This window comes from Apilactobacillus micheneri, assembly GCF_006493595.1.
Taxonomy (GTDB): domain Bacteria; phylum Bacillota; class Bacilli; order Lactobacillales; family Lactobacillaceae; genus Apilactobacillus; species Apilactobacillus micheneri.
Genome location: NZ_QUBI01000003.1, coordinates 173,015 through 230,685, shown reverse-complemented (window position 1 = coordinate 230,685; position 57,671 = coordinate 173,015). Strand labels below are relative to the sequence as shown.

At 29.7% G+C, this 57,671-nt stretch carries 68 protein-coding genes and 1 pseudogene (2 of these 69 running past the window's edge); 27 read left to right on the top strand and 42 right to left on the bottom strand.

Going from position 1 to position 57,671, the window contains the following annotated elements:
- Window positions 1–40: the start of a MerR family transcriptional regulator gene (locus tag DY123_RS04910; protein ID WP_140934525.1), read on the bottom strand. 377 nt of this gene lie to the left of the window's left edge; 40 of the gene's 417 nt are visible here — the first part of the coding sequence; the start codon lies at window positions 38–40; its stop codon lies off the left edge, out of view.
- Between the two features lie 133 nt (window positions 41–173).
- Here DY123_RS04910 and DY123_RS04905 point away from each other — a divergent pair, with 133 nt between their 5' ends.
- Entirely contained in the window at window positions 174–722 is a 549-nt protein-coding gene (locus DY123_RS04905; RefSeq protein ID WP_140936251.1) for a hypothetical protein, read from the top strand.
- On the opposite strand, the gene DY123_RS04900 is transcribed toward DY123_RS04905, so the two are convergent.
- Window positions 717–1,394, bottom strand: coding sequence for a helix-turn-helix domain-containing protein (locus DY123_RS04900; protein ID WP_140934523.1), 678 nt, complete (start codon window positions 1,392–1,394; stop codon window positions 717–719). The two genes, DY123_RS04905 and DY123_RS04900, sit on opposite strands and share 6 nt — an antisense overlap.
- 126 nt (window positions 1,395–1,520) lie before the next feature.
- The gene (locus DY123_RS04895; protein ID WP_140934522.1) at window positions 1,521–1,835 is read right to left on the bottom strand and encodes a hypothetical protein; all 315 of its coding nucleotides are present in this window, start codon (window positions 1,833–1,835) and stop codon (window positions 1,521–1,523) included.
- A 261-nt stretch (window positions 1,836–2,096) separates the two neighbouring features.
- On the opposite strand from DY123_RS04895, the gene nrdD reads away from it, so the two are divergent.
- The 10 genes from nrdD to DY123_RS04845 all read left to right on the top strand — a co-directional run bounded on the left by nrdD (window position 2,097) and on the right by DY123_RS04845 (window position 11,544).
- On the top strand, window positions 2,097–4,271 hold the full coding sequence (gene nrdD / locus DY123_RS04890) for an anaerobic ribonucleoside-triphosphate reductase (protein ID WP_140936250.1): 2,175 nt from the start codon (window positions 2,097–2,099) through the stop codon (window positions 4,269–4,271).
- Window positions 4,231–4,812 carry an anaerobic ribonucleoside-triphosphate reductase activating protein gene (nrdG, locus tag DY123_RS04885; protein ID WP_140934520.1) on the top strand — a complete coding sequence of 194 codons (582 nt, stop codon included), beginning with the start codon at window positions 4,231–4,233 and terminating at the stop codon, window positions 4,810–4,812. The genes nrdD and nrdG overlap by 41 nt, the downstream gene beginning before the upstream one ends.
- 6 nt (window positions 4,813–4,818) lie before the next feature.
- Window positions 4,819–5,598, top strand: coding sequence for a Fe-S cluster assembly ATPase SufC (gene sufC / locus DY123_RS04880; protein WP_140936249.1), 780 nt, complete (start codon window positions 4,819–4,821; stop codon window positions 5,596–5,598).
- Window positions 5,598–6,755 carry a SufD family Fe-S cluster assembly protein gene (locus DY123_RS04875; RefSeq protein ID WP_140936248.1) on the top strand — a complete coding sequence of 386 codons (1,158 nt, stop codon included), beginning with the start codon at window positions 5,598–5,600 and terminating at the stop codon, window positions 6,753–6,755. Before sufC ends, DY123_RS04875 begins: the two co-directional genes overlap by 1 nt.
- Window positions 6,748–7,959, top strand: coding sequence for an aminotransferase class V-fold PLP-dependent enzyme (locus DY123_RS04870; protein ID WP_140936247.1), 1,212 nt, complete (start codon window positions 6,748–6,750; stop codon window positions 7,957–7,959). Before DY123_RS04875 ends, DY123_RS04870 begins: the two co-directional genes overlap by 8 nt.
- A complete protein-coding gene (sufU, locus tag DY123_RS04865) occupies window positions 7,949–8,374 on the top strand; it encodes a Fe-S cluster assembly sulfur transfer protein SufU (protein ID WP_140936246.1) in 426 nt (141 codons plus the stop codon). Before DY123_RS04870 ends, sufU begins: the two co-directional genes overlap by 11 nt.
- Window positions 8,358–9,767: a Fe-S cluster assembly protein SufB gene (gene sufB, locus DY123_RS04860; protein WP_140936245.1), complete on the top strand. Its 1,410-nt coding sequence runs from the start codon at window positions 8,358–8,360 to the stop codon at window positions 9,765–9,767. Before sufU ends, sufB begins: the two co-directional genes overlap by 17 nt.
- Window positions 9,768–9,934: 167 nt before the next feature.
- Window positions 9,935–10,636: a hypothetical protein gene (locus DY123_RS04855; protein WP_140936244.1), complete on the top strand. Its 702-nt coding sequence runs from the start codon at window positions 9,935–9,937 to the stop codon at window positions 10,634–10,636.
- Window positions 10,637–10,851: 215 nt separating this feature from the next.
- Entirely contained in the window at window positions 10,852–11,334 is a 483-nt protein-coding gene (locus DY123_RS04850) for a helix-turn-helix domain-containing protein (protein WP_140936243.1), read from the top strand.
- A 21-nt stretch (window positions 11,335–11,355) separates the two neighbouring features.
- A complete protein-coding gene (locus DY123_RS04845; RefSeq protein ID WP_140936242.1) occupies window positions 11,356–11,544 on the top strand; it encodes a PspC domain-containing protein in 189 nt (62 codons plus the stop codon).
- A gap of 48 nt (window positions 11,545–11,592) precedes the next feature.
- Here DY123_RS04845 and DY123_RS04840 read toward each other — a convergent pair whose 3' ends face one another.
- The 7 genes from DY123_RS04840 to DY123_RS04810 form a co-directional block, all read right to left on the bottom strand.
- Window positions 11,593–12,150, bottom strand: coding sequence for a sugar O-acetyltransferase (locus tag DY123_RS04840; RefSeq protein ID WP_140936241.1), 558 nt, complete (start codon window positions 12,148–12,150; stop codon window positions 11,593–11,595).
- A 27-nt stretch (window positions 12,151–12,177) separates the two neighbouring features.
- On the bottom strand, window positions 12,178–13,422 hold the full coding sequence (locus tag DY123_RS04835) for an ABC transporter permease (protein ID WP_181398795.1): 1,245 nt from the start codon (window positions 13,420–13,422) through the stop codon (window positions 12,178–12,180).
- On the bottom strand, window positions 13,415–14,311 hold the full coding sequence (locus DY123_RS04830; RefSeq protein ID WP_140936260.1) for an ABC transporter ATP-binding protein: 897 nt from the start codon (window positions 14,309–14,311) through the stop codon (window positions 13,415–13,417). The genes DY123_RS04835 and DY123_RS04830 overlap by 8 nt, the downstream gene beginning before the upstream one ends.
- A 12-nt stretch (window positions 14,312–14,323) precedes the next feature.
- Window positions 14,324–14,857, bottom strand: coding sequence for a DUF3278 domain-containing protein (locus DY123_RS04825; RefSeq protein ID WP_181398794.1), 534 nt, complete (start codon window positions 14,855–14,857; stop codon window positions 14,324–14,326).
- The gene (locus tag DY123_RS04820) at window positions 14,850–15,047 is read right to left on the bottom strand and encodes a helix-turn-helix transcriptional regulator (RefSeq protein ID WP_140936238.1); all 198 of its coding nucleotides are present in this window, start codon (window positions 15,045–15,047) and stop codon (window positions 14,850–14,852) included. The genes DY123_RS04825 and DY123_RS04820 overlap by 8 nt, the downstream gene beginning before the upstream one ends.
- Before the next feature lie 128 nt (window positions 15,048–15,175).
- The gene (locus DY123_RS04815; protein ID WP_438830214.1) at window positions 15,176–16,168 is read right to left on the bottom strand and encodes a D-2-hydroxyacid dehydrogenase; all 993 of its coding nucleotides are present in this window, start codon (window positions 16,166–16,168) and stop codon (window positions 15,176–15,178) included.
- Entirely contained in the window at window positions 16,168–17,328 is a 1,161-nt protein-coding gene (locus DY123_RS04810) for an aminotransferase class I/II-fold pyridoxal phosphate-dependent enzyme (RefSeq protein WP_140936236.1), read from the bottom strand. Before DY123_RS04810 ends, DY123_RS04815 begins: the two co-directional genes overlap by 1 nt.
- Window positions 17,329–17,506: 178 nt before the next feature.
- Between DY123_RS04810 and DY123_RS04805 the strand changes: the two genes are divergently transcribed.
- Window positions 17,507–18,874 carry an aspartate ammonia-lyase gene (locus DY123_RS04805; protein ID WP_140936235.1) on the top strand — a complete coding sequence of 456 codons (1,368 nt, stop codon included), beginning with the start codon at window positions 17,507–17,509 and terminating at the stop codon, window positions 18,872–18,874.
- Window positions 18,875–18,911: 37 nt separating this feature from the next.
- Here DY123_RS04805 and DY123_RS04800 read toward each other — a convergent pair whose 3' ends face one another.
- The 9 genes from DY123_RS04800 to DY123_RS04760 all read right to left on the bottom strand — a co-directional run bounded on the left by DY123_RS04800 (window position 18,912) and on the right by DY123_RS04760 (window position 27,531).
- Window positions 18,912–20,090 carry an MDR family MFS transporter gene (locus DY123_RS04800; RefSeq protein ID WP_140936421.1) on the bottom strand — a complete coding sequence of 393 codons (1,179 nt, stop codon included), beginning with the start codon at window positions 20,088–20,090 and terminating at the stop codon, window positions 18,912–18,914.
- Between the two features lie 73 nt (window positions 20,091–20,163).
- Complete coding sequence (gene dnaB, locus DY123_RS04795) at window positions 20,164–21,543, bottom strand: replicative DNA helicase (RefSeq protein WP_105964374.1); 1,380 nt, start codon at window positions 21,541–21,543, stop codon at window positions 20,164–20,166.
- 28 nt (window positions 21,544–21,571) lie between these two features.
- A complete protein-coding gene (gene rplI / locus DY123_RS04790; RefSeq protein ID WP_140925206.1) occupies window positions 21,572–22,024 on the bottom strand; it encodes a 50S ribosomal protein L9 in 453 nt (150 codons plus the stop codon).
- Window positions 22,025–22,095: 71 nt separating this feature from the next.
- The gene (locus DY123_RS04785) at window positions 22,096–24,132 is read right to left on the bottom strand and encodes a DHH family phosphoesterase (protein ID WP_108982270.1); all 2,037 of its coding nucleotides are present in this window, start codon (window positions 24,130–24,132) and stop codon (window positions 22,096–22,098) included.
- Window positions 24,133–24,236: 104 nt separating this feature from the next.
- Window positions 24,237–24,479 (bottom strand): 30S ribosomal protein S18, encoded by a 243-nt coding sequence (gene rpsR / locus DY123_RS04780; RefSeq protein WP_108982269.1) that lies wholly within the window; start codon window positions 24,477–24,479, stop codon window positions 24,237–24,239.
- A gap of 28 nt (window positions 24,480–24,507) precedes the next feature.
- On the bottom strand, window positions 24,508–25,026 hold the full coding sequence (gene ssb, locus DY123_RS04775) for a single-stranded DNA-binding protein (protein WP_108982268.1): 519 nt from the start codon (window positions 25,024–25,026) through the stop codon (window positions 24,508–24,510).
- Between the two features lie 44 nt (window positions 25,027–25,070).
- Window positions 25,071–25,361, bottom strand: coding sequence for a 30S ribosomal protein S6 (gene rpsF, locus DY123_RS04770; RefSeq protein WP_105956935.1), 291 nt, complete (start codon window positions 25,359–25,361; stop codon window positions 25,071–25,073).
- Window positions 25,362–25,546: 185 nt separating this feature from the next.
- The gene (locus DY123_RS04765; protein ID WP_140936233.1) at window positions 25,547–26,596 is read right to left on the bottom strand and encodes a hypothetical protein; all 1,050 of its coding nucleotides are present in this window, start codon (window positions 26,594–26,596) and stop codon (window positions 25,547–25,549) included.
- Window positions 26,597–26,685: 89 nt separating this feature from the next.
- Window positions 26,686–27,531, bottom strand: coding sequence for an aldo/keto reductase (locus DY123_RS04760; RefSeq protein WP_108982318.1), 846 nt, complete (start codon window positions 27,529–27,531; stop codon window positions 26,686–26,688).
- 87 nt (window positions 27,532–27,618) lie between these two features.
- On the opposite strand from DY123_RS04760, the gene DY123_RS04755 reads away from it, so the two are divergent.
- A complete protein-coding gene (locus DY123_RS04755; RefSeq protein WP_225426755.1) occupies window positions 27,619–28,008 on the top strand; it encodes a MerR family transcriptional regulator in 390 nt (129 codons plus the stop codon).
- Between the two features lie 38 nt (window positions 28,009–28,046).
- Here DY123_RS04755 and DY123_RS04750 read toward each other — a convergent pair whose 3' ends face one another.
- A complete protein-coding gene (locus DY123_RS04750; protein WP_140936231.1) occupies window positions 28,047–29,072 on the bottom strand; it encodes a C39 family peptidase in 1,026 nt (341 codons plus the stop codon).
- A gap of 223 nt (window positions 29,073–29,295) precedes the next feature.
- Here DY123_RS04750 and DY123_RS04745 point away from each other — a divergent pair.
- From DY123_RS04745 to DY123_RS04735, 3 genes and pseudogenes are all read left to right on the top strand, one after another.
- Window positions 29,296–30,063 (top strand): annotated as a pseudogene (locus DY123_RS04745) (C40 family peptidase); the annotation flags it as partial.
- A gap of 53 nt (window positions 30,064–30,116) precedes the next feature.
- Window positions 30,117–30,695, top strand: a complete 579-nt coding sequence (locus DY123_RS04740) for a hypothetical protein (protein ID WP_108982263.1) — start codon at window positions 30,117–30,119, stop codon at window positions 30,693–30,695.
- 77 nt (window positions 30,696–30,772) lie between these two features.
- Complete coding sequence (locus DY123_RS04735) at window positions 30,773–31,405, top strand: hypothetical protein (RefSeq protein WP_108982262.1); 633 nt, start codon at window positions 30,773–30,775, stop codon at window positions 31,403–31,405.
- Between the two features lie 48 nt (window positions 31,406–31,453).
- Here the strand turns inward: DY123_RS04735 and gyrA are convergent, their stop codons facing one another.
- The 6 genes from gyrA to DY123_RS04705 all read right to left on the bottom strand — a co-directional run bounded on the left by gyrA (window position 31,454) and on the right by DY123_RS04705 (window position 39,136).
- Complete coding sequence (gene gyrA / locus DY123_RS04730; RefSeq protein WP_140936229.1) at window positions 31,454–33,979, bottom strand: DNA gyrase subunit A; 2,526 nt, start codon at window positions 33,977–33,979, stop codon at window positions 31,454–31,456.
- Between the two features lie 42 nt (window positions 33,980–34,021).
- The gene (gyrB, locus tag DY123_RS04725; RefSeq protein ID WP_140936420.1) at window positions 34,022–35,968 is read right to left on the bottom strand and encodes a DNA topoisomerase (ATP-hydrolyzing) subunit B; all 1,947 of its coding nucleotides are present in this window, start codon (window positions 35,966–35,968) and stop codon (window positions 34,022–34,024) included.
- 22 nt (window positions 35,969–35,990) lie between these two features.
- Entirely contained in the window at window positions 35,991–37,109 is a 1,119-nt protein-coding gene (gene recF, locus DY123_RS04720) for a DNA replication/repair protein RecF (protein WP_140936228.1), read from the bottom strand.
- Between the two features lie 9 nt (window positions 37,110–37,118).
- Window positions 37,119–37,337 carry a S4 domain-containing protein YaaA gene (yaaA, locus tag DY123_RS04715; RefSeq protein ID WP_181398793.1) on the bottom strand — a complete coding sequence of 73 codons (219 nt, stop codon included), beginning with the start codon at window positions 37,335–37,337 and terminating at the stop codon, window positions 37,119–37,121.
- A gap of 204 nt (window positions 37,338–37,541) precedes the next feature.
- The gene (locus tag DY123_RS04710; protein WP_140936419.1) at window positions 37,542–38,633 is read right to left on the bottom strand and encodes a M24 family metallopeptidase; all 1,092 of its coding nucleotides are present in this window, start codon (window positions 38,631–38,633) and stop codon (window positions 37,542–37,544) included.
- Between the two features lie 95 nt (window positions 38,634–38,728).
- Window positions 38,729–39,136, bottom strand: a complete 408-nt coding sequence (locus tag DY123_RS04705) for a hypothetical protein (protein ID WP_140934488.1) — start codon at window positions 39,134–39,136, stop codon at window positions 38,729–38,731.
- Window positions 39,137–39,422: 286 nt separating this feature from the next.
- Between DY123_RS04705 and DY123_RS04700 the strand changes: the two genes are divergently transcribed.
- Window positions 39,423–39,779, top strand: coding sequence for a hypothetical protein (locus DY123_RS04700; protein ID WP_140934487.1), 357 nt, complete (start codon window positions 39,423–39,425; stop codon window positions 39,777–39,779).
- A 55-nt stretch (window positions 39,780–39,834) separates the two neighbouring features.
- Here DY123_RS04700 and DY123_RS04695 read toward each other — a convergent pair whose 3' ends face one another.
- Window positions 39,835–41,514 (bottom strand): alpha-keto acid decarboxylase family protein, encoded by a 1,680-nt coding sequence (locus DY123_RS04695; RefSeq protein WP_181398792.1) that lies wholly within the window; start codon window positions 41,512–41,514, stop codon window positions 39,835–39,837.
- A 151-nt stretch (window positions 41,515–41,665) separates the two neighbouring features.
- Here DY123_RS04695 and DY123_RS04690 point away from each other — a divergent pair, with 151 nt between their 5' ends.
- The 4 genes from DY123_RS04690 to DY123_RS04680 all read left to right on the top strand — a co-directional run bounded on the left by DY123_RS04690 (window position 41,666) and on the right by DY123_RS04680 (window position 43,120).
- Complete coding sequence (locus DY123_RS04690) at window positions 41,666–42,022, top strand: MarR family transcriptional regulator (RefSeq protein WP_140934485.1); 357 nt, start codon at window positions 41,666–41,668, stop codon at window positions 42,020–42,022.
- 49 nt (window positions 42,023–42,071) lie between these two features.
- Window positions 42,072–42,368, top strand: a complete 297-nt coding sequence (locus DY123_RS04685; RefSeq protein WP_140934484.1) for a hypothetical protein — start codon at window positions 42,072–42,074, stop codon at window positions 42,366–42,368.
- A gap of 45 nt (window positions 42,369–42,413) precedes the next feature.
- Entirely contained in the window at window positions 42,414–42,590 is a 177-nt protein-coding gene (locus DY123_RS07615) for a hypothetical protein (RefSeq protein ID WP_157944961.1), read from the top strand.
- Window positions 42,591–42,835: 245 nt separating this feature from the next.
- A complete protein-coding gene (locus tag DY123_RS04680; protein WP_108982254.1) occupies window positions 42,836–43,120 on the top strand; it encodes a hypothetical protein in 285 nt (94 codons plus the stop codon).
- A gap of 23 nt (window positions 43,121–43,143) precedes the next feature.
- Here DY123_RS04680 and DY123_RS04675 read toward each other — a convergent pair whose 3' ends face one another.
- Entirely contained in the window at window positions 43,144–43,401 is a 258-nt protein-coding gene (locus tag DY123_RS04675; protein WP_140934483.1) for a hypothetical protein, read from the bottom strand.
- A 229-nt stretch (window positions 43,402–43,630) separates the two neighbouring features.
- On the opposite strand from DY123_RS04675, the gene DY123_RS04670 reads away from it, so the two are divergent.
- Both DY123_RS04670 and DY123_RS04665 read left to right on the top strand, forming a co-directional pair.
- Complete coding sequence (locus DY123_RS04670; RefSeq protein ID WP_140936418.1) at window positions 43,631–44,938, top strand: GH25 family lysozyme; 1,308 nt, start codon at window positions 43,631–43,633, stop codon at window positions 44,936–44,938.
- Between the two features lie 127 nt (window positions 44,939–45,065).
- Complete coding sequence (locus DY123_RS04665; RefSeq protein ID WP_140925118.1) at window positions 45,066–45,602, top strand: hypothetical protein; 537 nt, start codon at window positions 45,066–45,068, stop codon at window positions 45,600–45,602.
- A 39-nt stretch (window positions 45,603–45,641) separates the two neighbouring features.
- Here DY123_RS04665 and DY123_RS04660 read toward each other — a convergent pair whose 3' ends face one another.
- The 3 genes from DY123_RS04660 to DY123_RS04650 all read right to left on the bottom strand — a co-directional run bounded on the left by DY123_RS04660 (window position 45,642) and on the right by DY123_RS04650 (window position 48,802).
- On the bottom strand, window positions 45,642–46,985 hold the full coding sequence (locus DY123_RS04660; protein WP_140934481.1) for a GH25 family lysozyme: 1,344 nt from the start codon (window positions 46,983–46,985) through the stop codon (window positions 45,642–45,644).
- Window positions 46,986–47,076: 91 nt separating this feature from the next.
- Window positions 47,077–47,922, bottom strand: a complete 846-nt coding sequence (locus DY123_RS04655; RefSeq protein WP_140936417.1) for a replication initiator protein A — start codon at window positions 47,920–47,922, stop codon at window positions 47,077–47,079.
- 283 nt (window positions 47,923–48,205) lie between these two features.
- Window positions 48,206–48,802, bottom strand: a complete 597-nt coding sequence (locus DY123_RS04650) for a hypothetical protein (RefSeq protein WP_140934479.1) — start codon at window positions 48,800–48,802, stop codon at window positions 48,206–48,208.
- 174 nt (window positions 48,803–48,976) lie between these two features.
- On the opposite strand from DY123_RS04650, the gene DY123_RS04645 reads away from it, so the two are divergent.
- Together DY123_RS04645 and DY123_RS04640 are read left to right on the top strand one after the other, a co-directional pair.
- Window positions 48,977–49,423 (top strand): MarR family winged helix-turn-helix transcriptional regulator, encoded by a 447-nt coding sequence (locus tag DY123_RS04645; RefSeq protein ID WP_181398790.1) that lies wholly within the window; start codon window positions 48,977–48,979, stop codon window positions 49,421–49,423.
- Window positions 49,424–49,431: 8 nt separating this feature from the next.
- Complete coding sequence (locus DY123_RS04640; protein WP_140934477.1) at window positions 49,432–50,817, top strand: MDR family MFS transporter; 1,386 nt, start codon at window positions 49,432–49,434, stop codon at window positions 50,815–50,817.
- A 42-nt stretch (window positions 50,818–50,859) separates the two neighbouring features.
- Here the strand turns inward: DY123_RS04640 and DY123_RS04635 are convergent, their stop codons facing one another.
- The 5 genes from DY123_RS04635 to DY123_RS04620 form a co-directional block, all read right to left on the bottom strand.
- Entirely contained in the window at window positions 50,860–51,186 is a 327-nt protein-coding gene (locus DY123_RS04635; RefSeq protein WP_140934476.1) for a putative quinol monooxygenase, read from the bottom strand.
- 19 nt (window positions 51,187–51,205) lie between these two features.
- Window positions 51,206–52,063: a DMT family transporter gene (locus tag DY123_RS04630; RefSeq protein WP_263854111.1), complete on the bottom strand. Its 858-nt coding sequence runs from the start codon at window positions 52,061–52,063 to the stop codon at window positions 51,206–51,208.
- A 172-nt stretch (window positions 52,064–52,235) separates the two neighbouring features.
- Window positions 52,236–52,403, bottom strand: a complete 168-nt coding sequence (locus tag DY123_RS07605; RefSeq protein WP_181398788.1) for a hypothetical protein — start codon at window positions 52,401–52,403, stop codon at window positions 52,236–52,238.
- Window positions 52,404–52,489: 86 nt separating this feature from the next.
- Window positions 52,490–52,726 carry a hypothetical protein gene (locus DY123_RS04625; protein ID WP_369073608.1) on the bottom strand — a complete coding sequence of 79 codons (237 nt, stop codon included), beginning with the start codon at window positions 52,724–52,726 and terminating at the stop codon, window positions 52,490–52,492.
- Window positions 52,727–52,830: 104 nt separating this feature from the next.
- Entirely contained in the window at window positions 52,831–53,100 is a 270-nt protein-coding gene (locus tag DY123_RS04620; RefSeq protein WP_140934473.1) for a hypothetical protein, read from the bottom strand.
- A gap of 106 nt (window positions 53,101–53,206) precedes the next feature.
- Here DY123_RS04620 and DY123_RS04615 point away from each other — a divergent pair, with 106 nt between their 5' ends.
- Window positions 53,207–54,316, top strand: coding sequence for a pectate lyase family protein (locus DY123_RS04615; RefSeq protein WP_140934472.1), 1,110 nt, complete (start codon window positions 53,207–53,209; stop codon window positions 54,314–54,316).
- A 525-nt stretch (window positions 54,317–54,841) separates the two neighbouring features.
- Here the strand turns inward: DY123_RS04615 and DY123_RS04610 are convergent.
- The 5 genes from DY123_RS04610 to DY123_RS04590 all read right to left on the bottom strand — a co-directional run bounded on the left by DY123_RS04610 (window position 54,842) and on the right by DY123_RS04590 (window position 56,985).
- The gene (locus DY123_RS04610) at window positions 54,842–55,087 is read right to left on the bottom strand and encodes a hypothetical protein (protein ID WP_140934471.1); all 246 of its coding nucleotides are present in this window, start codon (window positions 55,085–55,087) and stop codon (window positions 54,842–54,844) included.
- 13 nt (window positions 55,088–55,100) lie between these two features.
- Complete coding sequence (locus DY123_RS04605) at window positions 55,101–55,385, bottom strand: hypothetical protein (protein ID WP_140934470.1); 285 nt, start codon at window positions 55,383–55,385, stop codon at window positions 55,101–55,103.
- A 313-nt stretch (window positions 55,386–55,698) separates the two neighbouring features.
- Window positions 55,699–56,235: a DUF3278 domain-containing protein gene (locus tag DY123_RS04600; protein ID WP_140934469.1), complete on the bottom strand. Its 537-nt coding sequence runs from the start codon at window positions 56,233–56,235 to the stop codon at window positions 55,699–55,701.
- Between the two features lie 22 nt (window positions 56,236–56,257).
- The gene (locus tag DY123_RS04595) at window positions 56,258–56,791 is read right to left on the bottom strand and encodes a DUF3278 domain-containing protein (protein ID WP_140934468.1); all 534 of its coding nucleotides are present in this window, start codon (window positions 56,789–56,791) and stop codon (window positions 56,258–56,260) included.
- A gap of 2 nt (window positions 56,792–56,793) precedes the next feature.
- Complete coding sequence (locus tag DY123_RS04590; RefSeq protein WP_140934467.1) at window positions 56,794–56,985, bottom strand: helix-turn-helix transcriptional regulator; 192 nt, start codon at window positions 56,983–56,985, stop codon at window positions 56,794–56,796.
- A 157-nt stretch (window positions 56,986–57,142) separates the two neighbouring features.
- On the opposite strand from DY123_RS04590, the gene DY123_RS04585 reads away from it, so the two are divergent.
- Window positions 57,143–57,385, top strand: coding sequence for a hypothetical protein (locus DY123_RS04585; protein WP_140934466.1), 243 nt, complete (start codon window positions 57,143–57,145; stop codon window positions 57,383–57,385).
- 32 nt (window positions 57,386–57,417) lie between these two features.
- Here the strand turns inward: DY123_RS04585 and DY123_RS04580 are convergent, their stop codons facing one another.
- Window positions 57,418–57,671: the 3' portion of a hypothetical protein gene (locus DY123_RS04580; RefSeq protein WP_140934465.1), read on the bottom strand. 166 nt of this gene lie beyond the right edge of the window; 254 of the gene's 420 nt are visible here — the last part of the coding sequence; the start codon falls outside the window, past its right edge; its stop codon occupies window positions 57,418–57,420.

Below are 57,671 nucleotides of genomic sequence, written 5' to 3'. Positions count from 1 at the left end.
CCAAATATTTTTCACATAATTGAGTTATGGATAAATTCAACCAATCACATCCTTGAATTATTATCGTTAAATATTATATTAGTTGGAGTGAACTCCAAGTCAAAGAATTTAACCTAATGTTTTATATTGAACTAATATATAATATGAATATAAAATTATTAAAGAGTGATTCTATGAAAAAGAAAAAACTAGAAGATAATCCATTTATTTTTTATTTAATTTTAAATGCAATTATATTTTTTGTAGTATTTACAACCACTTTTTCGTTTGTATTGAGCTTATTTGTTTTAGCAATATTCAATTTATATCTATTAATTCGGTATATTTGTAAAAAATTGGGCAAGCTAGAATCATTTGATGATCTCACTGAAAAAGTATTAAATGCTTTCGAAAAAATAGATAAACAGATTAGACATTTTTTCGCTGAAAATCGAGTAACCGTATTTATTGCCAATTCATTTACCAAGCTCAATCAGAAATTAATGAAGATTAGTATTACTATAAGGTACTTTATAATTAAATTTTTACAGCTAATCTTCTTCGTTATTGAATTTACTACCGGTTCATTTAATATATGGATTATTATCATGGCGATAGTATTAATCAAGTTGGTTACTGAATCCATTCAATTTAATGATTTTAAGGATAATGCCATTGAGTTAATAGTATGGATAGTTATCACTGGATGCTCAATTGTTCAGTTAGGCTTTATTATTTTATGATTTTCTATTTGCAATTAAAATAATTAATAAAAATATTAATAAAGCCATCCCTAAGAAGCTAATAAAAGATCCTATGTTAATTAATAAACTAGAATCATAACCAATTCCAGTAGATAAAATATAATTTCCCAATACAGAAACTAATATAAATAAGACTATATAAATTATCCAATGCTTTTTTAAATAATATATTAAGTTTAATTTTTGGTATATAGGTAATTTTCTAATCTTATCTTTTATTTTTTTGTTACGCTCTATACCAATTTTTTCTCTTAATTTGTCCATTCTTATCATTGCTATTGAATTAATAAAGCCAATCACGAGTATAAAAGGTATAGCAATTCCCAGTTTAATCAATTTAAATGAATCTAACACTATAGCAATTAAAAAAATGGTATTCATTATTATTAAAAGTCTACTAATTGGCAATATATTTTTTGCTAAGTCTTTCTTTCTCAAATATTCACGCATACCATTATCCTCCTTCAATAATAAATCAAGTGAAATATCATAATATTCACTCAATTTAATTAAGCTTGTAATGTCAGGATATGTTTTTTCATTTTCCCAACTAGAAATTGTTTGCCTAGAAACTATCATATGTTTTGCGACAGTATCTTGAGTTAAATTTTTATCTTGGCGTGCTTTTCTCAAACGTTCACCAAATTTCATTAATGTATCACCTCTTTGTTTTAATTAAATAATAAATTTTTCATATATAAAATACTAGCAATGATTTCTTGCAACATTGTTATATCAGCATTTAAAAAGCACTTAGAATGTTTCTAAGTGCTTTTTTTATTCAACTAATTGAAATGTTTCTTTGTAATTACCATCAGATAATTCAAAAGATTTTTTATTATGTATGTGACCTTTTACTTTGTGATTAAATAAAATTTCATTTCCAGAAACTGTATATTCACCATTTTTTTGTAGTTTACTTGGTAATTGTCCTCGATTAGATACAAGATAATGATCATAGTGATTAAGCATAAGTTCACTTTGATTTGAAGAACCTGTATACCATCCATTAGATAAATGTGGACGATTTAGTAAAAAAATTCCCAATAATATTAAAAATATAACAAAAATAAAACTAAATATTTTTTTCATAAACATACCCTTTGTCAAATGATTTGATGTCACTAATATTAACATAATTTTAGAACGATTTTTATTTAATATTTTGAAACGTTAAGGTTTTTATAAAACAATTACCATTTTTGCGGCTTTCTAAGAAAATTAAAAGCTTTTAATTGTTAAGTATGCACTATTTAAATTATTTTTCAAGAATGTAATTACACTATATGTATGTGTTAGTCTTTAACCAGACACAATTTATAGTGTAATTTTATTTGGAAAGGTTATGTATAAATGTTAGACACTCTATTCAACCATTTAAATGTTATCAAAAAGACTGGGGATAAAACTCCATTTTATAAATACAAGATTGATTATATTTTTGATCAATTGAAACTTTCTGATGAACAAAGAAATAATTTTTTTGAAAAATTAAATTTATTAACAAAAGATATCAATGAAATTACTGCAGTACATATTCATGATTCCATTATTCAATTTCTAGAAGAAAATAATTTACTAGCTGAAAAGCAACAATATTTAGACTTTCAAGCTAAAGATAAGGAAAAATTTGTCAAGGCAACTGATGTTGAACACAAAATTAATCAATTATTTGGTCGTGAGGATCGTGTTGTTCACGAAAACGCCAATAAAGACAGTAATGTTTTCAATACACAACGTGATTTAGAAGCTGGTGCTGCTAGTAAAGCCATCGGATTAAAGATGCTTCCTGAAATGGTCGCAAAAGCCCATCTTCGTGGTGATATTCATTGGCATGATTTGGACTATTCTCCAGCTACTCCAGAAACTAATTGCTGTTTAGTTGATTTTAAAGAAATGTTAACTAATGGCTTTAAGATTGGAAATGCTGAAGTTAAATCCCCTCGTTCAATTCAAACTGCAACTGCACAAGTTTCACAAATTATCGCAAATGTAGCTTCCTTACAATATGGTGGTTTATCTTTTGACCGTGCTGATGAAGTGTTAGCTCCATTTGCTGAAATTAACTATCAAAAACATCTTGAAGTGGCTAAAAAATGGGTTCCTGAAGATGAACAAGAATCATACGCTAAGGAAAGTACCAAACAAGATATTTATGATGCTATGCAATCATTAGAATATGAAATTAATACTTTATATTCATCCCAAGGTCAAACTCCATTTACTACCGTTAGTTTTGGACTAGGTACTAATTGGATTGAAAAAGAAATTCAAATTGATATTCTAAAAATTAGAATTAAAGGTTTAGGTAAAGAACGCCGTACCGCAATTTTCCCTAAACTAATTTATACCCTTAAAAAGGGTTTGAACTTAAAACCAAATGATCCTAATTATGACGTGAAAGAATGGGCCATTGACTGTGCTACTAAACGGATGTATCCAGATATTTTAATGTATGACAAACTTTGTGAAATCACTGGTAACTTTAAAGCTCCAATGGGTTGTCGTTCATTTGTACCTAAATGGGTAAGTCCTGAAGGTGAAGAAATCAATGCCGGTCGCATGAATTTAGGTGTTGTTACTGTTAACCTACCAAGAATTGCTTTATTTGCTAAAGGTAATCAAGATTTATTCTGGAAAATATTTGATGAAAAGTTACGTATTGTGCATCAAGCAATGGCATACCGTATTGAACGCACTAAACAAGCCAAGCCAGATAATGCCCCTCTATTATATAAATATGGTGCTTTTGGGAAACGCTTAAATTCAGATGATGATGTGGATCAACTATTTAACAATGAACGCGCTACTGTTTCATTGGGGTACATTGGTCTTTATGAAGTGGCTACTTCAATGTATGGTCCTGATTGGGAACATAATCAAGAAGCGCATGACTTTACTGTCAGCATTGTCCGTGAATTAAATAATTTATGTAAAAAATGGTCTAAACAAAGTGGTTACCACTATAGTTTATATTCCACTCCAGCTGAATCCTTAACTGATACCTTCGCCCAAGATGATATTGAGAAATTTGGTAAAGTTAAAGATATCACTGATAAAGAATATTACACTAATAGTTTCCATTATGACGTTAGAAAACGCCCTAATCCATTTGAAAAATTAACCTTTGAAGAAGCATATCCTCACTATGCATCAGCAGGGTTTATTCATTATTGTGAATATCCTAACTTGAAGCAAAACCCCAAAGCACTAGAAGCTGTTTGGGACTGGGCATATGATCATGTTGGTTACTTAGGTACTAATACTTCAATTGATAAATGTTTCAAGTGTGGCTTTAAAGGTGATTTCAAAGCTACTGCCCGTGGTTTTGAATGTCCACAATGTGGAAATCATGATCCTAAATATTGTGATGTGGTTAAAAGAACTTGTGGTTATTTAGGTAATCCACAAGCTCGTCCAATGGTTCATGGTCGTCATGTTGAAATTTCATCACGTCAAAAAAATATGTCGAAAGGAATGGTAAAAGATGTCGCAAAGGAAGAGACAACCCAACAATCCAAAGCCTAAAGAATGGCTGGCAGATGATTTAAGTTTACAATATATCGCTGATTATAAACCCTTTAATTTCGTAGATGGTGAAGGGATTCGTTGCAGTATTTATGTTAGTGGATGTAATTTTCACTGTCCTGGTTGTTACAATGTGGCATCCCAAAATTTCCATTATGGACAACCATATTCAAAAGATTTAGAAGATCAAATTATTGAAGATATGAAAGAAGATTATGTGCAAGGTCTAACCTTGCTAGGTGGTGAACCCTTCTTAAATACCCAAGTTTGTTTACAATTATGTAAACGTGTCCGTAAAGAATTCGGTCATACTAAAGACATTTGGTCATGGTCAGGTTATCGCTGGGAAGAATTAATGAAGGAATCATATGATAAATTAAAATTATTATCAATGATTGATATTTTAGTTGATGGTCGTTTTATGGAAGATAAAAAAGACCTAACTTTACAATTTCGTGGTAGTTCCAATCAACGTATTATCAATGTTCCTGAATCATTAAAACAAGATAAAGTAGTTATTTGGGATAAGTTAGTTCACTAAAGGAGTCTGCTCTTGCTAGAAATCAAAAATTTACACGTCAAAATTAATGAAAACGATAAAGAAGTCATTAAGGGGTTAAATTTAACTATTCCGGATGGTGAAGTACACGTCATTATGGGGCCAAATGGAACCGGTAAATCTACTCTTTCACAAACTATTATGGGATCACCTAAATATAGTATTACCAGTGGTGAAATTGAATTTAATCATACAAAATTAAATGATTTAGCAACTGATGAAAGAGCACGCTTGGGATTATTCATTGGAATGCAATATCCTACCGAAATTAGTGGGGTTAAGAATGTCGACTTTATTCATGCTGCTATGAATGCAATTAAACCAGCTGATCAAAAGGTTAGTGTTTTAGATTTCATGAACCGACTAGATAAAGTCATGGACTTTTTAGATATTCCAGAAGACTATACGGACCGTTATTTAAATGAAGGCTTTTCTGGTGGTGAAAAGAAACGTAATGAAATTCTTCAAATGATGATGATTCAACCAAAATTAGCTATCTTAGATGAAATTGATTCTGGATTAGATATTGATGCCCTAAAAGTAGTATCTAAGGGAATTAATGAAATGCGCGATGATAAATTTAGTTCATTAATTATTACTCATTATGATCGTATTTTAAAATATGTTCGACCTGATGTAGTGCATGTCATGATGGATGGTCGAGTTGTTACTAGCGGTGATTATCATTTAGCCGAACAATTGGAAGCTGGCGGATATGCTGCTCTTCGTGATCGTTTAGGCATTGATGCAAAGTTGGTGGATGATTAATGAGTCTTTCAATTCAAGAATTTGCAAAACAAAATAATGAACCCCAATGGTTATCTGTTAAAAGAATGGTTGCTGCTAAGCTGGCACCTAAGTTCGCTCTTGATAATCAACAACGTAATTTTAATTTTGCAAAACCAGATTTAGATCAACAAAAAATAAATCCCAATAATAAAGCTAGTGATCAACATCAAAAAGATGGTGTCATTGCGATGGATTTATTTGCAGCCGCTAATCAATTTCCTGAATTAATTCAAGAAAATTTGATGGAAAAAGCTATTTACTGGCGAGATAATCAATTAAATGCCAACCATTTAGCTTATCTGCAATCCGGTGGTTTTGTTTTTATTCCTGACGATAAAAACATTGATGAGCCAATCAACATCAGTAATTTGATCAATCATAATCATCAAGAAAAACATCTATTAATTATTGCCGCTGCTGGTTCAACAGCTAATATTGTTTTTGAAGATAAAGATACTAGTCGTAAAAATGATCGCTTAATGATTGAAGTATTATTAGGCGACCATGCTAAAGTTAATTTTTATGATGCTGCTTTATCCAAAGCACAAAATGCGCATCGAGTTTTAAATGCATATTTAGCACAAAATGCTGAATTAAATACTTATACTGGACTGTTTAATCATTTTAACAGTCGTTATGATAGTAATATCGATTTAGATGGTATTGGTAGTTGTGCAACCATCAATTTAATTAACTTAGCTGATAAGCAACAAAAACAATTAATTAAAACTAAGATTGTGAACCAAAGTGAACATACCAGTGGAACCATTAATGAACGTGGTATTGTGGCTGATGAAGCTAGAACTATTTGTGATACTACTGGTCAAATTAAACAAGCTGCCCCTAATAGTTATTCAGATCAAACAAATCGATTACTAACTTTATCTAAAGAAAGTAAAGGTAAGATTGATCCTATTTTGCTCATTGATAATCATGATGTTGTAGCAGGTCATGCAGCTAGTGTCGGTAGAGTGAATGCTGAACAACTATATTATCTAAAAACACGTGGCATCCCCGCCAAAGAAGCTCGTTTATTGCTTACTCGTGGTTTTTTAATTCCATTAATTAATAAATTTCCTGACAAAAGGATCAGAAAACAAATGATGATTAACTTAGAGGAGCGAATCAATGGATAATCAAGAAATCAGAAACGATTTTCCAATGTTAATAAAACATCCCCATTTTATATATTTTGATAATGCTGCAACCACTCAAAAACCAAAATCAGTGATTGATGCTTTAACTAATTATTATGAAAATGATAATTTCAATGTACATCGCAGCGTTTATTCGGCGGCTGAAAGAACTACTCAAATGTTTGAAGCTTGTCGTGAAAAAGTTGCACAATTTATCAATGCCAAAGACAACAAATCAATCGTTTTCAATGCCGGTACTACCCAAGGTATTAATCAGGTTGCAAATGGCTATTACAAATATCATTTAAAAAAAGATGATGAAATTGTTGTTTCCATCGCAGAACATCATAGCAATTTATTACCATGGCAAAATCTTGCTAAACAAAATGGTGCAAAATTAACATTCATTGATATTAATGATGATGGTACATTAAATCTTAATTCTGCTAAAAAGGTTATTACTGATAATACTAAATTGGTTGCAATCACCGCAGTTTCAAATGTGTTAGGTACAATTAATAATTTGACAGAATTAATTGAGATTGCGCATCAACATAATGCTGACGTTTTAATTGATGCTGCACAAGCAGCTCCTGAAATTAAAATTGATGTACAAAAATTAAATCCAGAATGGTTAGCATTTTCAGGCCATAAAATGTTAGCACCAACTGGAATTGGGATCTTATATGGCAAAAAAGAACTATTAGAAAAGATGCAACCTACTCAATTAGGTGGCGAAATGATTGAACATGTTGATAAAAATAGTTTTAAAACAAAAGATATTCCTTATCGACTAGAAGCTGGTACCCCTAATATTGAAGGCGTGATTGGATTATCCAAAGCAATTGATTATTTAGATAATATTGGTATGAATAATATTGAAACCATTTGTAAAAACTTAGGCCAATATTTATATGATCAATTAATTAAAATTGATGGCGTTAGTGTATATGGTCCAAAGCAAAGAAAAACTGGAATTGTTTCTTTTAATATCGATAAAATTCATCCTCATGATGCTGCTACTTACTTAGATTTTAATCATATCGCTGTCAGAGCGGGCCAACATTGTGCAGAACCACTTACTAATAAACTAGGTGTTAATGCTACTTTACGTGCTAGTATGTATTTTTATAACAATAAAAATGAATGTGATAAATTAATTCAACAGATTATTGAAATGAGGTCCTTTTTTAATGGAGCTTAGAGATTTATATCAACGAATTATTCTAGAAAACGCTAATAAATGTCCAAATGAACAATTTAAAAATGAAATTGTTCATTTACATAATCCAACTTGTGGTGATGACATCGCTATCAAATGCCGATACGATAACAATTTATTCAAAGACTTCGAGATTAAAGCTGATGGCTGTATTATTTTTAAAGCGGCCACTACTTTTATGAAAGAACTTTGTATTAATAAAACCAAAGAAGAAATTGAAGACATTGTACTGAATTTTTCTGAATTTATGACTAATGATAAAAAAGTTAATCAAGCAATATTGGGCGATGCTGTCGTTTTACAATCAGTATCACATTTACCTATGCGTATTAAATGTGCAATGCTACCGTTTAAAGCAATCTATCAATTAGTAAATGGAGATGATAATAATCGATGATGAAATTAAAAATTTAAATGATGATTATCAATATGGATTTAAGGATAATTTTAATCCCCTTTATTCGACTGGTGATGGATTAAATGAAGATATTATTCGTGAAATATCAGCCCATAAACATGAACCAAAATGGATGTTAAATATTCGCTTAAAGGCATTTAAAATTTATCAAAAATTACCAATGCCTGACTTTGGACCTGATTTATCAGATCTAGATTTAAATAAAATTAGATATTTTCAACGTGCATCAGATCATGTTTCCAGAAATTGGGCAGATGTGCCTGATCAAATTAAAAATACTTTTGAAAAAATTGGGGTCCCAGAAGCTGAAAGAAAATATTTAGCTGGTGCTGAGGCTCAATATGAATCAGAAGCAGTCTATGCCAACATCAAGAAAGAATTTAAAGATATGGGGATTATCTTTAGCGATACTGACACTGCTTTGCGTGAACATCCAGATTTAGTCCAAGCACATTTTGGTAAATTAGTAACCCCACAAATGAATAAATTTGCTGCTTTAAATACTGCCGTATGGTCAGGTGGCGTTTTCTTGTATGTACCAAAGGGTGTCCATGCAAAGATTCCCATTCAAGCTTTCTTTAGAATTAACGCTGGTCGCACTGGTCAATTTGAAAGAACTTTAATCATTGTGGATGAAGATGCCAGTGTTAACTACGTTGAAGGTTGCACTGCTCCTAATTATTCAGAAGATAGTTTGCACGCTGCTAACGTAGAAGTCTTCGTCAAAAAGAATGCCTTTTGTCGTTACACAACTATTCAAAATTGGTCTGATAATGTTTATAGTTTAGAAACTAAACGTGCTTCTGCTGATGAAAATGGAACCATGGAATGGGTTGATGGAAATCTAGGATCAAAAGTAACTATGAAATATCCTAGTATTGATTTAAATGGTCCCCATGCCACTGGAACGATGTTATCGATTGCTTTTGCAAGCAACGATATTTATCAGGATACTGGTTGCATTATGCGTCATCATGCGCCACATACTTCTTCCAATGTCGTTTCAAAATCCATTTGTAAATCTGGTGGCATTTGTAATTATCGTGGTACAATTCGAATGAATAAAGAAGCTCATTATTCAAAATCACATATCGAATGTGACACTATTATTATGGATGATGATTCTGCAAGTGATACGATTCCACATAATGAAATTAACAATGGTGATTCTGAAGTAGAACATGAAGCTAAAGTTTCTAAAATTTCTGAAACCGATTTATATTATTTAATGAGTCGTGGATTATCAGAAAGTGAAGCTACTAAAATGATTATTATGGGCTTCATTGAGCCCTTCTCTAATCAATTACCAATGGAATATGCAGTTGAATTAAATAAATTAATTGATTACCAAATGGAAGATTCAGTTGGTTAAAAGCTTATGTTAAATGACATAAGCTTTTTTGTTTCACATGAAACATTTTATATTTTTTGCAAATAATTATTGAAAATTATTTATATGGTGTTAAAGTATAGATGAAGCGAATATTACAATAATGTTACATAAATATTACATAAATAAAAAAATAAGAAGGTTGTATTATGAAAAAACAATTTATTAAAATTTCAGCTGCATTATTAGCATTAATAACTACTACAACTGCTTTTAGTTCAATTAATGCTAATGCCAAAACTGTTGATTATAAAAGAGCTCCTAAAGAATATGCTGCTAAAACAATTACTAAAAATAAAACATGGGCTAATCGATTAAATAAAGATGGCTATACATTTAGAATTAAAAATGATCCTATGGCTTATGAAGATTCATTCTCTAAAAATATTAAGGGTAATCAATTAGTGCATTATAGTAATAAAGATACCAAACAATTTGCACAAAAGAATATTAACTTTAAAGTTAACCATATTTGGAGTTATAAAAATGGTTTAGCTGCTAATATTGTTTCTCAATCTGGAAAAATAAATGGCTGGATTGGTTATACTAGTATTTACAATAAACAAATTTCTAATAAAAAGTTTAAAGATTTAATGAAGATTGAAAATAAAATTTGTGATCAAGCAGAAGACTTAACTTTCTATAAATATGAAGGTAAAAATATTCATGCTAAAAAAATTAGCAAATTAAATACTTCAATTAATAAAAATTTAAAAGATGCTCAAAAAGCAGCTGATAGATTAACTGGAAACGATGAAAAATTAGCTAAACAATCAATTAAAGAAACCAAGACATTTATTAAAAATAGTGACATTAGAAATCTTCCAACATTATTAGTTGGCCGTATGTAATTAAACTTACATGTTAAATAAATATTAAAAATAAAGCTTTGCGTTAATATATTTTAACGTAGAGCTTTATTTTTTAATTTCAAACTATAAATTAATTTATAAATGCCCTTGTCATGTAAGTGTCGTGTAATTGTCGCCTATCTGGCGTAACATTTAGTCCACTATTAGGATATGATAAAAGTATAGAAAATAAATATTTTATAGGAGACTTCGTTATGAAAAATAAAACTTTGATTAGGGAATTAAGAAAACAAAAAGGTTGGACACAAGAAAATTTAGCAGAAAAATGTAACTTAAGTGTTCGTACTATTCAAAGATTGGAGTCTGGTGAAGATGGTAATTTGACAACACTTAATCTTGTTGCTAAAGCTTTTGAAGTGAAAATTGGCGATTTGTTTGAATCAATAGGAAATTCCAGTAAAGAAAAAGACATCTCAGATTATAGTGAAAATCAAAGTGAACAAGTTGAACAACGCCGTATGGTTCAACAACTTTATACAATTGTTAGATTGCTTTTTATTGTAATTATGATTGGGGTCGCACCATTTATTCAACATTTTGGTCTTCTTTGGGCAATCATGTGGCCAATTGGATTTATGTTATTAAAAATTATTAATTCAACTTGGTTCAATACACTTTTAGATAAAAAATACCCCTTAACTAGAGGCGTTAATATTAAGAAATATACTCAAAAATAATATTTAAAAGGAAGTTTAATTATGAAGAATATAAGAAGAGATTCTGAAAATAATATATTTGCTGGAGTATTAAGTGGTATTGCTAAACAATTTAATTGGAATACAACACTTTTAAGAATCATATGGATAATTTTAACGCTTACTCCATTTCCAGGTTTAATCATATACTTGTTATTATGGATAATAATTTCAAAAGATAATTTGCAATAAAATTATTAATGAAAAAAGACTAAATACCATATTTAGTCTTTTTTCATATTAATCTTCAATTGGTTTAATAACTGTAGCCGGAACTCCGCCTGCAACAACATTATCAGGAATATCTTTGGTTACAACTGCCCCAGCAGCTATTACTACATTACTACCAATAGTTACACCTGGAACAATAGTTGAATGACCACCAATCCAAACATCATTACCAATATGAACCGGAAAAGCTTGCCCTAATCCTTTATTACGAGCCTTAGCATTAATTGGGTGGTTAATTGTATAAATTCCAACGTCTGGACCAATTAATACATTATCGCCAACAATAACATCATTGATATCCAAAACAGTTAAATTATAATTAGCAAAAACATGCGATCCTAAATATATATTTTGACCATGATCAAAGTTAAATGGTGGTTGAATATAGACATGTTCACCATACCCACCTAACATTTCTTTCATTTTATTATTTCTTGCTTCTTCATCTGATTTAGGAATTGCATCATATTCTAAGCATAATTTTTTGTAATGTTGTTTTCGCTTAGTAAATACTTCATCCCCAAGAAAAAACAATTCACCTTTTTTCATTTTTTCAAGTTCAGACATTAAAATTAGACCTCTTTAAATTTATAATTAACGATATTTTACACCTTTAATTAGATTTTTAAACCAACCTTCATTGTTATTTTGTAACATGAGGCCCTTATAAACTTTTGAAATAAAGTATGTTAGTCCAATAATAAATGCAATCAAAATAATCAATGAAATTATTTCTTCAAAAATATTAGCTTGATTGTTAATCATTCTAATAGGCATAAAGAAATATGATGATAATGGGAAATAAGATAAAATTTTAGGGATAATACTATTACTATTATTTTGGAACATAAAAGAGAGTATAAATAAGATCACTATAATCATAAAAACAGGTTGAGCAGCCTTGTTAGCATCTTCTTTCCTGGCAACCAATGCACCAGCAGTTGCTGATAAAATAATACCGACAAGTAATCCTAAAATGATAAAAATCAAATTAATGTTAATTAAATTACTAGCTATTTGATGAATATTATCAGAATTTTCTTTAATAAAATCTTTTGAAAAATCTGCTTGAGATAAAAATACATAACTACAAAAGAACATGATTAAGTAAGCAATAAATTGTGTTAACATCATAAGAACAATTCCAACAATTTTACCTATAAAATATTTAGTGGAAGTGGTACTACTAAAAATAATTTCAACCAATTTTGATCCTTTTTCTTTTGAAATTATACTTGCAGTAATTGATGAATACATAAATAAAAAGAAATATAATATATATATTAATAATTGTAAAGAAAACATTTTACTGCTACTATCATCTGATTTATTAGAACTATGTTGTTTTTTAACATGACTTTCAAATGATGGCTTATTTGATAAATATTGCAACTGTGTTTTCGTCAAATTACTATTATTCAAATTAATCTGATTTTGATGTAAAGACAAACTTTGCATTAAATCATTTTTAACATCATTATCTAATGAATCATTTCCAATGTACTTAGCTTTTAATTTATTATTATTTGTTGTTATTTTTAAATATCCATAAATATCGTTATTTTTTAATTTATCTTTAGCTTGCTTCTCAGTTTTAATAGATGAATTAATCGAATCATTATCTTTTTTAACAATAGATTGCTTGATCCCTTTATCAGCAATTAGAGCAATTTTATTTGAATCATCATTGTTAGAAGATGAAGCATTTTGATAACTAATAAATCCAATTATTACACCAACCATAATAATAATAATTGGCATTAAAAGTAATGTAATAAAACTTTTAGATTTAACTTGGTTCAAATATGTATCTTCAACAATTGTCATAAACTTACGCATGTTTTTCACCGACCTTTTCTCTAAAGATTTCATCTAACGATGGTGGCTGTTGACTAAACTCTTCAATATATTTACCCTTACTGATTAACTTAAATAATTCAACTCCAGCATCTGGATTAGATAACTTCAACTTATATTTATTATTATCACGAATGTTTGCAGCTTCAACGCCTGGTAATTGTTGTAGTTCATCTTTGGACATGGGGGTTGTTACATAAAGTTCATTTTTACCAAATTGATTTCTGACATCTTGAACTGAACCATTTAAAACAACTTCACCATTTCTAAGCATTACTAGATCATCACAAATTTCTTCCACGTTGTTCATATTGTGACTAGAGAAAATGATGGTTGCACCATTGTCTTTTGCTTCTAAAATCGATTGTTTTAATAAATCAGCATTTACTGGGTCAAGCCCGCTAAATGGTTCATCCAAGATAATTAATTTAGGTTCATGAATCAACGTACAAATTAATTGAATCTTTTGTTGATTACCTTTGGATAATGATTTTAATTTGGAATTTAATTCACCTTTAACATCAAATTTTTTCATCCAGCCTTTAATTCTAGGCTTAGTCCAATTAGATTTGCGATTTTTTAATTTAGCAAAATATACAATTTGTTGTTGAACCGTCGCTTTTTCCATAAGGCTACGTTCTTCTGGCAAATATCCAATTTCATCAAAAGCCTTTTCGTCTATGTGTTTACCGTTCCAAGTTATTTCACCGCTGTATTTAATAAAATTTAAAATACTGTGAAAAGTTGTGGATTTACCAGCCCCATTTTGGCCAATCAATCCTAAAATACGACCATTTTGTGCATCGAAACTTACATTACTTAAAGCATGTAAATTATCAAAATACTTATCTAATTTGCTTATATGTAAGATAAAGATCATCTCCTATTTCATTTTTTTCATACGACTTTTCATAATAAGGTACATAAATAAACACCAAAAGAATGTTTCAAATAAACATTGCAATAAATCACCTTTACTAGGATGAATTATTTGGTTTAAATAAGATTTATGATCTACGACAACAGATGTAAGTGGATTAAGTAAATAGATAATAAAACCAAAATATATTCCAGAAAGTATTATTCTATAACTAATTTTTCTTTTTTCATTTTTGTAATTTTTTTCTGCAACTTCATTTATAGTTAAACCAGATCGATGTGATGCAACAATTATATAAATGCTAATTAACATCAAAAAGATAAAATTAGATCCACCATAAATAATTACAGAATATTCTGGATGATTATAACCAAGGAAAAAAAACATAAAATTGGATAACATTATATAAATCCAGCAAACAATAAATGCATTATTACCAATTCGATTAATCTCTTGACGTTTATATTCATCTAAAGGTCCTGTAATTCCATAAAATCTTTTAATGCATTTTGTAAACAAACTTTCCTTATTATTCATCGTCTTCCTCCCAAAACAATCCATTCAAATCGGTACCTAACACTTTGGCCAAACTAATACATAAATTTAATGATGGATTATATTTATTATTTTCAATCAGATTAATAGTTTGCCTCGCTACCCCAATCTTTTGCGATAGAGCAAATTGTGATAATCCTTGTTTCTCTCGATATTCGCGAACACGATTCAAAAATAAGCCTCCTTATTTTTTGTCACATATATGTTACACATAACATAAAACTAATTTATATATTTGTCAACTATATATGACAAAATAAAACAGTAATCTTAATTAAGATTACTGTTTTTTAATATATTTTATTTAACTAAGTGTAGTGGTTCTTCACCTTTAACAATTTTAATTGCATCGACTGAGGATATCATATCCATATTTTTAACAGCTGCATCTGTGTAAAAACCAATATGTGGGGTAACTATCACATTGGGCATTTTTAATAATTCTGATAAATCTTCATTTTCAATTCCATTTTTAGATAAATCAACCCCAGTAATGCCAGCTTCACCTTCAAAAGTATCAACTGCGGCAGCTGCAATTTCATTATCTTTAAGCGCTGCAATTAAGTCTTTTGTATCAACAACTGGTCCACGAGAAGCATTGATAAAAATAGCATCCTTTTTCATTTGTTTAAATCTATCAATATTCATAAAATGATGCATGAAATCAGTCATTGGTGTATGCATTGTAACGATATCAGATTTGGTTAACAGAGTATCATAGTCTACATATTCAACGGTATCAAATAGTTCAGGTCGCTTAACTGGATCTGAAACAAGCACCTTGGAACCAAGTGCTTTAAAAATGCGAGCAACTGCACTCCCAATTTTTCCCGCACCAATAATACCAACTGTAAGATTATGAATCTCTCTAGCCTGTAATCCATTCCAAGCAAAATCAGCATTATCTTCACGCAAATGCGTTTCACGTAGATGACGTAATAACGACATTACATCAGCTAATACTAGTTCACTCACTGAACGTGGTGAATATGCTGGAACATTGGTAATTTTAAGATCATATTTCTTAGCTGCAGCAAAATTAATAATTTCATATCCAGTAATTCGCAATGAAATTTGTTTAATTCCAAAATCATGTAATTTTTGGTAAATAATATCGTCATCAATATTGCCATGTTGTTGTACCGTAATGCCATCAAAGCCCTTTGCCAAATCTACAGTATCTACATTTAAGGGCTTATCAGTTGTACTTATTTTCACAGCATATTTTTGTTCAATTTCTTTCAAATTATCTAGTTCATCTTCTCTAATTGAGTACATCAATAATTTCATAATCAGCCTTCTTGTTTAACAAAATTTTGGATTCTTTTAATTGCCTCTTTTAAATTATTTTCACTAGTAGCATAACTGATACGAATATATCCAGCGCCACCTTTGCCAAATGAACTGCCTGGAATTACACCTACTTTAGCTTGATGTGCCAATTGACGACTAAATGAAAAATCATCTTGTGTAAATTGTTTAGGGATTTTAGCAAAAACATAGAATGCTCCAGTGGGTTTAGCACTAACAAATCCAGCCTTTTCTAATCCAGATCGCAATAAATCTAGTCTTTTTGCATATACATCTCTCATTTTGAGACTATCATCTAAACCATTTGTTAAAGCTTCCAAAGCAGCAAATTGTACATTATCAGTAACTGATGTCACTGCGTATTGATGAACCACATTAATCATCTTAATTAGATCTGCTGGTGCCATAATAAAACCAATTCTCCAACCAGTCATTGCATGTGATTTAGACAATCCATTCAAAACAATGGTTTGTTCTGGAATGAATTTAGCAATTGAAATATGTGGTTTACCATAAGTTAATTCACTGTATATTTCATCACTAATACAAAAGATAGAATTATCTTTTATAACTTTTGCTAAACCTTTAAGGGTTTCTTCATCATAAGAAATTCCAGTGGGATTACCTGGTGAATTAATAACCATTGCTTTTACATTTTTATTTTCAGATAATGTTTGTTTTAATTTTTCTGGAGTTAACATAAAGCCATCTGCAGAAGTATCAACTTCGATTACATGCGCACCATGTAATTGAATATTATCCATGTACAATGGAAAAGTTGGAGTGGGTACAATTACACTGTCGCCAGGATTTAAAATCGTAGCTAAAGAATCAAAAATACCTTCAGTTACTCCAGCTGTAGTAATAATTTGAGTCTTTGCATCATAATTTAAGTCATATTTTTGGGCAAAAAATTTAGAAGCAGCTTCTCTTAATTTTAAAATGCCACGTGGATTAGTGTAGTGACTGTAATTATCATTAATTGCATTGATTGCCGCATCTTTAACATGCTCAGGAGTATTGAAATCTGGTTCTCCTAAAGTTAATGGAATTAAACTCTCTTCTTTCGATAATTCTTCATTAAAACCTAAAATAGGATTAGGTTTAATTGCTCGTAAATCTTTATTAATTTTTTCAATCATATAAATCACCTGCTATAATCATTAGAAAATGATTAGAATAATTATTAAAATTCTAATATTATAATTGTTCATTGTCAATGTTAACAATAACCTTTCAAATTAAATTGACATCTTAAAGATATGAACTATAATCTTATGTAAGGTTTTATAACAGAAGATTGATTAGGAGATGCTTGTAATGAGAATTGAAGAAGATTGTGTTGGTAAAATGGAAGTTCCTGATAAAGCGCTATATGGTATTCATGCACTTAGAGCTGTCGGTAATTTCACTATTACTAAAGAGTTAGTCCATCCAAAAATTATTGAAAGCTACATTGAAATCAAAAAAGCAGCTGCAATAACAAATCATGGTGCCAACACCTTAGATGTCACAAAATGTAACGCAATAATTAAAGCATGCGATCAACTATTAAAATCAGGTGATCAATCTGGATTCATCACGCCTTCCATTCAAGGTGGTGCGGGAACTTCTACCAATATGAACACTAACGAGGTTATTGCAAATTTGGCAATGAAATTAGATTCCAATGTATTTATTCATCCCAATGATGATGTCAATCAATCACAATCTACCAACGATACTTATCCTACTGCTGGTAAAATGGCCATGTTAAAATTAATTCCTAATTTGTTAGGTGAGCTAGAAAGACTAGTCGCTACTTTTACCAAGTTAGGACAAAGCTTTGCAAAAACTATTAAACTAGGCCGTACTCAATTGCAAGATGCTGTTCCTACTACATATGGTAAAAGTTTTCACGCATATGCTTCATTATTTAAACGTGATTTAAAACGTATCAAACATGCTAGTGCTGAATTAAAAACAATCAGTATGGGTGGAACTGCTATTGGAACTGGTATGAATGCTTCCAAATATTATCAACAACATATTGTGGAAAACATTAATAAATGTTCAACAATGAATTTAAAATCAGATGAAGATTTAATTGATGCTGTACAAAATACTGACCACTTCGTTACATTTTCAGCAGCACTGAAAACTTTAGCCGTTAATTTATCCAAGGTAAGTAATGATTTAAGATTATTAGCCAGTGGTCCCCAATCTGGCTTGGATGAATTACGTTTACCAAAAAGACAAGCTGGGTCATCAATCATGCCTAATAAAATTAATCCTGTAATTCCAGAAGTAGTTAATCAAGTTGCCTTTGAAGTTATTGGATTTGATGCAACTGTCACCGCTGCATCTGAAGCTGGACAATTGGAATTAAACGCTTTTGAACCAATTATGTTTAAGAGTATTTTAACAGCAGAAGAACATTTAACTAACGCAATGCAAACATTAGTTGATAATTGTTTGAAAGATATTGATGTGAATGATGATAAATGTAGTGAAGATGTTAAAAAATCTGCTGTTACAGCAACTATCCTTTCTCCAATATTGGGTTATGTAAAAACAACTAAAATCATTCAAGAATCTTTAAAGAAAAATGAATCAGTCAAAAACATTCTATTGAATCATAATATTCTAGATGAGCAAAAGATAGATGAACTATTTTCACCAGAAAATTTGGTTAATGGATCCAAATAAACAAAAAGAGCAATAATTTAAAAATTATTGCTCTTTTTTATTCAGAATATTTAGTAACTCGTTTTCTTATATAGCTTGCAATTATCATCGATAAAATAAAGATCAATAAACAGGTTAAGGAACAAGCGATAAATAATGAGTGATAGGATGTCATATCAATCACAATTCCACCAATTAGCGGACCAATGGCTTTACCAACTGATGCCCACGCATTAGTTAATCCTTGGTATTTTCCTTTAACTGCAACTGGTGTTAATTCATTCACCAAAGCTGGTATTGCTGGAATAACTGAAGTTTCACCTAAAGTTAAAATAATCATTGAAATGACAAAGCCTATATATGAGTGCATAAAAATCAATGTGAAGAAAGATAGTCCTATAAAAATAATGCCAAAGTAAATTTGAAAGTATAGGCTATCATGATATTTTGCAATCCAGTTAATAATTAATTGGAATACAACTAATAAAAATGCATTCAACGTCCATAATAAACTGTACATACTCATTGGAATGCCCATTCCAGTTATATATACAGACATATTAGAAACCCATTGTTCATATACAATCCAAATAACTGCCAAACTTACAAAAAATGTCATAATAATTGCCAAATTAGGCTTAGGCAATTTCACATTTTTAGTATCAATTTTCTTAATCGATGGATGAATTGAATTAGGTTTATTATAAGTGAAAATTGCATTAACACCATAAACAATCAAAATAATCGTCGATAATAAAAAGACTGAACTAATTCCCATTGGATATAATAATCCAACTGCCATCGTTCCAAAAACAACTCCTACATTTTGCGCTAAATACAACATATTGAAAATAAAACGCCCTGATTTCATTTTGACAGTTGTACCTAAGGAATTAATCATCGTTAAATTCCACCCAGTCGAGAAACCAAATAAGACTAGACCAATTGGGTATGCTGGCCATCCATTGAAAAAGATCAATCCAGCTGATACTACAATTGAAAATACAATTCCTAAAATAGTTAATATGTATCGATTGTGAAGATCAAATAATTTTCCACCAATATAATTTCCTAATACATTCGATGCTGAATATAAGAATAATATAATTCCTACTTCAGTTAAGCTTTTACCTAAAGCATCATGCATATAAACAGTAGTAAGTGGCCACACAGTACTAACCGCAATGTTATTAATTAAAGATCCCATAAATAACCAATGTAATTTTATTTCGTTCATATATTCACCTTCATTTCTCTTTATTTTATTATACAAAAAAATCCTTAGCTATATTGGCTAAGGATTTAATTTTTTATTCATCTTGATTATATGCAATGGATGAAAATTTATTATGCGACTTAATAAACAATAATTTAGCAGTCCCACGAGGCCCAGAACGATTCTTTTCAATAATGACTTCAACTTCACCAACATCATTATTTTCCTGTTCATCCCCGTCATCTTCATCATCACCATCTTCACGTTCATAATAATCATCACGATATAAGAACGCAACAATATCCGCATCTTGTTCAATTGAACCAGATTCACGAATATCAGATAGCACTGGGCGCTTATCTTGACGTTGTTCAACTCCACGAGAAAGTTGAGATAAAGCAATTACTGGCACTCCTAATTCCTTCGCAATTTTCTTCAATTGTCGAGAAATATAAGATACTTCTTGTTGACGATTTTCTTTATTTCCACCATCAATTAATTGTAGATAATCAACTACAATTAAACCAAGATTACCAGTATCTTTTGCCAAGCGACGTGATTTTGCACGAATTTCGGAAATTTTAGTTCCAGCTGTATCATCAATATAGATACTAGCATTCGCTAAACTTCCCATCGCAATCATCATGTTATTCCACTCTTCATCTGATAATTGACCCGTTCTCAAATGATTGGCATCAATACTACCTTCAGCACAAATCATACGGTTAACTAATGATTCGGCACTCATTTCCAAACTGAAAATGGCAACTGTTTTGTCAGTTTTAGTTCCAACATTTTGTGCTAAATTCAATGCGAAAGCTGTTTTACCAACCGCTGGACGAGCCGCCAAAATAATTAATTCGTCTTCATGCAATCCAGTTGTCATTTTATCTAATGCTGGATAACCAGTTGAAAGACCAGTAACCTCTGTCGTACTCTCTGCCAAATCTTCAATATTATTTAAAGCATTTTTTAAAACTTCTCCAATTTCTTGAAAACCAGTATCGTTACGATCTTCGGAAACATTTAAGATTGATCTCTCTGCTTCATCTAATAGATCATCGATGTTGTCATTATTATTATAACTTTCAGTCACAATATTAGTGGCCGTTTTAATTAGTTTTCTCGCAACTGCCTTCTTACGCACATTCTTGGCATAATACATCGCATTAGCTGCAGTAGGAGTTGATGATGCTAAATCAGCTAAATAAGCGACTCCACCAGCATCTTCTAATTGTTTTTGACCATCTAATTCAGAACGTAAAGTAGAAGCATCAATCGGTTGATCTTCATCAGATAAGTGAACCATTGCTGCATAAATCAATTGATGAGCACGCTGATAAAAGTCATCAGGCTCTAGATACTCCTGCGATTCAGGTAATTGATCATTGTCCAATAAAATCGCACCCAAGAGTGCCTTTTCAGCTTGAACATCTTGAGGAGGAGTTTGGGTATTCAAATAATCATTACTCATATTAATCCTCTATTTTAAATCCAGAGAACTATTTTTCACTAACATGCACACGCATAGTAGCAGTTACTTGCTTATGCAATTTAACTGGAATATTTGTGTAACCTAGTGACTTAATAGGTTCCTTTAGTTCAACCTTACGTTTATCAATCTTAAGGTTGTGTTGTTTTTGCATTTCATTAACGATTTGTTTGGATGAAACTGATCCGAACAAACGACCATCAGCACCCACTTTAGCAGATACTTCAACAACATTTTTGTCATTTTCTAATTCAGCTTTCAAATCTTTAGCTTCTGCTAATTCAGCTGCAGCTTCTTTCTTTTCAGCTTTCTTTTCACCATCTAATTGGCTCACTGCTGAGTTAGTTGCGACCTTAGCCTTGTTACGTTTAATCAAGAAGTTTTGTGCATATCCATCAGGTACGTTTTTGATTTCTCCACGTTTACCTTTTCCGCGTACATCTTCTAAAAATATAACCTTCATACAATATCACTCCTCTTATTATTCTGCATACAATTATAAACTTAAATTAACACTTTTTAAATTATGTTTTATTATGAATCTTCATTTTCTTCAGGAGCTTCTTCAGATTTAGCCTTTTTAATCGCTTCGTCTAACATTTGATCAACTTCGTCAATCTTCTTATCAGCAATTTGGGTAGCACCACTAGACAAGTGACCACCACCACCTAATTCTTCCATTACTCTTTGAACATTAACTTCACCATTACTTCTAGCAGAAATTCCGATTAAATCATCAGGACGGTGCGTAATAACAAATGAAGCACTAACTCCCGACATATTGAGCAATGAATCAGCTGCTTGAGCAGCAGTTACTGGATCATATACTTTATCCTGTTCACCAGAAACTACCATCATATTCTTTTCATCACTAATAAAACGTGCTAATGAAATTAAATGCATTCTAGCCATATAGCTATCAGGATTTTCCTGCATAAATTCTTTCATTTCACTAGAATCTGCTCCAGCCGAACGAAGATAACTAGCAGCATCAAAGGTTCTGGTTCCAGTTCTTAAAGTAAACGACTGTGTATCAATAAAGATACCAGTTAACATTGCGGTTGCTTCAAGCTTGTTAATTGGTTCAGCATCTTGTGATTGATATTCAAACATTTCAGTAATTAATTCACAGGTCGATGAAGCATATGGTTCAATGTAAACCAAGACTGGATTTTCAGGGAATTCCTCACCACGTCTATGATGATCAATAATCATAACTTTATTTTCAAGACGTTCATACAACTTCGAAGAAACACTCATTGAAGGTTTAGAATGATCTACCATAATCAATAAACTATTATCAGTTGCCTTTTGTAAAGCTTCATCAGGAGTGATGATATCATCTTTAAGATTGTCATCTTCCTGAATTTTATTGATTAATCTTTGCACATCAGAATGGAAAGTACCTTCTGGAATAACAATATAGCAATGTTTATTATTCATTTGAGCCAAACGATGCATTCCCATACAAGCACCAATTGAATCCATATCTGGTTGACTATGACCTTGGACGAAGATTTGATCAGATTCTCTGAACACTTCTTGTAGTGCTTGTGAAATCATACGAGCACGCACTCTGGTACGTTTTTCCATTGGGTTAGTTTTTCCACCATAGAAACGGGCTTCATGATCTTTTGCTTTTACAACAACTTGATCACCACCACGACCTAGTGCCAAGTCTAAGTCACTTTGAGCTTGTTCAGCCAATTCGTTTAAATTATCTTCACCATAAGCAATTCCAATACTTAAAGTTAATGGGAAATTTTGCTTAGATGTTGATTCACGAATAGTGTCTAAAATATTAAATTTATCAGCTTCAATATCTTTCAATATTTTAGAATAAGTAAACATAATATAGTGATCTTCATCAACTTGTTTAATGAAGAAACCAAATTTTTGCGCCCAAATATTCAATTCATTAGTAACGTAATTGTTCAAATTAGATATTTCTTGATCACTCATGGATTGAGTAATTTCATCATAGTTATCCAAAAAGACTTGCCCAATAGAAATTTTTTCATCACTATAGTCTTTTTCAATCTGATAATATCTAGTAATATCAATCATATAAGCAGTACGATATTCTTTTTGAATCAATAAGGTGAAATAATGATCTTGCCACTTGACAGTTGCATTATCTGGATTATTCCAATTATTTGTTAAAATATCATTTAATTCTGGATTAGTTTCTTCCAGATTAGTACCTAACAGGTCTTGGTCACCAAAGTATGGCATTAGGTATGGATTAACCCATTCAATTGCTCCATTTTCACTAATAATGATGACTCCCACTGGCATTTCTAACAAGGCTTCTTGGTCTCCACGGCTAATTCGATATGATAAATCAGAAATATAATTTTCAGTACTGTCACTTAAATCGTTCATTTTCTTAAAAATGTAGGATAAAATTAAACATACAGCAACTAAGAATATAACTCCAACAATATAATTATATAAAAATGAGACTACTAAACTAAAAATTGATAATAAAGTTAAGGCTAACGTAATCCATCTTAAAATCTTATTTTTAAGGAAAGGTGGTAAGTTAGTAAATGAAAACAATTTTTTCATTGTAACTCCTCTTTTACACTGTTTTTGTATTTCTATTTTATCACAAAAATTATGTAATAAAAAAACTGAGATAACTATAAGTTATCTCAGTAAAAATATAATTTTTATGCATTTTCAGTAACAAATGGCATTAAGCCCATGATACGAGCACGCTTGATAGCTAAAGTAACCTTACGTTGGTTTTTAGCACTTGTTCCAGTAACACGACGTGGTAAAATCTTACCTCTTTCTGAAACAAAACGTCCTAATAATGCGATATCTTTGTAATCGATGTAATCGATGTGATTGGCTGCGATAAAGTCAACCTTGCGACGACGACGGCCGCCACCTCTTCTTTGTTGTGGCATTAAAATTCCCTCCCCTATTATCTACTCATTAAAATGGTAAATCATCATCGGAAATATCAATTTGATCGCCAGAATTAGCAAATGGATCAGATGAATTATTATTGTTATTCATGCCATTTCCATTGTTTCCACCATTATTTGATGAATTGTTATTTTGGTTTTCAAAAGGATTATTATTTCCTGAATTATTTTGAGGAGCACCATTGTTGTTGCCACCTTTGTTTGCAGAACGTGGTTCTAACAAAGCAAAGTTTTCAACAACTACTTCAGTAACATAAACTCTTTGACCTTGTTGATTTTCGTAATTTCTTGTTTGAAGACGACCATCAATTCCAACCAAAGCACCTTTATGAGTGAAGTTAGCAAAGTTTTCAGCAGATTTACGCCAGATAACACAGTTAATAAAATCTGCTTCTCTTTCACCATTTTGGTTAGTAAATCTACGATCAACAGCTAAGGTAAAATTACCCACGGCAGCACCGTTTGGAGTGTATCGCAAATCAACGTCCCGTGTTAATCTACCCGTTAAAGTTGTACGATTAATCATGCTGAAAGTACTCCTCTCTTTTTAAAAAACAATAAAGTTCTAAATTATCTTCTTACGATCATGTGACGTAAAATGTCGTCACTGTATTTTGATTGACGATCAAATTCGTCTAATGCTGTTTTTTCAGCAGTAGTTAAGTTAATAACGTGGTATACACCTTCGTTATAACCACCAATTTCGAATGCGAAACGGCGTTTTGACCAGTCTTTTGAGTCAATTAACTTAGCACCATTGTCAGTTAAAACCTTGTCGAAACGAGCAACTAAATCATTTTTAGCGCCTTCTTCTAGATCTGGACGAATAATGTAAGTAATTTCATATTTATGTTCTTCCATGAATTACACCTCCTTGTGGACTTTAGACCCTCTTAATTGAGAGTAAGGAGTATAAGTTTTATAACTAATACTCACGTTCAATTAGTTTACCATCAAAAATAATTTTATTCAATACAATACGGGAAATTGTTTACGATACATATATAAAATACGAAGATATAAAATATTATTTTTAAATTTTAGAATTAAAAATGACTAAAGGTCATGATTTCAGGTGATCTATTTAATAGTAAATGACCTTTACCATTTTTAGTAAACGCTAATCCTTCAAACTCACGACGAGTTAAAAATTTAGTGTCACGGATATCATGATTCTTCAAATGCCCCAACTTATTCACTGGAGCTGATAAAATTCCGCCATCAGAAACAAAGTATAAACGATTATTTCTAGGATTATATGATAACGACTGGGTTAAATATCCTGGTGCGTGGCGAATCCCCTGCATAATCATTTTAAAATGAACCTTGTGATGTGAAATATAACCCTTACTAATTCTTAATGTGCCATTTTTAATGGCACCATTACCACTAGTTCTAGTATAGGTATATAGATTACCACGTTTATCAAATGCTAGTTCATTACTCAATGAATAGGCTTTGCTATAATGAAATTTAATAATTTGGACTGGCTTTAAAGTCTTCATGCTTAATTCTTCTAATTTAGCATGTTTATTCATAGTCCCCATGTTAATAAACCATAGGCGATGAGTTTTATAGTTATAGCTAAGTGATTGACCGTGCCCGTTTTCAATAATGGGTCCAAATTTAACTGCGGATTTAATCTGTTTTTCACTTAAAATGGGATGCTTAAAATCAACGTCCATTTTATGTAACTTAAACAAGTTATATCTAACAACTTCTCTAGGATACATTACAAAGGCAAATTTTCCATTAGGCGTAATCACTAAACTTTGTGGATTCCAACGACGATGTTTAGAGTTCCTTCTGGCACTAGTTAAAAAGAATAAAGTTTTAGCATAAGTGCGATAGTTCCCACCATAAGACTTAATATGATTATGTGTACGACGATATCCTCGATGATAATGTTTATGGTAGTCTTTGCGGGTATAGTTATGATTATGTACATATTTAAATTTAGAAACTTTAAATTTTTTAAGTGCTATACCATGTTGATTATAAACTTTAACTTTAGCGTTAGTACTAATTGAAATTGATAGTAAACACATTACTAATATGAAAATTGGTATAAAAATTTTTTGTTTAAAAGTATTCATTATTTATTCCTTTAAAAAGTTTTATCCTCATTATAAAACTAATATATGTTAAAAAAAATACGGAATCATAATAGATTCCGTATTTTATATTATAGTTTCAATTGATTTAACCATTTAATCGTTTCAGGATTTGAATGATCTAAGAATAAACTTTTATCTAAATCTAAATTACTAATTTGAGTCATTTCATCTTCAGTTAATTCAAAATCCCAAATATCAATATTTTCTTTCATGCGTTCAATATGGGTAGACTTTGGAATTATTACCACTCCACTTTGTGCCAAGAATTTCAAAGCAACTTGAGCAGCAGACTTTGCATATTTTTCACCAATTGAATTTAATACTTCATTGCTAAACAAATTATTTTTGCCTTCTGCAAATGGTGCCCACGATTCGATTTGAGTATCATTTTCATTCATATATTTTCTTAAAGTCTTTTGTTGATTGAAAACGTGAGTTTCAACTTGGTTCACTGCTGGTTTAACTTCGTTATTCATAATGAAGTCTATATACTTAGCAGGATTCATATTGGAAACACCAATTGCTCTAATTTTACCATCATTATATAACTTTTCTAGAGCACGATAAGCACTGTAGTAATCAGCAACTGGTTGATGAATTAATACTAAATCAAGATAATCAGTCTTTAATTTTTTCAATGATTCATTTACTGTTTCTAAAGTTTTTTCATGACCAAAATTACTTATCCATACTTTTGTAGTAATAAAGATGTCTTTTCTATCAACATCACTTTCAGCAATTGCATCCCCAACTGCATCTTCATTTTGGTAGCCTTGGGCAGTATCAATTGCACGATATCCAACTGATAAAGCATCTTTAACTGCTTGTTTACATTGTTCATAATCAGGTACTTGGTAAACACCAAAACCTTCTTGAGGCATTAAAACACCATTATTTAATTTTACATTAGGAATTTTTACCATAAATATTACCTCCTTATTAATGTTGTCATATCATAGCACCTTCATGTAACATGAAGGCAAGTAATAAGGAGTGATTTTTTGGAAATTAAAAATGCTGCCAAAAAAGTTGGCTTAAATGAAAACACTGTCAGATATTATTCTGATAATGGATTAGTTCCAAGCGTTAAAAGAGATAAAAATAATCATCGCATTTTTGACCAAGAAGCCATTAATTGGTTAATGGGAGATAAGCGGATGCGTGAAGCTGGTATGTCGATCGATAATTTAAAGAAATATGTAGATCTATGTTTAAAAGGTCAATCAACAATTAAGGAACGTTATCAAATAATTGAAAATTTGAAAGTTCAAGCTCAAAGACAGTTACAAGAGGCTCAAAAACGAGTTCAATATTTATCTAAAAAATCAGATATTTACAAAAAAGGATTAAATAATAAAAATGAAGATATTTTAAATCCTAAAAAATGGTAGTTAAAAAGACGATTCAAATAAATGAATCGTCTTTGATATTAATAACTAATGGCTCTGTTATGATCATGGAATCTATGAATATTTATTTGTTTAATATTCATACCAGTTCTTTTACCTAGCCAAGGATCATTATAGTATAATTGTTTTTTATTAAATCCAGTCATCGTTACTGCATGATTAGGAAAACCATCAGTATTAGCTATCCAAATAACAATAGGATGATTATTTTGTTTTAAGTAATGTTTTAAATAATTTGTGCTTTTACCAGTTAGATTGACACTACTGCCAGCATAACGATGAACCAATTTCATTAATGCTGGTGGATAAATATACCAACCTGATTTGGAATAAGGACTACCTACAAAGCCTTTATTAGGATTAGAGTTACGAGGCATTTTATTAGCAAAAAAAGTTTTAGAATATTTCTTACCAGTAGCGTAATTAATCATCATTGTTACAGCAGTAATTTCACAACCCGTTGGTAACTGTGGACGTTGGCTGATCAGTGGAACATTATTTAATTTAAAAGATGAGTAATCTAAAGCAGAATTGTTAATCCAGCCTTCATCTTTTCCATTATGTATAATATGAGCATATTTACCTAATTTAGTATTCTCAAATTCAATTACATGAACCCATGCGTTAAGTAAATTTTTACTATTTTTGTAGCTTTTAATACTTTTTTTATTTGTATTATAACCACCGCCTATATAAAGACTGCGATTTTTTTTAACAATCGTATTAAAGTTGGTCTTTTTTGTACTTAAAATTCTAAAATAATGATGTTGCTTTACTTTTTTAGTTCGATTAACAGGAATACGTTTATCTGTATTTTGATTATTATCTGTGGAATTACTAATGCTCTTATCATCATTATTATTGTTTGAATCATTATCATTTCCAGAAGATTGATTACTATTAGCAACATTATTTTGTGAATCATTCTGATTATTAGTAACTGGTGAGGTTACGGTATCCGCTTTTATATCAATAAATTGAATAGAAATTGCAATGATAGCAATTATTGGAAGGATAAAAAGGATTCTCAAATTTTTTCGTTTCATATAATTTACTTCTTTCAATATAAACTTATTATATTATAACACCATTATAATTAATCAATACAAAATGATTATAACAGTGTTAGAATAATTATGTACTTTATTATTTTATTTTAAGAAAGAAGGACGTTCCATGAATAATTGGAGAAAATTATTCACTTCAATTGCATCAGCACTATTATTAATCACTTTGTTGGTATGTTTCAGCAATAATAATGTTAATGCAAAAGCAAAAGAATACCAAAATCCCAAGCGATATTATCAAATTTCTGACAAACAAATTAAGCCAGTTGGTAAAGTTGGCTATACAGTAAAAGTCGGCTATGAAGGTATTAAAACAGTTAAAATAATGCGTAAATTAGGTGTCAATATGGGACCAATTGGAACTGGTCATTATGAATACAACTACGCAAGTAAAAATGCTGTTATGAATTTTCAAAAGAAGCATCATTTAAAAGTTACTGGTAATGTAGATGTTAATACATGGGTTAAATTAGGTTTCCCAAGATGGCAATTTTACAGTATCGATAGATATGTAGCTCCACTAGGTGCAAAAATTACCCAAGGTAGAAAAGCACATATCAATGCAGCTATTAAGCAAGCATACAAATACTTAGGTAAACCATATATTTATGGTGCATCTTCAAGTCCTAATTATGGAAATGATTGTTCAGGATTAGTTGTTCAAGCATTATATGCTGGTGGTATTAATCCTAAGCCAGTTAGTGCAATTCAACATGCCCATCCAGGTAACGAATGGAATTCACGAAAATTATGGGCAACTAAAAAATTTAAATTTGTTCCATTTGGTCAACGTAAACGTGGTGACTTAATTTTCTATTATGAACCCGGTACCAAAACAATTTGGCATGTAGCATTATATCTAGGAAATGATCGCATCATTGAAAGTTGGCCTCCAAGAGTTCAAGTATCAAGCGTTTATGCTAGATCAGTACATACTGGATATGTAGCACGCCCATGGGACGAAAAATAATATTTTTAAGATATAGCTATCTTCTATATCTTTTTTATAAAGAAGGAAAAATTATGAAAAAGATAATAAATATATCATTATCATTATTAACCATATTAATCGCTTTATTATTTATACAAAATACAAAGAACATTAATATTCATGCTAGTGTTCCACCTACAACTTATAATAAAAAGGAATTAAAAGCGTTAGGTTTTAGTAAATCAAATCATTTTCCCAAAGTATTTCATGGAAAATGGTATAACGCTATGAAAGAACCTAATTATGGAATTAAGCAAAAGGAAAGCATAAATATTGATAAATTAAGTATTAATAATAACAGCTTAAAAAATGAAGGATTTGTTTATAATTTGAAAACTAACAAAAAATATAAACATAATTTACCATTAATGATTGGGAAAAAATTAATAAAGATTCATACTTCATTTAATAAAGGTAATAAGTATGTTTGGGCTTTACCAATATACAAAGATAATTGCTTATGGTATATGCCAATTCAAAATAATAGAATTGGTATGAGTGTAGTTGTCCCTAACTTTAAGAAAAATAAATTACCCAATCATGTATCTATGAATACTTGGTATTATAAATCAATGAAACAAGCTAAAAATCATTATCAATTAGATAACTAATTATAATAATAAATACCTTTTTATTTGAAACCTTAAGTTAACAAACTTAAAATTGAAATTGTAAGAGGTCTTTATTTATGGATATTAAAAATAATATTTTTAAATTATTTAGTTTAGTTTTAAGCATTATTATAATTACCCTTTGTGGTTATGGAATAAATAATGTTGATGTTCACGCAAACATTCCAGCAACGTATTATAATGAAAGGCAATTAAAAGAATTAGGCTTTAACCGTGAAAACAAAATTCCAAAAAGATTTTGGGGTAATTGGTACAATGCCGAGAAAGATTATCATGGAGCAGTTAATCCAAAACATATTCCTTTTATCATTTTAAAATCTGTGATGAATAATCACATGATCCAAAGAGTTACTTTAGGTGATGTCTATAACACTAACCACCCTTTAAATTATTTAAAATTAAATCATAAAACGGATGATTATAATTTTGGTTTAAGGATTAATAAAAATATGATTAATGCGAAAGTATTAGTTGGACATAAATATCAAAACATAAAAGTTTTACCTGTATATGAAGGTCGAGAATACGGTTTATGGTATTTGTCAGTTAAGCATAATCGCTTAAGTTTAAGTGATGCTGTGCCTAATAAAAATACAAAAAAGCATTTAACATTACCCAATAAAACTACTATGACTACTTGGTATTATCGTCATGTTAATACTGCGAAAAAACATTACCGAGTATATTAAAAAATAAGCTAGTGAATTTATAAATTCACTAGCTTATTTTTTGTTTAATTATTCTTTTGTAGTTTCATCATTAGAATCTGATGTTTCATCATCTTTTTCATCGTTTGCTTCTTCTGCTTCATTAGAAACCTTAGCAACTGTTGAAACTCTTGAATCTTCATCAATCTTAATTAAATGAACACCTAGTGTAGCACGACCAGTTTGTGAAACATCTGCTACATTGAATCTAATCATAACACCTTTATCGGTAACTAACATAATATCTTCATCACCAGTAACCGTAGTTAAACCAGCTAATGGACCATTCTTTTCAGTTACATTAACGGTCTTGATACCTTTTCCACCACGACCTTTAATTTGATACTCAGAAGCGGGTGTTTGTTTTCCGTAACCTTTTTCTGAAATAACAAATACATTGTCATCTGGATTTAATACATCAGCACCAACAACATAATCGTTGTCTCTTAAACGAATTCCGCGAACCCCAGTAGCAGAACGTCCCATTGAACGAACATCGGAAACTTTAAAGCTAACACAGTAACCTAAATGAGTCCCAATAATAATGTTTTGGTCTTCATTTACAGTGGAAACGCGCATTAATTCATCCTTATCTTTTAGATGAATTGCTTTTAGACCATTACTACGGATATTCTTGAATTCATCTACAGAAGTACGTTTTACAGTACCTTGAAGAGTAGTGAAGAATAAGTCTTTATCATCATAATTTTCATTTTCACTAATGGTAATAACTGCTTGGACTTTTTCAGCATTTTCGATTCCTAACAAGTTGATAATAGGAAGACCTTTAGCAGAACGACCATATTCTGGGATTTCATAACCCTTCATACGGTAAACCTTACCTTGGTTAGTGAAGAATAACAATGTGTGGTGAGTAGTTGTTGAAACTAAATGTTCAATGAAGTCATCATCATGAACACCCATTCCTTGAACTCCACGACCACCACGGTTTTGACTCTTAAATTCTGAAGTTGCTGTACGCTTAATGTATCCATTATGAGTTAGAGTAATCATAATATCTTCTTCAGCAATAAGATCCTCGTCTTCGATGCTTAATACTTCGCCGACACGTAATTCAGTCTTACGATCATCACCGAATTTGTGTTGAATTTCCATTAATTCTTCATAAATAATTTCGTTGATTTTTGCACGACTGGCAAGAATTTCTTTGTAGTGGTTAATACTCTTTAATAATTCATCATGTTCACTAGCAATCTTGTCACGTTCTAGTCCAGTTAAACGAACTAAACGCATATCTAAAATGGCTTGTGATTGCTTATCTGATAAATCAAATTCATCCATCAATTGCTTTTTAGCAACGGCTGAAGTTTGTGATTCACGGATAATTGTAATTACACGATCAATATTATCTAAAGCAGTAATTAAACCAGCTAAAATATGAGCACGATTTTCAGCTTTTCTTAATTCGTATTCAGTACGACGTTTAATAACGCTAACTTGATGTTCTAGATAGTATTGAAGAATTTCCTTTAAGCTCAAAATTCTTGGTGTACCATCAACAATTGCTAACATGTTAAAACTAAAGCTAGTTTGCATTAAAGTCATTTTATATAAGTTATTTAATACAACTTGAGCTGAAGCATCACGCTTAACATCAATTACAATGCGCATACCTTCACGGTCAGATTCATCATTAACATCTGAAATTCCATCAATTCTTTTATCACGAACCAAATCAGCAATTCTTTCAATTAGTTTTGCTTTATTAGTCATATATGGAATTTCAGTTGCAATAATGCGTTGTTTACCATTTTTATTTTCTTCGATATCAGTCTTAGCACGTAAAATAATGCTACCCTTACCAGTTTCGTAAGCCTTTCTGATACCAGATTTACCTAGGACAACTCCACCAGTAGGAAAGTCAGGGCCAGGTAATGCTTCCATTAAATCAGCAGTAGTTGCATCTGGGTTTTCCATTAAAATATGCAATGCTGAAATAACTTCACTTAAATTATGTGGTGGAATATTAGTAGCCATCCCAACCGCAATTCCTGAAGCACCATTAACTAATAAGTTAGGAAATCTTGCAGGTAGTACTTCTGGTTCACGTTCACTACCATCAAAGTTATCTTGAAAATCAACAGTATCTTTGTTGATATCGCGTAACATTTCCATACCCATTTTACTTAATTTAGCTTCGGTATAACGCATAGCGGCAGCTCCATCACCATCGACAGAACCAAAGTTACCATGTCCATTAACTAATGGATAACGATAACTAAATTCTTGTGCCATACGTACCATTGATCCATAAACAGCACTATCACCATGGGGATGATACTTACCTAAAGTATCACCAACCACTCTGGCTGACTTACGGAAAGGTTTTTCTGGAGTCAAACCTAGTTCACGCATATCATATAAAATTCTTCTATGAACTGGTTTCATACCATCTCTAACATCAGGTAAGGCACGTGCAACGATAACACTCATTGCATAGTCTAAAAATGATGTTTTCATTTTTTCAGATAAGTCCACATTCTCAATGCGATGACTTGATAAATCTTCATTATTGGCCAATGTATTTGCCTCCATTCATGGTCGTTATAACATAATGTTTCATGTGAAACATTTTAACTAAACATCCAAGTTTTCAACGAATGTTGCGTTTTCTTCAATGAATTTACGACGTGGTTCTACTTTGTTACCCATCAACATATTGAAAACTCCAGCTGCATTTTCAGCATCTTTAGTTTCAACTCTTTGTAAGCGACGGTTTTCTGGATTCATAGTAGTATCCCATAATTGTTCAGCGTCCATTTCACCAAGACCTTTATAACGAGAAATGCTTGGTTTAGGTGATGCTGGCAATTCGGCTTTCCATCTATCTAATTCTTCATCGTTAGCAACATATCTAATCATCTTACCTTGTTGTAAACGATACAAAGGTGGTTGAGCAATATATACATATCCGGCATCAAGTAATGGACGCATGTAGTTGTAAACTAATGTTAATAGTAATGCTTGAATATGGGCACCATCAACATCGGCATCGGTCATGATAATTAACTTATGATAATGCACATTATTAATATCAAAATCTTTACCAAAACCGGTTCCCATTGCAGTAAACATTGATCTGATTTCTTCATTAGCTAAAATCTTATCCATTGATGCTTTTTGCACATTTAAAATTTTACCTCTAATTGGCAAAATAGCTTGAGTTAAACGAGAACGTCCTTGCTTAGCAGATCCACCAGCAGAGTCCCCTTCGACAATGAATAATTCTGAAATAGCTGGGTCTTTACTAGTATTATTAGCTAACTTACCAGGAAGACTGCTAATTTCTAGACCAGATTTCTTTCTAGTAACTTCACGAGCACGCTTTGCAGCAGCACGAACTCTAGATGCCAAGGAACCCTTATCAACAATTTGTTTACCTAATTTAGGATTTTCCATTAAGAATTTAGAGAAACGTTCTGAGAAAATATGGTCAGTAGCCGTTCTAGCATCAGAATTACCTAACTTGGTCTTAGTTTGGCCTTCAAATTGTGGATCGGGATGCTTAACACTAACAACTGCAGTTAAACCTTCACGAACATCAGGACCAGTTAAGTTATCATCTTTTTCTTTTAATAAATTATTCTTTCTTGCATAATCATTAACTGCACGAGTTAAAGCACGCTTGAAACCTTCTTCATGGGTTCCACATTCAATAGTATGAATATTATTGGTGAAAGTTCTAAGTTCGCTGTGATAGTCATCAGTATATTGCAAAGCAACTTCAACTGAAATTCCATTTTCTTTACCTTCAACATAAATAGGTTCTGGGAAAATTGGTTCTTTATCCTTATCGATGAATTCAACATAATGTTTGATTCCACCTTCATATAGGAAATCTTCTTCAGTTGGTTCTGCTGGACGATTATCACGTAGTGAAATTTTTAAACCCTTATTTAAGAAAGCTAGTTCACGAATACGCGCAGTCAAAGTCTTAACATTATAGGTAGTTGTTTCTGTAAAAATATCTGGATCTGGTGTGAAATGAACTTTAGTTCCGTGATTGTCAGGATCATCGTTACCAATAAATTTCATTGGTGTTTTAACATGTCCTCTAGAAAAGTCCATATAGTATTTCTTACCATCACGGGTAACTGTTACATCTAGTTCAGTGGATAAGGCGTTTACTACTGAGGCACCAACCCCATGTAAACCACCAGAAACTTTGTATCCACCACCACCGAATTTACCTCCGGCATGTAAGATAGTGAACACAGTTTCCAATGCGGGTTTCCCAGTTTTCTTTTGAATATCAACTGGAATTCCACGACCATCATCAACAACAGTAATACTATTGTCTTTTTCAATAGTTACATGAATTGAATCTGCAAAACCTGCTAATGCTTCATCAATTCCGTTATCAATAATTTCCCAAACTAAATGGTGTAGTCCTTGCACACTAGTTGATCCTATGTACATTCCTGGACGTTTACGAACGGCTTCTAGGCCTTCTAGAACTTGAATTTGACTGGCATCATATTCGTCAGTTTTTCTTCTTTGTTCTGCTTTTTCCTTATCAGTCAACTTTATTCCTCCTAAAAAGAAATCACTTTTCTTCTGAGACGGTTCCACTTTCAATATTAAAAATCTTAGGATCTGAAATTAATTCGCGAGCAATGCCACTTAAACTAGTGGTTGTTAAGAAGGTTTGAACTTTATCTTGAATCGACTTTAATAGATGCGTTTGGCGACTATCATCCAATTCAGATAACACATCATCCAATAATAAAATTGGATATTCATGCGTTTCTTCCTTCATCAAATCAATTTCAGCTAACTTAACTGAAAGGGCTGAAGTTCTTTGTTGTCCTTGCGAACCAAAAGTAGAAACGTCTTTTTTATTGATGATAAATTGTAAATCATCACGATGTGGGCCATATAAACTATTGCCTTGTCTAATCTCTTTATCACGATTATCAGTATATAAACTGAGTAATCCATTATAAATGCTATCAACATCGCTTAATTGCTTTTTCTTTAAAGCACAAGCATATTTAAACTGTAATTTTTCTTTATCTTGTGAAATTTCAGCATGAATATCTGCTGCCCAGCCTTCTAATTTTTTCAATAAATCGATGCGTTGAAAAATAATCTTAGAACCATAAGCAGCTAGTTGATCAGATAAAACTTCCAAATATAACTGATCACTAGCTTCTTTCATCTGTAATTTTTTCAGATAGTTATTACGTTGTTTTAATATTTTTCTATATTGAGCATTGTCATAAAGATATTGATTACTCATCTGACCAAATTCCATATCCATAAAACGACGACGTATACTTGGCGAGCCCTTAACAATTGATAAATCTTCTGGGGCAAACAAAATCACATTTAATTCACCTACATAAGATGAAAGTTTGGCTTGCTCCAAATGATTGACCTTAGCTCGCTTGCCTTTTTTACCTAAATCAATTTCTAACTTAGTATCGCCCAATCGTTTAGCAACATTGCCATAAATTTGTGCAGCTTCTGATTGCCATTCAATCAAATCACGATTGTTGCTAGTTCGATGACTACGCGTTAAAGCTAAAACATAAATGGCTTCTAACATATTAGTCTTGCCTTGGGCATTATTACCAAGTAAGACATTAATTCCAGGTGAAAATTGCATGTTAACGTCATCATAATTACGAAAATGGTGTAACTCTATTTCTTTTAATTTCATAGATTTAGCCTACTTTTTACGGATAAAAAATAATCCTACATCCATTACCTCAACATTATCACCATCATATAGCTTTTTACCTCGACGGTTTTCAGGTTCATCATTCAACATAACTTGATGATCCTTCAAATACCATTTTGCTTGTCCGCCAGAAGAAACAACGTTTTCTTCTTTTAATAATTGGCTTAATGTAATATATTCAGTACTGATGAAAACACTCTTCTTCAAAACTTCACCCACCTTTTCTTACTTCTCTTATTATACCCTTTTATAAGGTAAAAGTATAGATAATAGGCCGTTATTAGCTCATATAAGCATTTTAACTTGTATTAGATAAAACATACTATTTTGCAATAAAAACGCTCAAAAAGCTTTTATTTTAAAATTGGCAATAAAAAATGCTTACCAATAGGATTGATAAGCATCATTATTTTATAAATATTTAAGTTCTTTAGGGGTATGGGTAAATGGTTCACATCCATTTTCAGTGACATGAACACAATCTTCAATTCGAACTCCTGCAAATCCAGGAACATAAATTCCAGGTTCAATTGAGAAACACATCCCTGGTTTCAATTCCATCTTATTGCTTTCCATAATGGATGGGAATTCATGCTCTGACATCCCCATACCATGACCAAGACGGTGAATGAAGTATTTACCATAACCAGCCTTATCGATAACATCACGAGCAACTTTATCAACTGATTCAGCTGTCACACCAGGTTTAACATAATCCATAGCTGTTAATTGAGCATCTAGACAAACGTTATAAATATCTTTTTGTTTATCTGACAATTTACCAACTGCAACTGTTCTTGATGAATCTGAAATGTAGCCTTGATGCACAGTTCCTAAATCAAATAATACCATTTCATTATTTTTGATTAAATTACTGCCGGTTGCACCATGAGGTTCAGCAGCATGAGCACCGGCTTGGACTAAAGTGTCAAAGCTCATTTCCATAACACCCTTAAGTTTTAGTGCATATTCTAATTCAGCCATTACTGCTGATTCTGGTTTACCAGCTTTAACGGCTTCAAAACCTTTTTGAAATGCATAGTCAGCTTCACGACCAGCTGCATCTAATTTTTCAATTTCATCAGGTGATTTAATCAAACGCATGCTGTTCATGAAATCAGTAACATCAGTGGTAAATGATACATCTAGAACTGCTTGTAATTCATTTAAACGACTGATTGTTAAATTGGTCATTTCTAAACCAGCCTTTTTAGGGTTAGCATTGCGTTCTTTAACGTGTTCAGCAATCATTTGCCAAGGATTTTCATGATCTAAGTATCCATATACGTCATATGGAAAACCAGTATCCTTAATTGCTTCTACTTCCAAAGCAGGTGCAAACATAAATGGTGCTTTATCAGCAAAGACAACCAGTGCAAGCACTCTTTCTACTGGGTCACTAAAGAATCCAGTCAAATATTGAATGGTCTTAGGATCACTCAAATATGTAAAATCTAATCCTTGTTTATCAGTCCAATTTTGAACTTGTTCTAACTTAGTCATTAAAATCCCCTCCTATATTAAATATTCTAGTTCATTTAATGAGCAATTAAAACACCATTATTAAAAAACGATGAGATTTTATTAAGGATTTAAAATTATTTGTTAGCAGGTTTTCTATAAATACTGTAAACAATAATCGCAGCAATTCTTAATCCAAAAGACAAGAAACCAAATAATGCTAATAAAGGAGCATTAAAGAGTTGAATATTTTCTCCTTGAATGTGATGATCTGAAATATATACAATTTTATTAATGACTTCAGGCAGTTCCAAATAAAAATAAAGTATACCTATTAAGCTAAAGATACTGGATATAATCATCAAGATGGTTCCAACTTTAGGCATATAAGTTTTCTTATTTAAAATAATGATTGATATGATAATTATAGCGATATCTAATCCACCAAATAAATAATCAACCGCACTAACAATGGGAATACATAGAATAATCGCAAGAATATAATTAGCTTTAATTAATCCTGATCCGTCATTTTCTTCATTCATAATTTCACTTCCTTTAACATTTATTAAGGATAGTATAACAAATATTATATGGAGATTTTTTATCAAAGGTTTAGTTAATTCCATTAGCAAGTTAAAATTGTCATTAATAATAAATTTTCGTTTATGTTACTATTTATTTAGTTGTATTTGAGGAGATATTTTTATGAATACTAAAAGAAATATAATTATCGAGATATTTATAGATATATTAGATGCCATATTTGAAATAGGCTGTATGATTTTAGATTTATTTTAATATAATTTTTTATAATCTAGGAGCTAAAATATGAACAAAAAAATTTTTAGTAATAATAAAATATTAGAACTTATTTCGCCTCAAATTATTATTGCAATTATATTATTTTCATTATGGTTTAATATGAAAAATAACGAAAATGATTCAATATTCAATCAATTTGATGCATCAGTACAAAGTAAAGATAAATTAAAAAGTATATGCAAAGATAAGAATCTATATAATTATATTATTAAGCATAAAGATGAAGATTTGCATAATGTAACCGATAATCAAGGAGGCGGCAATGTCTCATACTATGTTGGTAAATTAGGATCAAAAAGAGTGGACATTTTTGGCAAAATAGGTAAAAATACAGAGACATTAACAGATATAAAAAGCTACTGATAAATTTATCAGTAGCTTTTACTATATATTAAAGATAATATTAAGAATTAAATTTTTATTTATTTTGATCAGCAAAAGCTTTAGCAGTCTTTGCAAGTTGTTCAGGAACATCTTTCATTCCCATGTTTACTTGAATCAATACTAATTTATCTTTCTCTTCTTTAGCCTTAGACATTGCATCAATTAATTCATTTTCAGTTGATGCTTCAATAAAATCATATTCATCATCTTTAGCACCAAATGCCTTAGGCATTAGTCCATAATTTAACTTAGGAACATCATTATAATGTTCATTCATGCCATGAATAACTCTTTCAACTGTATATCCACTATTGTCAATAACGAACATTACAGGATTCAATTTTTCGCGGAAAGCAAGGCCTAATTCTTGAATTGTTAATTGTAATGAACCTTCACCTGTAGATAAAACAACTCTACGGTCTTTATTAGCTATTTGATTACCTAAAGCTGCAGGAAATGCATATCCAATGGAACCCCAAAGTGGTTGACCAAAGAATTTGGCACCTTCTGGTAATCTTTGACTAGCTAAACCGAAGAATGATGTACCTTGTTCAGCAACTATTGTATTATTATCAGATGTAAATTGACGAACAGCATTATCGTAAAAGCTTTGTGTCAACTTATTATTGGAGGATTTAACTTCTAATTTATCATTTTCATCTTTTATTTCAGGTAATGATAAGTCCAATTTGGCATTTGATAAATAACTCATAATAGTTTTAAAGTCATAATCTTCATCAACACTTTTACCATAAATATTAGCATTTTCATAATTAAGAACAATCGTGTTTTGTTCATTAAACTGTTGAGTAAATCCTCCAGTAACAGAGTCAGTTAATTTAGCACCAATAAGAATAACTGTATCTGCATTTTCAACATATTTGTTAACACTTTCATCCGAAATTTGACCGTTATAAGTACCTACAAAGTTAGCAAAGCTTTCATCAATATTTCCTTTACCAAGTCCTAAATCTAAAATTGGTATATTATTATTAGATGAGAAAGCTTTAATATCATCAAAAACATTAAAACGATCTACTTCGTGTCCCATAATAATAACAGGCTTTTCACTATTATTAATTGATGATTTAATTTGATTAAAAGCTTTGTCTGAATTAATTTCTTTGTTAATAAATAAACTAGGAATATCATTCTTTAATGATTGATTAACTTCCATTTCAACTAAATTAGTTGGTAAAATAATGTAAGCTGGTTTTTTAGTTTCATAAATATATTTAGCAACATCATTAATTTGGTCAATAGCGTGTTCACTATTTAATTTAACAGCTTTAATACCTAATTGACGGTGAGCCTTTTCAAACCTATCGAATTTATGGTCACCAAAAGTATGATGTACTAATGAACCATTATTTTGTACATTATTTGTAGGAGCTCCTACAATTTCTAGTACTGGAACGTGTTCAGCGATACTTCCAGATAGACCATTAATTGCACTTAATTCACCTACTCCAAAAGTAGTAACAAAAGTTGCAAATCCTTTTTCTCTAGCATATCCATCAGCCATATATGAAGCATTTAATTCATTAGCATTACCTGTCCAATTCAAATCTGAACGATGTGTAATATGATCTAAAAATTGTAGATTATAATCACCAGGTACTCCAAAAATATCATTAGCACCCATATAATTAACTACATCTAATAAATAATCTGATAATTTATAATTATTTAACAATTCAATTCTTCCTTTCAAAAATACGTCAACACAGTTGACCTATATGATTTTTTAATTATAAATCCGGAAAAATAAAATGTCAACACAGTTGACCTAATAAGGAGAAATTTATATCAATAATAAAGAAAAGCTTTCAACTATATTCTTCGCATATCAACAATTTTCGTCTATGATAAATCTTAAAAAATATAATTTGAATAAAACACAGCATAGAATAATATACTCAGTTTCAGAACTAAATATTGCTAGCATTGGAAACATTTTAAAATTACTGAACATCTCAAAACAGGCTTTGAATGTGAATGTTAGAAATTTAATGAAAAAAGAGTTAATAACTGAAATCAGTTCTAAAAAAGATAAAAGAATTAAAACATTAAAACTAACTAAAAAGGGAATAATCTTAAATAATAAAATAAATGAAGAACAAACAAAAAAGATTGAATCATTATTTAATAAAGTAAATAATGACTGGGAAAAAGCAATGATTGAATTATCCAATGAGTATATAAATGGATTAAATAAATAAAATAATATTAGTTATGTAGTAAGATAAATGATAAATGGAAGTGTTTGATATGAGTAAAAAAGAAGCTTTTTTATTATCTATTTTAATTTTTACAGTAGATTATATTTTGGCAATCTTTGTTTTGAAATATCCGACGACAAGTCTACATAATTCATTGTTATTCTCAATTGTTATTGGAATATTATTGTCTTTTTCATTTTTTATAAGTATATGTAATGTTATTAAAAAACACTTTAATAACTTCTTAAATAAATCAATGGGATATTTAAAATTCTCTATAATAGCTATGATGTTATTAATAATTGTTATTATTATAGAAATTATAGCTGTTAAAATAATGTTTTGATAGCTCTCAGTAAAGATAAATTAACATATAAAGGAGTTTTATATAATGAACTTTGAAATAAAATGCGCATTAGGAATATTGTTACCATTAACTGCAATGATTTTTATTTATAATGGATTACATAGCTTACCAAATATAATTTCAACTATTTCACTATTAATTATAGGCACAATTTTTTCAGGTAGTGCAGTGGCAGATATAATTTTAAAAAGGACCAGATAATTAATTGTATCTGATCATTTTTTTGAATAATTTTTTGTATGAATATTAATACTAAATAAAAGGAAAATTAATATGTATATAGTTTTAGGATTTTTCATAATTTTATTTTTAATCATATTGGGAATTAATTTCATATACTATGAAAGAAAAAATAAAAGTAAAAAAGAAAATATTTGGACTGCTTTTTGGCATTCTATTTTGGACTTATTATTTTGGATATAAACTTTCATTAGGATGATGATTAAATGATTTATTTTTTGCATTTATTAATTTTAGGTTGTTGTTTAACAATTGGTATTACATTTCTTCTAATGGGTTTTCAAAAAGATATTAAAGGCATTGAAAACAATGGTGGTTTCGATGAATTTTCATTCATCATAATTGTTATTTATGGATTGTTAAAATTGTTTCATGTGAAACAAAAAGAAAAATGCTTAATAATATCTTCCATAATAACTGGATTTATTCTCACAATTGCTAGTTTAGGATTAATTTTATACATGTTAATAACTAAAAAAGCGATATTTTAACTAATGTTAAATATCGCTTTTAATTATTCATCAATAAATTCTGCTGATAAAATATTTCTAACTGAAATCAATACTTTTTTATATTCCTTAGATTTAACACCTTTACGTTCAGTCGCAATAATAAAATCTTGCTCCTTTAAAAAGTATGATAATGCTTCTTCTCTACTTAACTGGTCATTGAATTCCAAACCTTGAATATTAAAAACTGTTTTTCTAACCCCTGCATTCATTCCTGCAGTTAGAATCAGTCTCAATTCAAATCTATTTTCTTCATCCTTCATTAATATCACTACCTTCTTAGCTTTTTACATTGATTATTATAATTAATTCAAAGAAAAATTTGCAATGATATCAATTTAGGAAACAATCTTAATTTAACAATTTTTTGATATCGATAATTTCATATAAAAAATATGTTAAGCTAATTAAAATAAGATGATTAATAATATATAAAAAAATATATGGAGGTGTGAAATATATAGAATATAGAGCAATATTTTATATATACATATGAAAATAAAGAACTTTTTGTTAACAATTGTGGCTTTTAGTTTATTAATGGTTACTTTTGGTGCTACTAGTAACAATGTACAAGCAATGTCATCTAGTGATGCTAATCCTAGCAATACGGTTTATGATTTATCAGAACATCAAGGAGCATTCACAGATCAACAAGTGCAACAATTAAAATCAGAAGTACCTTTTGTGATTTTAAGAGTACAACAAGGCAGTGCTTACTCAGATAAAAACTTCGAACAAAACCGTGATTTAATGAATAAATATGGTGTTCCATATGGAGTTTACTCATATAGTATGTACGAAAGTCCTAGTGATGCCGCTGATGAAGCTCGTACCTTATATAATCGTGCACCTAATGCTAGATTTTATGTAAACGATTACGAAACACAAACAGTTAAATCTGGTGGCACTAATGAGGCTACTGAAGCTTGGGTTAATGCTTTAAGACCATTAGTTGGACAAAGAAAAATTTTATTCTACTCAAATGCTGGTTTCATGACAAATAATGCTGCTGAAGCAGTTAGCTCATATGATGGATTTTGGTTAGCAAACTATAATCCAACTGAACCTGCAAGAGAACATGTCTTATGGCAATTTGCCAGTGATTTTTACTCTAATGCATTAGGACAAAATCTGGATGCAAGTTTATTGAATTCAAAAGATGCTAACTGGTTTATCGGTGATACTACCGATACCAACTCACAACAAGTTGATCCAAATAATCAGAACAACAATAATCAAAATAATGATAACCAAAACGGTGATAATAACAATTCAAATCAGCCTAAGCCCCAACCTAAGCCTAGAAATACTAGCTACGTACAAAAATCTAATAATATGATTGTTAAAGATGGTTATGACTACCAAGTTTATAATCATGTTCCAGGTGATAATAAGTTTGAAGGCCAAACTTCTGCAAAAGCTAGTGTTAAAGACTACAAACATAAATCAGTTTATGTAAATTCAATTGCAACTATTAATGGTAAAAATTATTACCGACTATACTATAAACACCATGCAATTGGTTGGGTTAATACCAAAGCACTTATTCCAAACATAAAATATACAAATTACTACAAGAATAAAACCGTAAAGAAAAACAATAAGATTAATTTTTACAACCATATTGCTAATAGCGGCTTTGCTAATGTAAAAGTAATCGCCCATGGTAAAAATTATGCAAATAAAAAAATAAGAGTTACCCGTCGTGCCATTAAAGATGGTTGGCACAGTTACTACTACCAAGCTTTTTATAAAGGTAAATTCATTGGTTGGATTTATCAAAGTGCACTTAAGTAATTTAATATAAATTAAAAAATGCTATTTATTTTGGAAGTAGCATTTTTATTTTGGTAAAAAATCATAATTGTATTATTATATATAAAAAGCATAGTTAGTTATAATGAGTATTGTAGGAGGGATGCATATGAAATTACGTGACTTTATTACAAGAAACAACGATGTTTTTCACAGAAATTATGACAATTATGAACGTGGAAATGATAAACAACTATCTAAAAATAAAACTTTGGATGAACTGATCCAAAAAGAAATGAGCAAAAACAATTTAGTTTCTATTAATCATAAAGTAGATATTGATTACAATAAATATTCCACTGATATGAAAGTCTATGAATATATTAGATGGCAAACTCAAAATAACCATTTTAGTTTTGCTGATGATATCTTTCAAACTTTTTTTAATAAAAATAATGAATACGAAAATGCAAAAGACAAAATTAGTGAATATTTAATTATTGCTCCCTTCATCAAAGTTTTAGACAATTTATACAATTTAAATGTTATTAATGTTGACAATAATTCACATCATGTAGTAGCCAAAAATATTAATTGTCATGCATATCAACCCATGTTGATGCAAAATGGCACGAATTATACAGCTGAATATAAAAATGATTGGTCTGAAATTTTCCAATCAATGAATAATAAAGACTTAAAATAAATAAAGCATCTAGATTAAAAATTCTAGATGCTTTATTTATTATTTAAATGCACTTTGGTAAATCCACCCTAGCAGTTTACCACGATAATAAGCTTTATAATAATAGCTGTGCCAACCATCTTTAATGGCACGACTAGTAATTTTTAATTTTTTATTAGCATAACTATATCCATGATTAGTAATGCGGCTAGTAAAGCCACTATTATTGATATGATTGTGGAATGCTACTTTAGGATTATTCTTCATCGTTTTGTTTACATAATAACTTGAATAATTAACATTAGGAACTAAGGCTCTAGTATTAACCCAACCAATGACATGATTTTGATAATACAAACGATAATATGATCTACCATTAACATTAGCGATTGAATTTATATAAACTCTTTTATGAGTATAATCACTAACACTAGCTTTAGCATAGATATTATCTGAGAATTTATTATCTAATGGTACATGATTATAAATTTGATAATCATAACCATCTTTAATAATCATTGTTTTAGATTGTTGAGTGTAAGTTGTATTTCTAGGCTTAGGTTTTGGAATATTATCTTGTGAATTATTTGATTGATTTTGTTGTGAATTGTTACTCTGTTGGTTATTACTGTTATTCTGACTATTAGATTGACTATTATTTGAATTATTATTTGGATCAACAGTAACTGGTTGCGAATTAGCATCAGAAGTATCACCAATAAACCAATTTGCATCTTTAGAATTCAATAAACTGGCATCCAAATCTTTATTCAATGCATTTGAATGAAATGTACTGGAGAACTGCCATAAAACATGTTCTCTCTCTGGTTCACTATCTTGATATGCAGGAAGCCAGTAGCCATCATATGAACTAATAGCTGCAGAAGTTTCTTGCAACATTAACCAAGCTGGCCCGTAGTACAAAATTTTTCTTTGTCCTACTAGTGGACGTAATGTATCCACCCAAGCTTGAGCAGCAGTATTAGGGTCTCCTGAAGTTAAGTCATTTTCTTCATAATCATTTACATAGAATCTGGCATGCGGAGCTCGTTGGTATAGTGTACGAGCCTCATTTGCTGCATCATCAGGTGATGTATATAGACTAAATGAATATACTCCGTAAGGAATATTGTATTTTTCTAATAAGTCACGGTTATGTTGAAATGTATTATCATAACGCATACTTCCTAATTGAGCTCTAATAATAACAAATGGAACTTCACTTTTTAGCTGTTGTACCTGTGAATCTGTTAAATTATTTTGCCATTCAGACATATCATAAACAGTGTTACTAAGATTAGCATCACTGGATGACATTGCATGAGCATTTGGTTTAAATGAAACAAAAGCAATTATTAAAAGTGCAGAAGTTATTATAGTTAATAAAATATTTTTGGTTTTCATATCTTAATATGTAATCTTACTTAAGATAGGATTACACATCATCACCCCCTATATCTATTCTAGCGCTATCTAGATAAATGTGTAGGGTAAACTAAACATTAATTGGAATATAAAAATCTTCTATTTTATTAAAACTAATTCGATCATGATAATCTAAAACGGCATCATCAAAAAACTTATATAGTGATTTAGCAATATGAGCATTTTTATTATGTAGTTTATGATTAGTTTTTGTTTGAATAATTAAATTCCGCATTGTTTTGACTAAATCATCTTGCATATGACAATTAGTTTCAAAATGTAATGCTTTCCTAGCTTCACTGTAGCCGTGCTTTAGCGCACGCTTGAGTGAAGCTTTTTTAGTTTTAAAAATTAGTTGTGCATATTGGTATAAACAATGGGCGTTTTCAGAATACTTCACTAGGGTATTAATTAATGCAGGTTCGAAGGCTGCTTTAGCCTTTAAGCCATCGACCACGTTTTGCATTAAATCAAATTCACTAATGTTCACCGGTTTATTTTGGTGATGAATATTAACATCCGCTGTAACAGCTGTCTTATTAGTATTATGGTTAGAGTTAGTTTGATTAGAGTTGCTAGAATCAACTTGGGAGGGTTTAGAATCTACACTGTCATCGTGAAAGTGAGGTAAAAAGAAACGGGTTGCACCATTGAAAACTTTTTTCTTAATCACATAACCCAATTCCGCTAACTTCTTATAAACGTTAATTACCGTATTGCGACTAACACCTAAATCTTTAATCATTTCTTCCACCGTATAGATCACATAATAAGCATTAACTTTTTGATCAAAAAATTCACGACGTTTGATTGAAGATTGCATGCGGTCATATAAGTAAGCATAAGCTAAACGAGAATCATTGTTTAAACGTTCATCTTTGCGTAAATCAATATCAAATTTAATAAATTGTTTCATTATTATCCATCCTTTTTGGACAGAAAAAGAGGGCACAAGTAATAAACTTGTCCCCTCATATATGTAAGATATATTGAAACGAATCCCTAGCTCTTATATAATAACTAAGGAGCGTTAAAGGTTAACAAGTAGTCTGCTTACTTTGTTAGCTGGTCGATAATTACTACCAATAATTGTCGATCAACGCTCTTTTTCTATGTTTTATTTTAGTATGTTTATAAGTATAGCGGTTTTAGGGTTCAGTGTAAATGAAAAGTCTAGCTCAATGCTAGACTTTTTAAATTTAAAATTCACTTTCACCAACTAATAATGAAGGAACTCCATTTTTAGGATTCTTTAAATAATTATTTAATTGATAATAAGATGTTAAAGCAATTTTACGATCCTTAGATGATTTTACATTTTTAACCATTTTATAAAGTTTTTTCATTTCCTTGTTGTTTTTCTTGTCAGCTTTATAAATTTTATTTTCAAGTTGCACAATCTTTTTTAACGATTTAATATTTTTATTTTTATTATAAAATCCATTTAGTAAATCAACAGTGACTTTCTTACCTTTTTTAGAAACAAGATTAGCATATGATATTCCTGTAGTACCACTAAGTTCTACTATGCTTTTCACTTTATAATCAGTTTTATTTTTTGATTTCACTGTTACATATGGTCCATCGGAATCTTTAGTATATTTAGTGGCATATAAACGATATACATAACCATCTTTAGCAAAGCGTTTAGTTAAGGATTTTGCTAACGTAACTTTTTCTTTGGGATACTTGTTTGCATTATTAGATTTTGCATCAATATTAGTTGTTAAAACTGATGTAGAAAATAATAATGCAGATAATGAAATAACTGATAATTTTTTCAAATTAAACTTCACTTTAAAGGCTCCTTGTACATAATATTTACACTTCAATTTTAACATTTACTTAAGCCTAATTTAAGAAAATAAATTATTTATACGGTTAGGAATTCTTTATTTTCTGTTGAAAAAACATTTGTTATTTTGTAGAATATTTTATGTAACATGTTACACTTTTTTGGAGGCGAAAATATGTTTAAAAATACAGAAAATTTAGGTATAAAAATTAACATCGCTAGTAATTTTATTAAAAATTATTTTGATAAACAAATAGCAACTATTTTCTCAGACATAACTAATACACAATTGCATATCATTATGTATTTATATGACAATCAAGAAAAAGACGTCTCACAAGATAAATTAGCAAAAATGGTAGAGATTAGTCATCCAGCGATTAGAAATATCATTAAAAGGATGATGAAAAAGGATTTAGTAAAAATTGGTAAATTTGAAACTGATAAAAGAAAAGTTAAAGTAATGTTAACTGATTATTCCATAAAAAAAATAAATGATAATGAGCAAGTAATTAACGACATGATAAAAAATACCATGGATAAAATCACTCATGGTATAGATGAAGATCAATTAAATAAATTTGACCAAACACTTTCAAAAATAATAGATAACTTAAAGTAGGTGAGAATATGGAGAAAGTCACTAATAAGAAAAGAGTAATGTTTATTGTTCTTTTAGGATCATTCATGGCTTTATTAGCAGAAACCCTGTTCAATAATGCTTTAACTAGCATAATGGACACATTTAAGGTTAATCAATCAACTGTTCAATGGATGAGTACAGGATATTTATTAATTGTCGGACTAATGATTCCAATATCTTCGTGGGTTTTTCAAAATTTTAAAACCAAAAATAACTATATCTTTATGATAGTAACCTTTTTGATTGGCTCACTAATTGGTTTATTTGCTCCCAACTTTGGTATTCTACTTACAGGTAGATTTATTCAAGCGATTGCAACGGGCCTCTTAATGCCATTCGTACAAAATATAATTTTATTGTTATTTCCACCAGAAAAAAGAGGATTGGCATTAGGAATTACCGGTTTAGTGATTGCTTTAGGTCCAACAGTAGGTCCCACACTATCTGGAATTATTTTGGAATACTTTGGCTGGAGAGATTTATTTTTAACTCTATCAATAATTTCAGCAATCGTATTAGCACTATCGATACTATTTATGAATAATATTAATGAAGTTAAGAAGTCAAAATTTGACTTACCATCAGTTTCAATGTCTTTTATTGGATTTGGAAGTATCTTATACGCCTTTTCTGAAATAGGTAATACTGGAAAAATTAACTTCACAATTAGCGCATTATCAATAATCGGAATATTATTCATTGGTTTGTTTTTATATCGACAAACTAAATTATCAAAACCCATAATTAATATTTCAATTTTCAAAAACTTTAATTTTAATTTAACAACTATCTTAAGTACTCTAAGTAATGTTGCAATGGTAGGGATGGAATTAATCATGCCGTTATATCTACAAAATGGCAGAATGATATCTGCCGTTTTAACCGGCTTAATAATGATGCCTGGTGCAATCTTAACTGGTATTTTTAATCCTATTTCTGGTTGGATATATGATAAAATTGGTGTTAAAAAAATATCAATAATTGGCTTTTCATTACTATTAATTGGAACATTACCAATGATTTGGTTTTCAAGTGGCACCAGTTTATTCATAATTTGTTGTTCATATGCCTTAAGAATGGTTGGTATTTCATTAGTAATGATGAATACATTTACGGATGGAATCAATTCTTTACCAGGTGAATATGAAACAGATGGAAATGCTGCATCATCCACTTTAAGACAAATTGGTGGATCAATAGGAACCGCTCTTTCAATGACCTTAATTACCTTAGGAATTAATAATAGCGGCTCTGATAATAACCTAATTTCTTTAAATAGTGGTTATCATCTAGGTTTTTTATTAATGCTATGCATTGCAATTATAGGTTTAATAATTTCTATTTTTCTAAATAATGATAAAATTGGAAAATAGAAAAGCAGGTAAAATCACAATGATTTTACCTGCTTTTATGTTTTATTTTCGAATATAACTATTATTATTGCTATTACCATCAATTTCTTGAAAAATTTCTACATTCATAGTTAAATCATATTTTTCTCTTAGTTTAGAAATATCACTCATCATATTTGACTTATGATGTTCATCTAAAGATGATTGGTTTTTCCATTTATCAATAAGTAAAATAGTATTTTTACTATCAAGTGGTTGATAATATTTATAAGATAGATTACCGTCTTCATTCCTTATTTGATCTGCAATTCCTGAAGATTCCATTTCATTAGCGAATTTTTGTGCATTATTATTTTTGCCTGTATAAAATAAATGTAGCGTAATACTCATTAATAGACACCCCCCTTTTTTAAAATGTATGAACTAAAACAACACCTAAAATCATTACCAATAATCCGAGATATTGAATAATCGTAATATTTTTCTTGGTAGTGCCCATCAAACCAAATTTATCGAAGATGACTCCACCAGATAAATTACCTAATAAGGTTAAGATAACAGCGGTTCCAGTTCCAATAACTGGATTGATAAAAGCATTAGACATTACATAAATCGCACCTAAAGCACCGCCTAACCATATCCACCAAGGATTGCCTTTACCAACAGCATTTTTAATTTTTTTATATCCACGGTCAGTAAATCCAGCAATAATAAATAAAATGATGACTCCGACAAAGAATGATATTAATGCAGCATGTTCAGGTGATCCTAGTACCATGCCTAAATGACCATTAACTGGTGTTTGTGTAGCTTGAAACATTCCAGCAATTACTCCTAAAATTTGCCACAAATAATTTTTATTACGCTTATTTTCACCATTACGTTTCAATACAATCATTAATACACCAGCTAATAAGATTAAAATACTAATGAATCTCATGATGGTAAAGGGATGTTCAGGTGACATAAATAGGCCAAAATTATCAATTATCATACTCATTATAATCTGCCCTAAGATTGGCATAACAACTGTTTGCACAGCTCCTAAGTAGGGAAATATGATAATATTGGAAGTTAAACCTACAACTCCTAAGGCTCCGCCTAACCATATCCAATATGGTTGATTAGTAAATGTAGAGAATGGAATTAAGATTGGTACACCTTTCAACAAAGCAATTATGAATAATGACAAAGTCCCAATTAAGAATGAAACCATTGAAGCAATAAAAGGTGTTCCTTTAATTCGATTTCCTAAATTAGTATTAATTGAAGTTTGGATTGGTAAAATTAATCCAGCGATAATTCCAATTATATAAATAATAAAATCATCTCCTCTTTCATAAATAATAATACTTGGAGTTAACTCCAGCGCAAAAAAATTAGCTTATTGTATATAAAATAAAAATGCTTAGAAAACTATTCTAAGCATTTTTTAGTGATTAAGTTTTAGATTTATTATTGTTTGATTCAGCAGTGCAAACATTGTTGTAAATTAATGTGTATGCTTCATTGAATGCTTCTAGATAAGTTTTACCATCTTGTGGATCTAAACTAGCATGCGTGAAGAATTCTTTGGTAAGTTCTAATGCAATTTCTTTATTGTTCATATTAAACTACCTCCTAATTTGGGCATAATTATAACAAAAAACAATTATAATTTGAATATGAAAAATTTATTGATGTAAATATAAAATTATTTACTATTATTTTCAAGATTTTTTAATTCTTTTTCTGTATCTTCCATATGCGTATCAAAATTATTAATTTTAAAATGCAGGTGATTAATAGCTGATTGTAAATCATCACGTTTTTCTTCCATAATTTTAAGTTGTTCTTTTTTGCCATCATTTTCGGATTCAAAAAGATAATGAAACTTTCTTAAAACATCAATTTTCATACCGACAGCACGCATTTGCTTAACAAATTGAATCCTTCTGATAATATGATTATTTAAAGAATATTAAAAACCTTCAAGTATGGTTTAAGTCAATAAAAAAAGTTTAAATCATAAAGATTTAAACTTTTTTACGATAATTATTTTTCAAACATTGAAAGTCCTTTATTATATCCCGCTTTATATTCTTCACTATGTGGTTTATTAAATAATTTTCTTAAAAAGCTTTTATTACTAATTCTAGCAGTATAAATTTTGGACATAATTTTACGATCTTTTATGTATAGGAATGTATTTTGATCCATTATAGCTTTTTGCATACCTTTTTCGTAATCAGTAGGCTTTCTGTTAAATCCATGTTTCATTTTACTATATGCATCTTCATAGCTACTACAATCATCATAGCTCATTATTATAAACACCTCCCTTAAAGTTAAACATTTAGTTCTACTTTTAATACTTAACCTGTTATTATTTAATATAATAATACTAATATTTTAGGAAAGAAATGATTTTATGAAAAAATTATTTGTTGCAGTCTCAACATGTATTTTTATGTTGTTAATAACTTTCAATATTGCGAATGCTGCTGGATTTTCTAATGCTAAAGGTTCTACACAAAAAGCGACGATTGTTAAAAATGTTCAACAATTAAATGATGCTATTAAAAATAAGCAACATCATATCATTGTTGATGGAACCATCAATGGTGGCAATGTCCCAAAGACTTATACTTTTGCTGATAAGAGTTGGGACAATTTAACAATTGAAGGATTAAAGGGCAGCAAACCTGCATTAGTGAACATTCAATTAAAAGTTGATGGTGAATTATTACCCGCAAATCAAAGTATTAATAATGTAGTCATTAAAAATATTAATTTCTATGGTAATATTAGTGACTTACAAAAATTAAATAATGATCAAATTAATGTTGGTGGCGTTGGCGTAAACTATTTGGGAGTTTCACTACGTCGTGTAAATAATGCTCTTATTAAAAATAATGATTTTCACGATATCCCTGATGATTTATTCTCAATTTCATTATCTTCAGATAAAGTAACTGTTGATCATAACCATTTCTGGTTTTCAAATAAATGGTTAAATATGAATCCTGATCCTAAATGGAATTGGGTAGGTGATTGGCATGATTTAGCATCTGAAAGATTGCCATTATTAGTCGGTGCAAATAAAAATGATTCATATATGGCAACAAATAAATTGCATGTCACTTTAAGCAATAATTGGTTTGGCCCTAATTTAAAGGGACGTCCATTACTTAGAGGCTATGTCCATGCTTATAATAATTATTTTGATAATAGTACTAACCCCACTGGTCAAAATGCACAAGGTTATTCACAAAATCAATATAACGCTATGCAAATTGGCAGTGGAAGTAATGTATTATCTGAACATAATTATTTCTACAAAACCAATAATAGTCAAAATGTTGGTTTAGATAGTAAAAATGATGCGTATAAATTTGTAACTAGACATAATACATTTAGAAATACTACTGGGACAAGTGCTAAAAGCAATGTAAAAAGTATTAAGATTCCATATAAATATCATTTAATTACATCACACAATTTAGTTAACACTATTAAGAAAACTGCTGGTGTTAAATAACATTTAAATATTTATAAAAAGAGTCGCTAACTACTTGTTAGCGACCCTTTTGTTATATTTTTATATTAGTGATTATTCCATAACGAAAAAATATTAATTAATATTAAATATGCGCAAAAATCCCCGCACGATAAAACGAAAAGTGTACATAATTACATCTAATATAACTTCAAAATATGTTGAACCATTTTTTCTGTTATTATTCATTAGAATCACTTCTTCATTAATTATTATAGTGTTGTTATTAAGGTATTATAATACGATATAAATTTTATTTCATCGTTTTTACTTAAATGTGCTGTTATAATTTTACATTAGTAATTATTCCCATAACAAAACCATATACTAATGGAATCATTATTCCTAAGCATATAATAATATAAGCAAATTTTTCCAGTTTGTTAAGTTTTCCAAAAAAATTGTTCCACCTAGTAATTAGAATCAACAATCCTATTAATGTGGCCATATAACCAATTATGTAAATCATAAAAATACACCTTCTTATTTTATAAATTAATCATACTACTATTTGATAATAAAGATGCAAGCATAAGAAAAAATTACGATAATAGAAACAATTACATTAAATATTATGTATAGCTTTTTGTTGTCTTTAAAATCAAGAATTCCTTTCTTAATAGCAATCGACATTATCATTACAATCATGGCTAAAATAAAACCAACCATATTTAATTTACTTGCATTAAAAATAAATACTATGAGTAATAAACAACATAGCCAATCTCCAAACTTTTTACTATTAGTTTTCATGCTTACCCCTTCCTTAAATTATATAAATAGCGAACAATACTTCAAAAATGAATAAAAATAAGTTGAAAATAACATAATAATTTTTATTATTTAATTTATCTAAATATTTAACTTTAAAAAGACCAATTATATTAATAAATATCAAAATAACTATAAATTCTGTTATTTTTATAATATTGTATTTCATTATTTCATCAACATTTTTACTAAACCAAATTAACAAGATAGCAGAAAACGTAACACCAATAGTCGTTGTTAATTCTTTTGCACTAAAGGCTTTCTTTAAATAGTTTTTCATTTAGTACTCCTAAATGATGATATAATTAATCAATAATAATATAAACGGAAGCGATATATCCCATATGATTAAATAATTCATTCTCTTGTTTAAATTTATAGTATCCTTATTATTATTAATTTTATTTTTTAATGAAAAATAACTGCTCATAATACTTACAGAAACTATAATTAATGATCCATAATTTAAAGAACCCACATCTAAATAATAGAAAATAAACAAGGATATTATTACAGAAATTATCATTATGATATGTGTTAAATTCAATTTATTTGATAAATATTTTTTGCTCATAATTTTGTCTCCTAACAATTTATTTTTTAATTCTTGATTTAGCAGTAAAATACATAGCCAAGCCATATAAAATTGAAGTTATTCCCCAAATAATATTTTCTTTAGGTGAAATTATATTTTGCCAAATACTTAAGTTATTATCTTTATCTAAAATATCTATTACGAAAAATGTAATTCTTTCACCAATGAAAAAAACAAGGGCAGCGTATATAGTTCTTACTTTAGCTTTTTTGATTAATGACTTATATTCATTATTATCATAAGTTTCAAATTGATTTAATTTTAATCCAGACATAGAAACAACTATATACAAAAATACTATCAATATAATAAAAATATTGACAAATATTAATAAATCAACAATAATATCTGAATTAAAAATAAGAGCAGAAATATCAATTGTTAACATTTCTATGAAAAAAAAAGCAAGTAGAATTAAAAAGGCATTATTACCAATTCTATTGACTTGTTGCTGCTTATATTCATCAAAGTATCCATGTATTCCATAAAAGTGTTTTATTATTTTTATGTATAATGATTCTTTTTGTTCATTCATTTTTACACCTTCTATTTAAGATTTATTTTTTTATTTTAGATCTAAGTTTAGAATAATAACTAACCCCAACAATAATTGTAATAAGTAGACCAACTAAATTTTGATAAGGAGAAACGATTAAATCAATAATAGATTGACTACTATTTAAAATATCTGATAAGAATGATATTAAACGTTCAAAATAAAAAAATATTAGGGAAACAATTAATGATTTTTTAGCAGTATCTTTTAATTTCAGTCTATAATCTTTTTCGTCATATACGTCTACTTGATCTAATTTTAGATTAGATATAGAAGACGATATGTAGCAAAAAATAATGACAAGAATTAGTAAATTGGAAAATAACATTATAAATAATACAATGCTTAAATCTAATGATGAGTTTGCAACTAAACACATCGCCATTGATTCAAGCCAAAAATATACAATTAAAAAAATAAAAGAATTGTTTCCGATTCTGTTAACTTGTGATTTTTTATATTCATCAAAATTATCATTGATATTATATAAATATTTTATAAATTTTACATATAAAGATTCCTTTTGTTTCTTCATTCTTACACCTTCCAAAATAATGTATTTAGATCAGAGTCTAAAGCCTCAGCAATATTCACACATAGCTTTAAAGAAGGATTATATTGTCCCTTCTCAATCAAACTTAAAGTTTGTCTGGAAATACCTACTTTTAAAGCTAAGTCTTTTTGTTGCATATCTTTAGAAACTCTGATGAGTTTTACTTTATTATTCATATTTCACGCTCCCACTTAGGTAACATATAAATTACTTAAGTAACTTATATGTTACCTATAATTTTATAAAAGTCAAATTTAAATAAAAAAATTGATATAATCAATCGAAAAATAATATAATATGTGAAATAAATTATTCATATAAGGATATAATCTCATGAAATTTAAAATATATTCACTAAGATTCACATATATAATATTTCTTGCAACATTAATCTATTATACATTTGTTAATGATAATCATTTAGTGGCTAGTATTGCCGGTATTTTATTCTTCTTTAATGGATTTTGGTTACTAAGTGTCGAAAAAGATTTTGAAAAATATAATCCTAAATACAATAAATCAATTTCATGTACTTTTTGGAGATTTTTATTGTTTCCATGGTTCATAATAATGTAAAACAAAAAGTGCAAACATAAGTTTGCACTTTTTTAATTATTATTTTCCTTAATCAAATGTAACTTCTTAGCCAATGCTTCCAATTGCTTTAATCCTTGTTGATAACCTTTTTTGAATTCTTCAGAAACGTTATTAACATTGAAATTTTTATTATTAATCGCTGAATTAAAGCCCTTATTCTCCTCATTACTTCTGGTTTTAGCTTTTTCATCATTTTTCTTATTAAAATTATTTTCTACTTGTTTAAATTGGCTATTAACTGCTCCGCCTAATTCACTTGCTTCAT

Bases quoted from the DNA above. Each gene is read 5' to 3' on its own strand.
- DY123_RS04905 (WP_140936251.1), top strand. From the start codon at position 174: ATGAAAAAGAAAAAACTAGAAGATAATCCATTTATTTTTTATTTAATT.
- DY123_RS04900 (WP_140934523.1), bottom strand. From the start codon at position 1,394: ATGAAATTTGGTGAACGTTTGAGAAAAGCACGCCAAGATAAAAATTTA.
- DY123_RS04895 (WP_140934522.1), bottom strand. From the start codon at position 1,835: ATGAAAAAAATATTTAGTTTTATTTTTGTTATATTTTTAATATTATTG.
- nrdD (WP_140936250.1), top strand. From the start codon at position 2,097: ATGTTAGACACTCTATTCAACCATTTAAATGTTATCAAAAAGACTGGG.
- nrdG (WP_140934520.1), top strand. From the start codon at position 4,231: ATGTCGCAAAGGAAGAGACAACCCAACAATCCAAAGCCTAAAGAATGG.
- DY123_RS04875 (WP_140936248.1), top strand. From the start codon at position 5,598: ATGAGTCTTTCAATTCAAGAATTTGCAAAACAAAATAATGAACCCCAA.
- DY123_RS04870 (WP_140936247.1), top strand. From the start codon at position 6,748: ATGGATAATCAAGAAATCAGAAACGATTTTCCAATGTTAATAAAACAT.
- sufU (WP_140936246.1), top strand. From the start codon at position 7,949: ATGGAGCTTAGAGATTTATATCAACGAATTATTCTAGAAAACGCTAAT.
- sufB (WP_140936245.1), top strand. From the start codon at position 8,358: ATGATAATAATCGATGATGAAATTAAAAATTTAAATGATGATTATCAA.
- DY123_RS04855 (WP_140936244.1), top strand. From the start codon at position 9,935: ATGAAAAAACAATTTATTAAAATTTCAGCTGCATTATTAGCATTAATA.
- DY123_RS04850 (WP_140936243.1), top strand. From the start codon at position 10,852: ATGAAAAATAAAACTTTGATTAGGGAATTAAGAAAACAAAAAGGTTGG.
- DY123_RS04845 (WP_140936242.1), top strand. From the start codon at position 11,356: ATGAAGAATATAAGAAGAGATTCTGAAAATAATATATTTGCTGGAGTA.
- DY123_RS04840 (WP_140936241.1), bottom strand. From the start codon at position 12,150: ATGTCTGAACTTGAAAAAATGAAAAAAGGTGAATTGTTTTTTCTTGGG.
- DY123_RS04835 (WP_181398795.1), bottom strand. From the start codon at position 13,422: ATGCGTAAGTTTATGACAATTGTTGAAGATACATATTTGAACCAAGTT.
- DY123_RS04825 (WP_181398794.1), bottom strand. From the start codon at position 14,857: ATGAATAATAAGGAAAGTTTGTTTACAAAATGCATTAAAAGATTTTAT.
- DY123_RS04810 (WP_140936236.1), bottom strand. From the start codon at position 17,328: ATGATTGAAAAAATTAATAAAGATTTACGAGCAATTAAACCTAATCCT.
- DY123_RS04805 (WP_140936235.1), top strand. From the start codon at position 17,507: ATGAGAATTGAAGAAGATTGTGTTGGTAAAATGGAAGTTCCTGATAAA.
- DY123_RS04800 (WP_140936421.1), bottom strand. From the start codon at position 20,090: ATGAACGAAATAAAATTACATTGGTTATTTATGGGATCTTTAATTAAT.
- dnaB (WP_105964374.1), bottom strand. From the start codon at position 21,543: ATGAGTAATGATTATTTGAATACCCAAACTCCTCCTCAAGATGTTCAA.
- rplI (WP_140925206.1), bottom strand. From the start codon at position 22,024: ATGAAGGTTATATTTTTAGAAGATGTACGCGGAAAAGGTAAACGTGGA.
- DY123_RS04785 (WP_108982270.1), bottom strand. From the start codon at position 24,132: ATGAAAAAATTGTTTTCATTTACTAACTTACCACCTTTCCTTAAAAAT.
- rpsR (WP_108982269.1), bottom strand. From the start codon at position 24,479: ATGCCACAACAAAGAAGAGGTGGCGGCCGTCGTCGTCGCAAGGTTGAC.
- ssb (WP_108982268.1), bottom strand. From the start codon at position 25,026: ATGATTAATCGTACAACTTTAACGGGTAGATTAACACGGGACGTTGAT.
- rpsF (WP_105956935.1), bottom strand. From the start codon at position 25,361: ATGGAAGAACATAAATATGAAATTACTTACATTATTCGTCCAGATCTA.
- DY123_RS04765 (WP_140936233.1), bottom strand. From the start codon at position 26,596: ATGAATACTTTTAAACAAAAAATTTTTATACCAATTTTCATATTAGTA.
- DY123_RS04750 (WP_140936231.1), bottom strand. From the start codon at position 29,072: ATGAAACGAAAAAATTTGAGAATCCTTTTTATCCTTCCAATAATTGCT.
- DY123_RS04740 (WP_108982263.1), top strand. From the start codon at position 30,117: ATGAAAAAGATAATAAATATATCATTATCATTATTAACCATATTAATC.
- DY123_RS04735 (WP_108982262.1), top strand. From the start codon at position 30,773: ATGGATATTAAAAATAATATTTTTAAATTATTTAGTTTAGTTTTAAGC.
- gyrA (WP_140936229.1), bottom strand. From the start codon at position 33,979: ATGGAGGCAAATACATTGGCCAATAATGAAGATTTATCAAGTCATCGC.
- recF (WP_140936228.1), bottom strand. From the start codon at position 37,109: ATGAAATTAAAAGAAATAGAGTTACACCATTTTCGTAATTATGATGAC.
- DY123_RS04710 (WP_140936419.1), bottom strand. From the start codon at position 38,633: ATGACTAAGTTAGAACAAGTTCAAAATTGGACTGATAAACAAGGATTA.
- DY123_RS04705 (WP_140934488.1), bottom strand. From the start codon at position 39,136: ATGAATGAAGAAAATGACGGATCAGGATTAATTAAAGCTAATTATATT.
- DY123_RS04700 (WP_140934487.1), top strand. From the start codon at position 39,423: ATGAACAAAAAAATTTTTAGTAATAATAAAATATTAGAACTTATTTCG.
- DY123_RS04690 (WP_140934485.1), top strand. From the start codon at position 41,666: ATGATAAATCTTAAAAAATATAATTTGAATAAAACACAGCATAGAATA.
- DY123_RS04685 (WP_140934484.1), top strand. From the start codon at position 42,072: ATGAGTAAAAAAGAAGCTTTTTTATTATCTATTTTAATTTTTACAGTA.
- DY123_RS07615 (WP_157944961.1), top strand. From the start codon at position 42,414: ATGAACTTTGAAATAAAATGCGCATTAGGAATATTGTTACCATTAACT.
- DY123_RS04680 (WP_108982254.1), top strand. From the start codon at position 42,836: ATGATTTATTTTTTGCATTTATTAATTTTAGGTTGTTGTTTAACAATT.
- DY123_RS04675 (WP_140934483.1), bottom strand. From the start codon at position 43,401: ATGAAGGATGAAGAAAATAGATTTGAATTGAGACTGATTCTAACTGCA.
- DY123_RS04670 (WP_140936418.1), top strand. From the start codon at position 43,631: ATGAAAATAAAGAACTTTTTGTTAACAATTGTGGCTTTTAGTTTATTA.
- DY123_RS04665 (WP_140925118.1), top strand. From the start codon at position 45,066: ATGAAATTACGTGACTTTATTACAAGAAACAACGATGTTTTTCACAGA.
- DY123_RS04660 (WP_140934481.1), bottom strand. From the start codon at position 46,985: ATGAAAACCAAAAATATTTTATTAACTATAATAACTTCTGCACTTTTA.
- DY123_RS04655 (WP_140936417.1), bottom strand. From the start codon at position 47,922: ATGAAACAATTTATTAAATTTGATATTGATTTACGCAAAGATGAACGT.
- DY123_RS04645 (WP_181398790.1), top strand. From the start codon at position 48,977: ATGTTTAAAAATACAGAAAATTTAGGTATAAAAATTAACATCGCTAGT.
- DY123_RS04640 (WP_140934477.1), top strand. From the start codon at position 49,432: ATGGAGAAAGTCACTAATAAGAAAAGAGTAATGTTTATTGTTCTTTTA.
- DY123_RS04635 (WP_140934476.1), bottom strand. From the start codon at position 51,186: ATGAGTATTACGCTACATTTATTTTATACAGGCAAAAATAATAATGCA.
- DY123_RS07605 (WP_181398788.1), bottom strand. From the start codon at position 52,403: ATGAACAATAAAGAAATTGCATTAGAACTTACCAAAGAATTCTTCACG.
- DY123_RS04620 (WP_140934473.1), bottom strand. From the start codon at position 53,100: ATGAGCTATGATGATTGTAGTAGCTATGAAGATGCATATAGTAAAATG.
- DY123_RS04615 (WP_140934472.1), top strand. From the start codon at position 53,207: ATGAAAAAATTATTTGTTGCAGTCTCAACATGTATTTTTATGTTGTTA.
- DY123_RS04610 (WP_140934471.1), bottom strand. From the start codon at position 55,087: ATGAAAACTAATAGTAAAAAGTTTGGAGATTGGCTATGTTGTTTATTA.
- DY123_RS04605 (WP_140934470.1), bottom strand. From the start codon at position 55,385: ATGAAAAACTATTTAAAGAAAGCCTTTAGTGCAAAAGAATTAACAACG.
- DY123_RS04600 (WP_140934469.1), bottom strand. From the start codon at position 56,235: ATGAATGAACAAAAAGAATCATTATACATAAAAATAATAAAACACTTT.
- DY123_RS04595 (WP_140934468.1), bottom strand. From the start codon at position 56,791: ATGAAGAAACAAAAGGAATCTTTATATGTAAAATTTATAAAATATTTA.
- DY123_RS04590 (WP_140934467.1), bottom strand. From the start codon at position 56,985: ATGAATAATAAAGTAAAACTCATCAGAGTTTCTAAAGATATGCAACAA.
- DY123_RS04585 (WP_140934466.1), top strand. From the start codon at position 57,143: ATGAAATTTAAAATATATTCACTAAGATTCACATATATAATATTTCTT.